Source organism: Rhodococcus sp. G-MC3 (assembly GCF_030063335.1).
Lineage (GTDB): Bacteria > Actinomycetota > Actinomycetes > Mycobacteriales > Mycobacteriaceae > Rhodococcoides.
This window is the reverse complement of the sequence record NZ_JASISW010000010.1, coordinates 115,343-170,419: the sequence shown is the minus strand read 5'-3', so window position 1 is coordinate 170,419 and position 55,077 is coordinate 115,343. Positions and strand designations below refer to the sequence as shown.

At 63.4% G+C, this 55,077-nt stretch carries 62 protein-coding genes and 1 pseudogene (2 of these 63 only partly in view); 24 read left to right on the top strand and 39 right to left on the bottom strand.

Going from position 1 to position 55,077, the window contains the following annotated elements:
• The 4 genes in view from QMK17_RS13795 to QMK17_RS13780 are tightly spaced (at most 14 nt apart) and all read left to right on the top strand, a layout consistent with a single transcriptional unit that may run on beyond the window.
• On the top strand, positions 1 to 785 hold the end of the coding sequence (locus tag QMK17_RS13795; RefSeq protein ID WP_283509827.1) for a heavy metal translocating P-type ATPase. Its footprint begins 1,408 nt before the window's first position; only the last 785 of its 2,193 coding nucleotides appear in the window; the start codon falls outside the window, past its left edge; the stop codon is at positions 783 to 785.
• Positions 786 to 799: 14 nt separating this feature from the next.
• A complete protein-coding gene (locus QMK17_RS13790; protein ID WP_283509826.1) occupies positions 800 to 1,033 on the top strand; it encodes an RNA-binding S4 domain-containing protein in 234 nt (77 codons plus the stop codon).
• A complete protein-coding gene (locus QMK17_RS13785) occupies positions 1,030 to 1,770 on the top strand; it encodes a class I SAM-dependent methyltransferase (RefSeq protein WP_442972759.1) in 741 nt (246 codons plus the stop codon). The genes QMK17_RS13790 and QMK17_RS13785 overlap by 4 nt, the downstream gene beginning before the upstream one ends.
• Positions 1,767 to 3,257, top strand: a complete 1,491-nt coding sequence (locus tag QMK17_RS13780; protein WP_283509825.1) for an NAD(P)/FAD-dependent oxidoreductase — start codon at positions 1,767 to 1,769, stop codon at positions 3,255 to 3,257. Before QMK17_RS13785 ends, QMK17_RS13780 begins: the two co-directional genes overlap by 4 nt.
• A gap of 69 nt (positions 3,258 to 3,326) precedes the next feature.
• On the opposite strand, the gene QMK17_RS13775 is transcribed toward QMK17_RS13780, so the two are convergent.
• On the bottom strand, positions 3,327 to 4,343 hold the full coding sequence (locus QMK17_RS13775) for a DUF5914 domain-containing protein (RefSeq protein ID WP_283509824.1): 1,017 nt from the start codon (positions 4,341 to 4,343) through the stop codon (positions 3,327 to 3,329).
• Positions 4,344 to 4,477: 134 nt separating this feature from the next.
• On the opposite strand from QMK17_RS13775, the gene QMK17_RS13770 reads away from it, so the two are divergent.
• Both QMK17_RS13770 and QMK17_RS13765 read left to right on the top strand, forming a co-directional pair.
• Positions 4,478 to 5,086, top strand: coding sequence for a DJ-1/PfpI family protein (locus tag QMK17_RS13770; RefSeq protein ID WP_283509823.1), 609 nt, complete (start codon positions 4,478 to 4,480; stop codon positions 5,084 to 5,086).
• A complete protein-coding gene (locus tag QMK17_RS13765; RefSeq protein WP_283509822.1) occupies positions 5,083 to 5,544 on the top strand; it encodes a MarR family winged helix-turn-helix transcriptional regulator in 462 nt (153 codons plus the stop codon). The genes QMK17_RS13770 and QMK17_RS13765 overlap by 4 nt, the downstream gene beginning before the upstream one ends.
• Here QMK17_RS13765 and QMK17_RS13760 read toward each other — a convergent pair.
• The 3 genes from QMK17_RS13760 to QMK17_RS13750 are packed head-to-tail and all read right to left on the bottom strand — an operon-like array spanning position 5,520 to position 7,019.
• Entirely contained in the window at positions 5,520 to 5,996 is a 477-nt protein-coding gene (locus QMK17_RS13760; RefSeq protein ID WP_283509821.1) for an SRPBCC domain-containing protein, read from the bottom strand. The two genes, QMK17_RS13765 and QMK17_RS13760, sit on opposite strands and share 25 nt — an antisense overlap.
• Positions 5,997 to 6,018: 22 nt before the next feature.
• A complete protein-coding gene (locus QMK17_RS13755; protein WP_283509820.1) occupies positions 6,019 to 6,330 on the bottom strand; it encodes an AzlD domain-containing protein in 312 nt (103 codons plus the stop codon).
• The gene (locus QMK17_RS13750; RefSeq protein WP_283509819.1) at positions 6,327 to 7,019 is read right to left on the bottom strand and encodes an AzlC family ABC transporter permease; all 693 of its coding nucleotides are present in this window, start codon (positions 7,017 to 7,019) and stop codon (positions 6,327 to 6,329) included. Before QMK17_RS13750 ends, QMK17_RS13755 begins: the two co-directional genes overlap by 4 nt.
• 37 nt (positions 7,020 to 7,056) lie before the next feature.
• On the opposite strand from QMK17_RS13750, the gene QMK17_RS13745 reads away from it, so the two are divergent.
• Positions 7,057 to 7,644, top strand: coding sequence for a helix-turn-helix domain-containing protein (locus QMK17_RS13745; protein ID WP_442972758.1), 588 nt, complete (start codon positions 7,057 to 7,059; stop codon positions 7,642 to 7,644).
• Positions 7,645 to 7,646: 2 nt separating this feature from the next.
• On the opposite strand, the gene QMK17_RS13740 is transcribed toward QMK17_RS13745, so the two are convergent.
• Both QMK17_RS13740 and QMK17_RS13735 read right to left on the bottom strand, forming a co-directional pair.
• The gene (locus QMK17_RS13740; protein WP_283509817.1) at positions 7,647 to 8,789 is read right to left on the bottom strand and encodes an NAD(P)/FAD-dependent oxidoreductase; all 1,143 of its coding nucleotides are present in this window, start codon (positions 8,787 to 8,789) and stop codon (positions 7,647 to 7,649) included.
• Complete coding sequence (locus QMK17_RS13735) at positions 8,786 to 9,121, bottom strand: bifunctional 3-phenylpropionate/cinnamic acid dioxygenase ferredoxin subunit (protein WP_283509816.1); 336 nt, start codon at positions 9,119 to 9,121, stop codon at positions 8,786 to 8,788. Before QMK17_RS13735 ends, QMK17_RS13740 begins: the two co-directional genes overlap by 4 nt.
• A gap of 179 nt (positions 9,122 to 9,300) precedes the next feature.
• On the opposite strand from QMK17_RS13735, the gene QMK17_RS13730 reads away from it, so the two are divergent.
• Positions 9,301 to 11,733, top strand: coding sequence for a GcvT family protein (locus tag QMK17_RS13730; protein ID WP_283509815.1), 2,433 nt, complete (start codon positions 9,301 to 9,303; stop codon positions 11,731 to 11,733).
• Positions 11,730 to 12,854 carry an aromatic ring-hydroxylating oxygenase subunit alpha gene (locus QMK17_RS13725; protein WP_283509814.1) on the top strand — a complete coding sequence of 375 codons (1,125 nt, stop codon included), beginning with the start codon at positions 11,730 to 11,732 and terminating at the stop codon, positions 12,852 to 12,854. The genes QMK17_RS13730 and QMK17_RS13725 overlap by 4 nt, the downstream gene beginning before the upstream one ends.
• A gap of 32 nt (positions 12,855 to 12,886) precedes the next feature.
• Here the strand turns inward: QMK17_RS13725 and QMK17_RS13720 are convergent, their stop codons facing one another.
• On the bottom strand, positions 12,887 to 13,645 hold the full coding sequence (locus tag QMK17_RS13720) for an IclR family transcriptional regulator (protein ID WP_283509813.1): 759 nt from the start codon (positions 13,643 to 13,645) through the stop codon (positions 12,887 to 12,889).
• A 78-nt stretch (positions 13,646 to 13,723) separates the two neighbouring features.
• Complete coding sequence (locus QMK17_RS13715) at positions 13,724 to 13,903, bottom strand: hypothetical protein (protein WP_283509812.1); 180 nt, start codon at positions 13,901 to 13,903, stop codon at positions 13,724 to 13,726.
• Here QMK17_RS13715 and QMK17_RS13710 point away from each other — a divergent pair.
• Genes QMK17_RS13710 through QMK17_RS13700 form a run of 3 tightly spaced genes read left to right on the top strand, consistent with a single transcriptional unit; the run spans position 13,902 to position 17,413 of the window.
• Positions 13,902 to 15,152 (top strand): reverse transcriptase family protein, encoded by a 1,251-nt coding sequence (locus QMK17_RS13710; RefSeq protein WP_283509811.1) that lies wholly within the window; start codon positions 13,902 to 13,904, stop codon positions 15,150 to 15,152. The genes QMK17_RS13715 and QMK17_RS13710 overlap by 2 nt on opposite strands.
• Before the next feature lie 19 nt (positions 15,153 to 15,171).
• On the top strand, positions 15,172 to 16,551 hold the full coding sequence (locus QMK17_RS13705; protein ID WP_283509810.1) for an outer membrane protein assembly factor BamB family protein: 1,380 nt from the start codon (positions 15,172 to 15,174) through the stop codon (positions 16,549 to 16,551).
• A 37-nt stretch (positions 16,552 to 16,588) separates the two neighbouring features.
• Positions 16,589 to 17,413, top strand: coding sequence for a MerR family transcriptional regulator (locus tag QMK17_RS13700; RefSeq protein WP_283509809.1), 825 nt, complete (start codon positions 16,589 to 16,591; stop codon positions 17,411 to 17,413).
• Between the two features lies 1 nt (position 17,414).
• On the opposite strand, the gene QMK17_RS13695 is transcribed toward QMK17_RS13700, so the two are convergent.
• Positions 17,415 to 17,603 (bottom strand): hypothetical protein, encoded by a 189-nt coding sequence (locus QMK17_RS13695; RefSeq protein WP_283509808.1) that lies wholly within the window; start codon positions 17,601 to 17,603, stop codon positions 17,415 to 17,417.
• 80 nt (positions 17,604 to 17,683) lie between these two features.
• Positions 17,684 to 18,643 carry an aldo/keto reductase gene (locus QMK17_RS13690; protein WP_283509807.1) on the bottom strand — a complete coding sequence of 320 codons (960 nt, stop codon included), beginning with the start codon at positions 18,641 to 18,643 and terminating at the stop codon, positions 17,684 to 17,686.
• Between the two features lie 64 nt (positions 18,644 to 18,707).
• Between QMK17_RS13690 and QMK17_RS13685 the strand changes: the two genes are divergently transcribed.
• Positions 18,708 to 19,616: an aminotransferase class IV gene (locus QMK17_RS13685; RefSeq protein WP_283509806.1), complete on the top strand. Its 909-nt coding sequence runs from the start codon at positions 18,708 to 18,710 to the stop codon at positions 19,614 to 19,616.
• Between the two features lie 99 nt (positions 19,617 to 19,715).
• On the opposite strand, the gene QMK17_RS13680 is transcribed toward QMK17_RS13685, so the two are convergent.
• Positions 19,716 to 20,276 (bottom strand): TetR/AcrR family transcriptional regulator, encoded by a 561-nt coding sequence (locus QMK17_RS13680; RefSeq protein WP_283509805.1) that lies wholly within the window; start codon positions 20,274 to 20,276, stop codon positions 19,716 to 19,718.
• Between the two features lie 103 nt (positions 20,277 to 20,379).
• Between QMK17_RS13680 and QMK17_RS13675 the strand changes: the two genes are divergently transcribed.
• A complete protein-coding gene (locus QMK17_RS13675) occupies positions 20,380 to 21,219 on the top strand; it encodes an alpha/beta fold hydrolase (RefSeq protein ID WP_283509804.1) in 840 nt (279 codons plus the stop codon).
• Here QMK17_RS13675 and QMK17_RS13670 read toward each other — a convergent pair whose 3' ends face one another.
• A complete protein-coding gene (locus QMK17_RS13670) occupies positions 21,220 to 22,269 on the bottom strand; it encodes an SDR family oxidoreductase (RefSeq protein ID WP_283509803.1) in 1,050 nt (349 codons plus the stop codon).
• 155 nt (positions 22,270 to 22,424) lie between these two features.
• Here QMK17_RS13670 and QMK17_RS13665 point away from each other — a divergent pair, with 155 nt between their 5' ends.
• Together QMK17_RS13665 and QMK17_RS13660 are read left to right on the top strand one after the other, a co-directional pair.
• Positions 22,425 to 22,682, top strand: a complete 258-nt coding sequence (locus QMK17_RS13665; protein WP_336620149.1) for an ArsR/SmtB family transcription factor — start codon at positions 22,425 to 22,427, stop codon at positions 22,680 to 22,682.
• Positions 22,679 to 23,389 (top strand): YoaK family protein, encoded by a 711-nt coding sequence (locus QMK17_RS13660; protein ID WP_283509801.1) that lies wholly within the window; start codon positions 22,679 to 22,681, stop codon positions 23,387 to 23,389. The genes QMK17_RS13665 and QMK17_RS13660 overlap by 4 nt, the downstream gene beginning before the upstream one ends.
• Before the next feature lie 27 nt (positions 23,390 to 23,416).
• Here QMK17_RS13660 and rraA read toward each other — a convergent pair whose 3' ends face one another.
• From rraA to QMK17_RS13630, 6 genes are all read right to left on the bottom strand, one after another.
• Complete coding sequence (gene rraA, locus QMK17_RS13655; protein ID WP_283509800.1) at positions 23,417 to 23,893, bottom strand: ribonuclease E activity regulator RraA; 477 nt, start codon at positions 23,891 to 23,893, stop codon at positions 23,417 to 23,419.
• A gap of 45 nt (positions 23,894 to 23,938) precedes the next feature.
• On the bottom strand, positions 23,939 to 24,310 hold the full coding sequence (locus QMK17_RS13650) for a DUF5313 family protein (RefSeq protein ID WP_283509799.1): 372 nt from the start codon (positions 24,308 to 24,310) through the stop codon (positions 23,939 to 23,941).
• Between the two features lie 10 nt (positions 24,311 to 24,320).
• The gene (locus QMK17_RS13645) at positions 24,321 to 24,770 is read right to left on the bottom strand and encodes a hypothetical protein (RefSeq protein ID WP_283509798.1); all 450 of its coding nucleotides are present in this window, start codon (positions 24,768 to 24,770) and stop codon (positions 24,321 to 24,323) included.
• 52 nt (positions 24,771 to 24,822) lie between these two features.
• A complete protein-coding gene (locus QMK17_RS13640; RefSeq protein WP_283509856.1) occupies positions 24,823 to 25,575 on the bottom strand; it encodes a MerR family transcriptional regulator in 753 nt (250 codons plus the stop codon).
• Positions 25,576 to 25,639: 64 nt separating this feature from the next.
• Positions 25,640 to 26,407 (bottom strand): lipase family protein, encoded by a 768-nt coding sequence (locus QMK17_RS13635; protein ID WP_283509797.1) that lies wholly within the window; start codon positions 26,405 to 26,407, stop codon positions 25,640 to 25,642.
• Complete coding sequence (locus QMK17_RS13630; RefSeq protein ID WP_283509796.1) at positions 26,383 to 26,856, bottom strand: hypothetical protein; 474 nt, start codon at positions 26,854 to 26,856, stop codon at positions 26,383 to 26,385. Before QMK17_RS13630 ends, QMK17_RS13635 begins: the two co-directional genes overlap by 25 nt.
• A gap of 243 nt (positions 26,857 to 27,099) precedes the next feature.
• Between QMK17_RS13630 and QMK17_RS13625 the strand changes: the two genes are divergently transcribed.
• Positions 27,100 to 28,653, top strand: coding sequence for a succinic semialdehyde dehydrogenase (locus QMK17_RS13625; RefSeq protein WP_283509795.1), 1,554 nt, complete (start codon positions 27,100 to 27,102; stop codon positions 28,651 to 28,653).
• Positions 28,654 to 28,755: 102 nt separating this feature from the next.
• On the opposite strand, the gene QMK17_RS13620 is transcribed toward QMK17_RS13625, so the two are convergent.
• The 10 genes and pseudogenes from QMK17_RS13620 to QMK17_RS13570 all read right to left on the bottom strand — a co-directional run bounded on the left by QMK17_RS13620 (position 28,756) and on the right by QMK17_RS13570 (position 38,591).
• Positions 28,756 to 30,795, bottom strand: a complete 2,040-nt coding sequence (locus tag QMK17_RS13620) for an MDR family MFS transporter (protein ID WP_283509794.1) — start codon at positions 30,793 to 30,795, stop codon at positions 28,756 to 28,758.
• 4 nt (positions 30,796 to 30,799) lie between these two features.
• Entirely contained in the window at positions 30,800 to 31,276 is a 477-nt protein-coding gene (locus QMK17_RS13615) for a MarR family winged helix-turn-helix transcriptional regulator (RefSeq protein WP_283509793.1), read from the bottom strand.
• A 151-nt stretch (positions 31,277 to 31,427) separates the two neighbouring features.
• Positions 31,428 to 32,480 (bottom strand): ABC transporter ATP-binding protein, encoded by a 1,053-nt coding sequence (locus QMK17_RS13610; RefSeq protein ID WP_283509792.1) that lies wholly within the window; start codon positions 32,478 to 32,480, stop codon positions 31,428 to 31,430.
• Positions 32,480 to 34,091: pseudogene (locus tag QMK17_RS13605) on the bottom strand (ABC transporter permease). Before QMK17_RS13605 ends, QMK17_RS13610 begins: the two are co-directional and overlap by 1 nt.
• Before the next feature lie 25 nt (positions 34,092 to 34,116).
• Positions 34,117 to 35,142: an ABC transporter substrate-binding protein gene (locus tag QMK17_RS13595; protein WP_283509790.1), complete on the bottom strand. Its 1,026-nt coding sequence runs from the start codon at positions 35,140 to 35,142 to the stop codon at positions 34,117 to 34,119.
• 105 nt (positions 35,143 to 35,247) lie between these two features.
• On the bottom strand, positions 35,248 to 36,132 hold the full coding sequence (locus QMK17_RS13590; protein ID WP_283509789.1) for a CopD family protein: 885 nt from the start codon (positions 36,130 to 36,132) through the stop codon (positions 35,248 to 35,250).
• A gap of 42 nt (positions 36,133 to 36,174) precedes the next feature.
• Entirely contained in the window at positions 36,175 to 36,693 is a 519-nt protein-coding gene (locus QMK17_RS13585; protein ID WP_283509788.1) for a copper resistance CopC family protein, read from the bottom strand.
• Positions 36,690 to 37,346 (bottom strand): YcnI family copper-binding membrane protein, encoded by a 657-nt coding sequence (locus QMK17_RS13580; protein ID WP_283509787.1) that lies wholly within the window; start codon positions 37,344 to 37,346, stop codon positions 36,690 to 36,692. Before QMK17_RS13580 ends, QMK17_RS13585 begins: the two co-directional genes overlap by 4 nt.
• Positions 37,347 to 37,394: 48 nt before the next feature.
• Complete coding sequence (locus QMK17_RS13575; RefSeq protein ID WP_283509786.1) at positions 37,395 to 37,922, bottom strand: hypothetical protein; 528 nt, start codon at positions 37,920 to 37,922, stop codon at positions 37,395 to 37,397.
• Positions 37,923 to 37,940: 18 nt separating this feature from the next.
• A complete protein-coding gene (locus tag QMK17_RS13570) occupies positions 37,941 to 38,591 on the bottom strand; it encodes a DUF6474 family protein (RefSeq protein WP_283509785.1) in 651 nt (216 codons plus the stop codon).
• 128 nt (positions 38,592 to 38,719) lie between these two features.
• Between QMK17_RS13570 and QMK17_RS13565 the strand changes: the two genes are divergently transcribed.
• A complete protein-coding gene (locus QMK17_RS13565) occupies positions 38,720 to 40,336 on the top strand; it encodes a TM0106 family RecB-like putative nuclease (protein ID WP_283509784.1) in 1,617 nt (538 codons plus the stop codon).
• Between the two features lie 193 nt (positions 40,337 to 40,529).
• Here the strand turns inward: QMK17_RS13565 and QMK17_RS13560 are convergent, their stop codons facing one another.
• The 4 genes from QMK17_RS13560 to QMK17_RS13545 form a co-directional block, all read right to left on the bottom strand.
• The gene (locus tag QMK17_RS13560; RefSeq protein WP_283509783.1) at positions 40,530 to 41,297 is read right to left on the bottom strand and encodes an SDR family NAD(P)-dependent oxidoreductase; all 768 of its coding nucleotides are present in this window, start codon (positions 41,295 to 41,297) and stop codon (positions 40,530 to 40,532) included.
• 300 nt (positions 41,298 to 41,597) lie between these two features.
• Positions 41,598 to 42,299: a TMEM165/GDT1 family protein gene (locus QMK17_RS13555; protein WP_283509782.1), complete on the bottom strand. Its 702-nt coding sequence runs from the start codon at positions 42,297 to 42,299 to the stop codon at positions 41,598 to 41,600.
• 229 nt (positions 42,300 to 42,528) lie between these two features.
• Positions 42,529 to 43,056, bottom strand: coding sequence for a peptidase (locus QMK17_RS13550; RefSeq protein WP_283509781.1), 528 nt, complete (start codon positions 43,054 to 43,056; stop codon positions 42,529 to 42,531).
• A 193-nt stretch (positions 43,057 to 43,249) separates the two neighbouring features.
• Positions 43,250 to 43,873 (bottom strand): superoxide dismutase, encoded by a 624-nt coding sequence (locus tag QMK17_RS13545; RefSeq protein WP_283509780.1) that lies wholly within the window; start codon positions 43,871 to 43,873, stop codon positions 43,250 to 43,252.
• A 377-nt stretch (positions 43,874 to 44,250) separates the two neighbouring features.
• Between QMK17_RS13545 and QMK17_RS13540 the strand changes: the two genes are divergently transcribed.
• Positions 44,251 to 45,315, top strand: coding sequence for an acyltransferase family protein (locus QMK17_RS13540; protein WP_283509855.1), 1,065 nt, complete (start codon positions 44,251 to 44,253; stop codon positions 45,313 to 45,315).
• Positions 45,316 to 45,359: 44 nt separating this feature from the next.
• Here QMK17_RS13540 and QMK17_RS13535 read toward each other — a convergent pair whose 3' ends face one another.
• A complete protein-coding gene (locus QMK17_RS13535; protein WP_283509854.1) occupies positions 45,360 to 46,286 on the bottom strand; it encodes an LLM class F420-dependent oxidoreductase in 927 nt (308 codons plus the stop codon).
• Positions 46,287 to 46,487: 201 nt separating this feature from the next.
• Between QMK17_RS13535 and QMK17_RS13530 the strand changes: the two genes are divergently transcribed.
• From QMK17_RS13530 to QMK17_RS13515, 4 genes are all read left to right on the top strand, one after another.
• Positions 46,488 to 46,808, top strand: a complete 321-nt coding sequence (locus QMK17_RS13530; RefSeq protein ID WP_283509853.1) for a rhodanese-like domain-containing protein — start codon at positions 46,488 to 46,490, stop codon at positions 46,806 to 46,808.
• Between the two features lie 230 nt (positions 46,809 to 47,038).
• Positions 47,039 to 47,776 carry a DUF4328 domain-containing protein gene (locus QMK17_RS13525; RefSeq protein ID WP_283509779.1) on the top strand — a complete coding sequence of 246 codons (738 nt, stop codon included), beginning with the start codon at positions 47,039 to 47,041 and terminating at the stop codon, positions 47,774 to 47,776.
• The gene (locus QMK17_RS13520; RefSeq protein ID WP_283509778.1) at positions 47,773 to 48,543 is read left to right on the top strand and encodes a glycerophosphodiester phosphodiesterase; all 771 of its coding nucleotides are present in this window, start codon (positions 47,773 to 47,775) and stop codon (positions 48,541 to 48,543) included. Before QMK17_RS13525 ends, QMK17_RS13520 begins: the two co-directional genes overlap by 4 nt.
• A 29-nt stretch (positions 48,544 to 48,572) precedes the next feature.
• The gene (locus QMK17_RS13515; protein ID WP_283509777.1) at positions 48,573 to 49,478 is read left to right on the top strand and encodes a DUF5926 family protein; all 906 of its coding nucleotides are present in this window, start codon (positions 48,573 to 48,575) and stop codon (positions 49,476 to 49,478) included.
• A 66-nt stretch (positions 49,479 to 49,544) separates the two neighbouring features.
• Here the strand turns inward: QMK17_RS13515 and QMK17_RS13510 are convergent, their stop codons facing one another.
• From QMK17_RS13510 to QMK17_RS13490, 5 genes are all read right to left on the bottom strand, one after another.
• On the bottom strand, positions 49,545 to 50,099 hold the full coding sequence (locus QMK17_RS13510) for a ferritin (RefSeq protein ID WP_283509776.1): 555 nt from the start codon (positions 50,097 to 50,099) through the stop codon (positions 49,545 to 49,547).
• Positions 50,100 to 50,211: 112 nt separating this feature from the next.
• Positions 50,212 to 50,757, bottom strand: a complete 546-nt coding sequence (locus tag QMK17_RS13505; protein WP_283509775.1) for a ferritin — start codon at positions 50,755 to 50,757, stop codon at positions 50,212 to 50,214.
• A 30-nt stretch (positions 50,758 to 50,787) separates the two neighbouring features.
• Positions 50,788 to 52,017: an LCP family protein gene (locus QMK17_RS13500; protein ID WP_283509852.1), complete on the bottom strand. Its 1,230-nt coding sequence runs from the start codon at positions 52,015 to 52,017 to the stop codon at positions 50,788 to 50,790.
• A gap of 280 nt (positions 52,018 to 52,297) precedes the next feature.
• A complete protein-coding gene (locus tag QMK17_RS13495; RefSeq protein ID WP_283509774.1) occupies positions 52,298 to 53,104 on the bottom strand; it encodes a CPBP family intramembrane glutamic endopeptidase in 807 nt (268 codons plus the stop codon).
• 21 nt (positions 53,105 to 53,125) lie between these two features.
• Positions 53,126 to 53,908, bottom strand: a complete 783-nt coding sequence (locus tag QMK17_RS13490; protein WP_283509773.1) for a DUF2470 domain-containing protein — start codon at positions 53,906 to 53,908, stop codon at positions 53,126 to 53,128.
• 107 nt (positions 53,909 to 54,015) lie between these two features.
• On the opposite strand from QMK17_RS13490, the gene QMK17_RS13485 reads away from it, so the two are divergent.
• Positions 54,016 to 54,711 carry a hypothetical protein gene (locus tag QMK17_RS13485; protein ID WP_283509772.1) on the top strand — a complete coding sequence of 232 codons (696 nt, stop codon included), beginning with the start codon at positions 54,016 to 54,018 and terminating at the stop codon, positions 54,709 to 54,711.
• A gap of 77 nt (positions 54,712 to 54,788) precedes the next feature.
• Here QMK17_RS13485 and QMK17_RS13480 read toward each other — a convergent pair whose 3' ends face one another.
• Positions 54,789 to 55,077: the 3' portion of a TetR/AcrR family transcriptional regulator gene (locus tag QMK17_RS13480; RefSeq protein WP_283509771.1), read on the bottom strand. 284 nt of this gene lie beyond the right edge of the window; only the last 289 of its 573 coding nucleotides appear in the window; its start codon lies off the right edge, out of view; it ends in the stop codon at positions 54,789 to 54,791.

The following is a 55,077-nucleotide window of genomic DNA, read 5'->3' as shown; positions in this document are numbered from 1 at the left end:
TTGCCAAGGCAGCGCGCTCGCGCGGAAATGTGGGAGAGGTAGAAGAATTCTCCAACTCGGCCGGCCTCGGAGTCACTGGCATCGTCGACGGCCGGGCCGTGGTCCTGGGCCGCGCGTCGCTGCTCGCCGACTGGTCACAGCCGCTTCCCGACGAGCTGACACGCGCGATGGCCGACGCCGAAGCCGACGGACGTACTGCAGTTGCCGTCGGCTGGGACGGTAAGGCACGGGGGGTGCTCGTGGTCGCCGACGCGATCAAGCCGACGTCGAAGCAGGCGGTCGCCGAACTGCGCGCACTCGGTCTGACGCCGGTCATGCTGACGGGAGACAACGAGGCCGCGGCCAGGAAGATCGCTGCCGACGTCGGGATCGACGAGGTCATCGCCGGTGTGCTTCCACAGGGCAAGGTCGACGCGATCGAGCGGCTGCAGGCGCAGGGCCGGGTCGTGGCGATGGTCGGCGACGGTGTCAACGACGCCGCCGCGCTGGCGACTGCCGACCTCGGTCTTGCGATGGGAACGGGCACCGACGTGGCCATCGAAGCCAGCGACTTGACGCTCGTGCGCGGGGATCTGCGGGCCGTCGGCGACGCCATCAGGTTGTCGCGGAAGACGCTCGCGACGATCAAGGGCAACCTGTTCTGGGCGTTCGCGTACAACGTCGCGGCTATCCCGCTCGCTGCAGCGGGACTGCTCAATCCCATGCTCGCCGGTGCTGCGATGGCGTTCTCTTCGGTGTTCGTGGTGACCAACAGCCTGCGGTTACGGCGATTTTCCCCTTCTTGATACAAGATAGGGGCATGGCTGATGCTCAAGACGTCCCGATCCGTGACGAGTCGATCCGGCTCGGACAATTTCTGAAGCTTGCGAGTCTCATCGAGTCCGGCGCGGAGGCGAAGAGCTTCATCGCCGACGGGCACGTCAGCGTCAACGGCGAGGTCGACCTGCGCCGCGGCAGGCAGTTGCACCAAGGGGATGTCGTGTCCATCGAAGGCGGTCCTTCTGCCCGCGTCGCCAAGGAAGAGGTCCTGTGACCGGAATCGTGGGCAAAAGTGGCCTGCCCAGGCTGCAGGTGCCCCGCGCGTTCGACCAGGACGCCGGTTCCTACGACCGCCTTGTCGGGGCCAACCCTGGTTATCACGATCACCTCGCGAAATCGGCCGAGCGCCTACGGCTCCCGGGCCTGGGTGCCGGACTGCGGCTGCTCGACATCGGCTGCGGCACCGGTGCTTCGACGGCTGCCCTGTTGAAAGCGGCACCGCATGCCACGATCATCGCGGCGGACGCGTCGTCGGAAATGCTCGAGGTGGCGCGCAGCAAGAAGTGGCCGTCGACCGTCACGTTCGTGCACAGCCGCGTCGAGGACCTGCAGGAGAACGGCATCGACGGCCCGTTCGACGGAATACTCGCGGCGTATTTGATTCGCAACGTCGACGATCCGGACACCGAGTTGAAGTCGTTGTTGTCGTTGCTCGCGCCCGGTTCGTCCATCGCATTTCACGAGTACTCGGTCAAGGAGTCGCTGCGCGCCAGGATCGTCTGGACGCTGGTGTGTTGGGCCATCATCATCCCGCTCGGATACGCCGCTACCCGTGACCTCACGCTCTACAAGCACCTGTGGCGCAGCGTCGCCAGCTTCGACGGTGTGCGCGAGTATTCGCGGCGCATGCAGCGTGCCGGATTCACGAGCCTCACCAACGAGACGATGACGGGGTGGCAGAACGGCGTCGTGCATACCTTCCTCGGGGCACGCCCGGTGGAGAGCTTGTGACCGATCGCCATCGGGTAGTGCATCCGGGTCCCTCGGGTTATCCCTCGGCGGAGTCGCTGGCGAAGGTCCCGAGGGTTGCGGTTGTCGGCGGCGGCATCGCAGGCCTGAGTGCCGCAACGGCTTTGGCTGAGCGCGGTGCCCGGGTGGTAGTCCTCGAGCGCGAGGAGTACCTCGGTGGCCGGGTCGGTGGATGGTCGACGGTGTTGCAGGATGGATCTCCGGCAACGATGAGCCGCGGATTTCACGCGTTCTTCCGCCAATACTACAATCTGCGAAACTTGTTGGAGCGCAGTGACCCTGGTCTGCGACGGCTGCACGCGGTCGAAGACTATCCCCTGATCGACGATTCGGGCAGGATCGACGGCTTCAAGGGGCTCCCGCAGACGCCGGGGCTCAACGCATTGGCCTTTGCGCTGCGCAGTCCCACTTTTCGTCCGCGAGAGCTACTGTCCCTCAACGCTATTGCCGCGCTGCCGTTGATGACGGTCAGTGTGCCGGGAACGTACGAGCAACTGGACAACATCCCGGCAGCGCAGTTCCTGCGAGACATCAACTTCCCGGAGGCAGCCCGCCACCTGGCCTTCGGTGTGTTCTCGCGAAGCTTCTTCGCCGACCCCGAGGAGATGTCCGCGGCTGAGCTCGCGATGATGTTCCATCTCTATTTTCTGGGTTCGTCCGAGGGACTAGTTTTCGACGTGCCCACCAGCCCGTATCCGCAGGCTCTGTGGGATCCGCTGGGGAAGTATCTAGAGGGTCTCGGTGTGGAGATTCGAACTGGGGTCTCGGTTTCCTCTGTCGAACGAGGATTCTCGGTGGATGGGGAGAAGTTCGACGCAGTAGTGCTCGCCGCCGATGTCGGTGGTCTCAAGAAACTGACCGGTGATCTCGGAACTACTGCTTGGCGCGAAGATGTTGCAGCGCTGCAGAACACGCCGCCGTTCCTGGTGCATCGCGTCTGGTTGGACAAGCCCGTGAACGCCGACCGACCCGCGTTCATCGGCACCGGCAAAATGCCGCCGATCGACAACATCAGCATTCTCGAGAGGTTCGAGGACGAGGCTGCGGAATGGGCCTCGCGCACGGGAGGATCCGTCGTCGAGCTGCATGCTTATGCCGCAACGGATTCCGAGGACGACACCCGCGAGCAATTGATGTCGCGAATGCACGAGATCTATCCGGAAACTGCATCGGCGACCGTTGTTGCCGAGCGGTCCGAGTGGCGCGACGATTGCCCGATGTTCGGCCTCGGGCACTTCGCTCGGCGGCCCACGGTTCGTACCCCCGAGCCTGGCTTGGTTCTCGCCGGAGATGGTATCCGAATCGATCTACCGGTAGCGCTGATGGAACGGGCGGCGACCACCGGGTTGCACGCCGCCAACACTCTGCTCGCCGGCTGGGGTGTGCAGGGCCATGACATCGAGACCGTGCCGGTCAAGGGAAGGTTCCGGGTGTTCGAGGCGCTCGGGAGGTTGATGCCGCGCCCCTGATGCCGAGTTCGCACTTATGCAGGTTATTCGAGGCTTTTTCCTGCATAACTGCGAATTCGGCGGGGACGGCTAGCGGCCCTTGGACCGAAGCTCGTACCGACGCTCGGCGTAGTCGAGGTCGTCCTTCCATAACCGCGCGGCCGTGTAGTTCATGGCGGGTCGCAGCAGCGGCGCGACCTTGCGCGCCATCCGGAAGCCCGGCCGATCCGAGCTCGCGATGGTGGCCTCGATGACTGCAGTGCGAGGCTTTCCGTCGGGACCGGGTCCGAGGGGCGTTGCATGAGTCTCGACGACGCTCCCCACACCCTCGCCTTCGAGAATCCGCATGATAATCGTCCGCGGACCGGGGCAGACGAACTCCGCGCGCACCGGAACTCCGATTCCGCGACTGACGCGGAAGGTGACGTCGACCAGGAAGCGATCGTCCTCGTCCGGCACATCGATGTCGGTGGGAGCCTCGACCACCTTCAAACGCGCGAAGGAGTACGGGTGGAACCACGCGCCGTGCCAAGGATCGAGACGGTTGGCGACGATGTCGTCGGGCTCGCAGATGCCCGTCAGCGTCACCACGCCCTCGACACTCGTCGACGCGGGCGGCCGGATCGGGACGATGGGAACAGGCGTCGGCTCCTCGCCGCCAAGCTCGTCCATGCGAACCCAGACGAGAACGCCGTCGTCGAACGCGGGAAGCGGACGCCAACCCGGGCGACCGTTGGGCCCGAGGGGCATGCCGTGCCATAGGCAGATGAGGGTGTCGCACTCGATCTTCGCCTTGTCGAGGGGCGCGCCCAGGTGTGGGCAGGCGCCGGGCGCGATGTGGATCCCTGACTTCTCGTCGCGCCAGGCCACCAGTTCGGTGCCACCGATGGTGCGTCCGAAGGGTTTGTCGGCACCGATGTCGCGGCTCGCGGCGAACACGAACCAGTTACCCGACGGTCTGGTTTTGGCGCGTTTGAGAGCCGACTCGATGACCTGGGGGTTCGCGCCCTTCCAGGTCGGTTCCTGTTTCACCCAGGATTCGGACGGCAGCGGTTGCAGCGGCAGGCTCTTCGGCCAGCGGGAGCGGAGGGCATCGAAGGTGGCCACGATTGCCACACTAGCGGCGCTTCGCCGCCCGTGCGCGTTTCGGTACAGCAGGCGGTTCCAAAACGCTCACGGGGTGTTGACAGTGTGCTGTCAACTTTCTAAGCTGACAGCACACTGTCAATTTGGAGGTACGCATGAAAACCATCGCTCTCTACGCAACCGACACCATGGCCGACTGGGAATACGGCTACCTCGTTGCGGGCATAGCCATGGCGCGCGAGCAGGGCGATGAGCGGTACCAGCTGAAAGTCGTCTCGGACGGCGGGTTCGAGGTCACCTCGCTTGGTGGGATGCATATCCGGCCCGACGGGGATCTGGCTGACCTGGACGCTTCGAACCTGGCGGCTCTCGTTCTTCCCGGCGGTGGTGGTTGGGCACACGCGCATTCGGCAGTCCTCGGGCTGGCCGGCCGTCTGCTGGACCAGGGAGTTCCCGTCGGTGGCATCTGCGGCGCGACGCTCGGCCTCGGGCGTATGGGTCTGCTGAACAACCGACCCCACACCAGTAATGCCCCCGAATTCCTCACGATGGCAACCGAATACACCGGTGCCGAGCATTACCGGGAGGAAAGAACGGTGGTGGGCGGGACCCTCGTCACGGCTCCCGGAACTGCGCCGCTGGAGTTCGCCAAGGCGTTGTTCGAGATTCTCGAACTGTTCCCGCAGTCGATCATCGACGCCTGGTACGGGCTGTACACCACGGGGGAGAAGAAGTACTTCGACCAGCTGCGGGGAGCGAAGTGAGATCGCCTGCCGGTGACGCACTGACGTCGATCGTTCTGCCCGCGTTCGAACTGAATGGCGAATTCCTCGCCGCAGCAAAGGGTATCGCCGAACCAGCCGGGCTGAGCCCGGCTTGGTGGCAGGTGCTCGGCGCGACGTTGGAGGAGCCGCTGGCGGTCGCCGAGATCGCCAGGCGGGTCGGGCTAGGTCTCGCGCGTCAAAGCGTCCAGCGGACCGCGGATATTCTGGTCGACAAGGGATGGGCCGAGTACCTGGACAATCCGAAACATCGCCGTGCCAAGCTCCTCGGACCGACTCCCGACGGCAGGGCGACGCTCACGAAACTCCGCGCCCAACAGCATGCGTGGGCCGATGCCGTAGGTAACGAAGTCGGCGCGGACGAGATCCGTCGCATTCAGGAAGGGATGATGAAAATCATTGCGGCGTCGAGACGTTACCGCGGGGACAAGGATTCGTAGTATTCCTGCTGGGACGGGTAGTAGTCGTCGAAACTCGGAAGCGCTGCGCCCTCGCGTGAGGCGATGAGCATGTCCAGGTAGTACTCCCAGCCCGGCCCGATCTCGCCGATCCCCTCGGTCTTCGTCAGGTGATGGATGAAGAGAAGCGTTGTGACGCTGTCATTCTCGGTGAGTGACACGTCCAGGTGCCACTCGTCACCCATCGATACGGCGAGCAACGATGGCGCCTCGCAGGTCCGGAGCGTCATGTCGAACCACGGCGCGCCCTCCTCGAAGGCCATCTGAACCCGTACCTCACCGTCCGACACGCGCTCCCATGGTCCATACCAACGTTCGGTGCGATCGGAGTCGGTGAGGCTCGCCCACACGTCCTCGCGGCTCGCCGAGATGGATCGCGTCAATTCAAGGTCGACGCCGGTAGCGGTCGCACGCAATGTTCCGGTGGGAGTCATGGGGTCAGTATGCCGCGCAGTATCAGGAAATCCCGACGAACCTCAGTGCAGCGGTGGTGACCGCCGCGGCAACGACGATCGCAACGAACGGCGCTTTGCGCCAGGCCAGAACTGCTGCGACGAGTACTCCCACCGGGGCAGCGATGCCGGCGAATCGGTTGTCCACGATGAGGGCAGATGTTGCGATCAACGCGACGAAGATGACGGCGACACCGATGGAGCTCAACGTCTCCACGCGAGGAGAAAGGGTGACTCGCGCGCGGAGCATCGGACCGATCAACCGAAAAGCCAGTGTGCCGACTGCGAGCGCAACCATCGGGAGAACGTAGTTCATGCGCGCACGTTTGTGGCAAAGAAAGCGGGAAACACACCGAGCAGCGACAGCAGTACGGGCAATCCTGGCGGAAGTACGAGAGCGGCGGCGACCGCGATCACCGCACCGATGAGTGCCGCATTCCTGGTGGCGGCCTCGCGCAATGCGGGCATCACGAGTGCGATCAGTACGGCGGGGAATGCTGCGTCCAGGCCCAATGCCGCGGTATCGGTGATCTGCCCACCGACCGCGACGCCGCCGACGACGCCGATGTTCCACGCGACGAACAGTCCGAGTCCGCACATCCAGAACGCTGAGCGACGGCGATGCGGCTCGTCCTCGAGGACGGTGAATGCCACGGCCTCGTCGGTGATGAGGTGGGTGCCGAGCAGTTTCTTCAGCGGAGACGTTCCGGTGAGGGTGTCACTGACGGAGAAGCCGAGCGGGATCAACCGAGTGTTGACGAGCAGTGCGCTGGCAACGGCCGCGAGCGGATTACCGCCCGCTGCTAGCACTCCGACGAGGATGAACTGTGCTGCGCCGGCGAACACGAACAGGGACATGGCGATCGGAACCCAGATCGGGAGACCGGCGGCCACCGAGATTGCTCCGAACGATGCGCCGACAAGGCCGTCGGCGAGGCAGACGAGGGCGATGTCGCGGGTGGCTGCAGCGGGACCCAACACCGGTGTTCGCCATATCGAACGCATGGCCATAATAATGGACTCTTGAAGATCGTTCGTCAAGATGGACAGATCGACCGATAGAGTGAACCCCGTGACACCACCCAGTGCTCCCATCGCCGCGATAGCCGCATCCCTGCAGCGGGAGCGCAAACGCATCGGGCTCTCGCTCGCCGAGGTTGCCCGTCGGGCCGGTATCGCGAAGTCCACCCTGTCTCAGCTCGAATCCGGAACGGGAAACCCCAGCGTGGAGACGCTCTGGGCGCTCAGCGTGACGCTCGATGTTCCGTTCGCTCAGCTCGTCGAACCGGTCCGGCCGCGCGTTCAGTTGATCCGCGCAGGCGAGGGGCCGGGCATTTCTTCCGACACTGCGGACTACGTCGCGACCCTGTTGGCGTCGTGCCCGCCGAACGTGCGTCGGGACATTTACCTCATCAACGCGCAGGTCGGAGTGCCGCGCCGCTCAGATCCGCACTCACCGGGGGTGATCGAGCACCTCGTGATGTCCGCTGGACGAGCGATGGTCGGGCCCATCGAGGAGCCCATCGAACTGCATCCGGGCGACTACATCTCCTACCCCGCCGACATCGCGCACACCTTCGAGGCGTTGGACCCGAACACCTCGGCGGTGCTGATTTCCGAACATAGTTAGATTCAGGTAACCAGCTGCCGACGCCACTTCCCGAACGCCCGTGGCGACGATACGGCCAAGACCGCGACGGGTTGGCCCGCTCGGCGGTAGACCGCGACGAACGGACCGACGGTCGGATCGCCCTCGACGATATCGGACAGGCATTCCGGACCCTGATGCCCGGCGAATTGGATGCGCGACTGGTACTGATCGGACCAGACGTACGGCACGCCCGTGAACACCTCGACGCTTTCACCGCCGCTGAGCAGCGACTTCATCGCGACGGTGGGTCGTGTCGCTGCTGCCGTCCAGTGTTCGTCTCGAACGGTGATCCCGGTCGACGGATCCCGAACTGCCGCGCAATCACCGACCGCGACGACGCCGGGAATCGAGCTCAATCCCCGACGGTCGGTGACGACGCCGCCTGCCAGCGCGATACCGCTGCCTGCCAGCCATTCGATGTTGGGGCGTGAACCGATGCCGACGACCACGACGTCCGCGGGCACGGTTGTTCCGTCGGCAAATTCGACGGCCGTGACCCTGCTGCCCAGCGACGTCAACCCCGATACCGGAGCGCCCGTCATCAAAGTGGCACCGCCACGACCGTGCCACGCCGCGACGAGGCTGCCGATGTGAGCGCCGAAAACACGTTCGAGCGGCGCCGGGGATGCTTCCAGGACCGTGACCGAGCACCCCAATTCGACTGCAGTGGAGGCTACTTCGCTGCCGATGAAGCCAGCGCCGATGACTGCCACTCGGGCGCCAGGGACCAACTCCTGACGCAGCGCCAGGGCGTCGTCGAGTGATCGGAGAACGTGCACGCCTGCGGTGTCGTCGAACAAGCGGATCGCCGACGCCCCGGTGGCAATCACCACCGCATCGGATCTCACGCAGGAGCCGTCGGCGAGAAGAACTTCCCCAGCGCTGAGTCCGGTAGCGCGAACGCCCAGTCGCCACTGCAGATCCAAAGCCTCGTCGTCGGAGGTTTCCAAAGACAGTCCGTCGTCGATGCCTTTCAGGAAGCTCTTGGAGAGGGGAGGCCTGTCGTACGGCCGGTGAATCTCGTCGCCGACAAGGGTGATCGTGCCGTCGAAACCCTGCTCACGCAGTGCGCGGGCCGAGGACAATCCGGCGAGTGACGCACCGACGACAGTCACGGATTTCATGGCGATACCGCGACGCGGATGACACCGTCCTCGACGAGGACTGCGTGGGTGCGTACCGGGATCTTGGCAGGCGCGCCGAGTGCGGCACCGGTCCGCAGGTCGAAGCATGCGGTGTGGAGCGGGCACTCGACGGCGCAGTCTTCCACCCAGCCCTCGGACAGGGATGCGTCCTGGTGGGTGCACGTGTCGTCGATCGCGAAATACTCGCCGCCGACGTTGAAGATCGCGATGGGAGCGGCCCCGGGCGGTGTGATGCGCAGTGATTCACCCTCGGGGAGTTCGTCGATTAGGGCGGCGTCGAGCAGGGTGCGGGTGGGGAACGTCGCGGTCATGGTGGCCTCGCAGTCGAATGCGGCGTCGGTGGTGGAGATTCTCTTGTCACAGCATGGAGTTATTCCATTGCAGTGATGGGAACTCTCCGTTTCAATCGTGTGAATCTGTTGCGCTATACGAAGCGCAGTTCGTATTGTGCAACTAAATCCTTCACACGTACAGCCCCCAGGAGCATGTCATGGCATCGAATTCACCCAGGGTGGTGATCGTCGGCGCCGGTATCGTCGGCTGCAGCCTCGCGGAGGAGCTGACGTCCCGCGGTTGGACGGACGTCACCGTTCTCGACAAGGGCCCGATCGACCTACCTGGTGGGTCCACCTCCCACGCTCCGGGTCTGGTGTTCGCGACGAACAGCTCGCGGTCGATGTCTCGGTTCGCCGCCTATACCGCGCAGAAGTTCAAAGACATGGACTGCTTCGTGAGTGTCGGCGGGCTCGAAGTGGCAACGACGCCCGAGCGGGTCGACGAGCTGTACCGACGTCACGGATTCGCGACATCCTGGGGATTGCCGTCCGAGGTGGTCGATGTCGAACGATGCCTCGAGCTCTACCCGCTACTGAACCGCGACCTCGTTCTGGCGGGTCTCTACACACCGGACGACGGCCTTGCCAAGGCTGTGAACGCCTCGCGCAAGCAGGCTGAGATTGCGACCGCCCGAGGAGCCCGGTTCATCGGCGGGATGCAGGTCACGGGTATCGAACACAGCGCAGGCAAGGTCACCGCAGTCAATGCCGGGGACGAGACCTTCCTCGCGGACATCGTGATCTGTTGCGCCGGATTTTGGGGACCGGAGCTGGGCGAGATGCTCGGCGTCACCGTCCCGCTGCTCCCGCTGGCGCATCAATACGCCCATACGACGGCGTTGGACTTACCCTCTTCGCGCGTGAACAAGGAAGCTGTTCTGCCGATCCTCCGCCACCAAGATCAGAGCCTGTACTTCCGTGAGCACGGCGACCATCTCGGAATCGGTTCGTACCATCACCGTCCGATTCCGGTGGATTCGCGAACACTGCCTGGCAGTGAAAACGTCACCGAGGAATCGATGCCGTCGTCGATGGTGTTCACCGGTGACGACTTCACCGACGCGTGGCGCTACAGCGCCGAGCTTCTCCCCGTTCTCGGCGGCGCTGCGCTCGATCATGCGTTCAACGGCATCTTCTCGTTCACCCCGGACGGGGCTCCGCTCGTCGGCCAGTCCCGTGACGTCGCCGGACTGTGGACCTGCGAGGCGATCTGGGTGACCCACAGCGCAGGCGTCGCGAAGGCGCTCGCGGAGATTCTGGTCCACGGCACCAGTGAGATCGACATGCACGAGTGCGATCTGTACCGCTTCGAGAAGACCGACCTCGTCCCGTCGAACGTCGCCCGAACATCCGCGCAGAACTTCGCCGAGGTCTACGACATCATCCACCCCCTCCAGCCCAAGGACGAGCCGAGGCCGCTGCGCGTGACCCCGTTCTACGGGCGGCAGCAGGAGCTGGGCGCGGTGTTCCTCGAAGGGGGAGGCTGGGAACGTCCGCACTGGTACGAGGCCAATGCGTCTCTGCTGGAACAACTCCCCGAGCAGTGGCAGGCCCCTAAACGTGAGCCGTGGTCGGCCAAGTTCTGGTCACCCATCTCCGCGGTCGAAGCGTGGAAGACGCGTGAGGCCGTCGCGATGTACGACATGACCCCGCTACGACGCCTCGAAGTCGGCGGACCGGGAGCACTGGAACTACTTCAATATCTGACGACGAATCAGCTGGACAAGAAGGTCGGCAGTGTCACCTATGCACTGATGCTCGACGAGAGCGGCGGTGTGCGCAGCGATATCACCGTCGCCCGCGTCGCGGATGATCGATTCCAGGTCGGCGTCAACGGCCCGCTCGACGAGGACTGGCTGCTCCGGCATGCCGGACCGGATACCTATGTCCGCGACATCACCGGTGCTACAGCCTGTATCGGTTTGTGGGGTCCGTATGCACGGGATGTACTCGGTTCGCTGACGAAGGCCGACATCTCGCATACCGGGCTGAAGTATTTCAACGGCAGGAACATCCACGTGGCCGGGATCGACGTGCTTGCCCTACGGCTGTCCTACGTCGGTGAGCTCGGATGGGAGCTCTACACCGGTGCCGATACCGCTCTGCGGCTGTGGGATTCGCTCTGGGAGGCCGGCCAGGATTATGGAGTGGTGGCGGCGGGGCGGAGTGCGTTCAACAGTCTGCGGCTGGAGAAAGGCTACCGGTCGTGGGGCACCGATATGACGGCCGAACACGATCCCTACGCTGCCGGGTTGGGTTTTGCGGTTCGTCCCGGCAATGGGGGGTTCATCGGTGCTGACACACTCGATGAGTCCAGGAGCGCCATCAAGCTCGTCTGCCTCACCCTCGACGACCCGTCGCACGTGGTGATGGGCAAGGAGCCCGTTCTGATCGACGGCGTCGTTTCCGGCTACGTCACCAGCGCGGCGTTCGGATACACCATCGGTAAGGCCGTGGCTTATGCCTGGCTGCCGGTGTCCATTGTTCCGGGTGATCATGTTGCAGTGCAGTACTTCCGAGACCTGTTGCCTGCTACCGTCATGGCCGAGCCGCTCGTCGACCCGGAGATGGCGAGGATCAGACGATGACTGCTCTGGAACCCGAACCCACTCTGCTGAAGACTCTTGGCGGGCACACCTACGTCGACCCGGCGTACTTCGCCGTCGAACAGGAAAAGATATTCGAGGAGATGTGGTTCTGCGCCATTCGCTCCGACGACATCCCCGAGATGGGAAACTTTCGCACCGTGCAGATCGGGCGTGAGTCGGTGCTGATCAGCCGAAACCGCAAAGGCGGCATCAGAGCATTCTTCAACGTCTGCCGTCACCGCGGGGCGCTCGTGTGCACCGAAGCCTCCGGCACCGTCAAGCGAAACTTCCAATGTCCTTATCATGCATGGACGTACGACCTCGACGGTAAGTTGATCGCGGCTCCGAACCTCATCAATATGCCCGACGTCGATCGAACCGAGTTCGGTCTTCGCGCAGTGCACGTGCGCGAGTGGCTCGGCTACGTGTGGGTGTGTATTGCGGACGATCCGCCGTCGTTCGAGGATTCCGTGCAGGGCGACGTGCGGGAAAGATTGGGCACCATAGGGAAAATCGACTCGTATGACACCGGGAAGCTGGCACTCGGCCGCCGAATCACCTACGACGTCAAGGCGAACTGGAAGCTCATCGTCGAAAACTTCATGGAGTGCTACCACTGTGCCACAATCCATCCCGAGCTCACCGAAGTGTTGCCGGAGTTCGCCGACGGACTGGCAGCGCAGACGTACGTTGGCCACGGTGCAGAATTCGGCGAGGAGATCCTGGGGTTCACAGTAGACGGCTCGGCGGGGTTCGAGGCGCTCGGCGGCGTCGAAGAAGACCAGGACCGCCGATACTACGCCATCACTATCCGCCCGACGGTGTTTGTCAACCTCGTTCCCGATCACGTGATCATTCACCGCATGTTCCCGATGGCCGTGGACCGGACGGTAGTCGAATGCGATTGGCTGTACGCCCCGGGCGTCGTCGCAGATCCGGCGAACGCCGAGACGATGAATCGGTCGGTCGAGCTGTTCCACCGCGTCAACCAGCAGGATTTCGACGCCTGCGAGCGGTGCCAGCCTGCAATGTCGTCACGGATGTACTCGGACGGGGGAGTGCTGGTGCCGTCCGAGCATCACATCAGGGAGTTTCACGAGTGGGCGGCAAGCCGCATGTGAACGGAAATACGTCCCCTGTGACGTATTTCCACTCACATGCGCGAAGCGCCCATCATCTCCGAAACCTTCTGCGCCGCTGCGAGAACTGCATTCCCAGCCGCCGTGAGGCGTTCCTCGTCGAGACGGTAGGCGGGCCCCGAGACCGTGATGGCCCCGAGGGCTCTACCGTCGTATCCGAAGATCGCGGCGGCGGTCGCCGCAAGACCTATTTCCAGCTCTTCACGGGCGTAAGCGATTCCGCTGACGCGCACGGTCTCGATCTCGTCCAGTAGGGCTTCGCGGGTGGTGATCGTGTTCTCGGTGAACAGTTCCAGCGTCCTGTCCGTGCCCGCTTTCAGCAGCGCATCGTCGTAGGCCATCAGAACCTTGCCGCTCGACGTGGCATGGAGCGCTGATCGCTCGCCCATCCAGTTGTGGCTGATGATCGACGAGCCGCCGCGAACCTGGTCGATGTTGACCGTGACGGTGCCGTCGGGAACCGCGATGTTGACCGTCTCGCCGATAGAATCGGCCAACTCCTCCAGGACGGGGCGCGCGACCCTGGTGATGTCCATCTGAGACGAGACCGACGTCGCGAGCCGGATCAGTCCGATGCCGAGCCGGTACTTGCCGCGCTCGCCGGGCTGCTCGACGAGTCGTCGTGCTTCCAGGGCTCCGAGCAGGCGAAACGCCGTGGATTTGTGGACGTCGAGGTGTGTTGCGACGTCCTGGACCCCGGATTCGCCGTGGTCAGCCAGGTACTCGAGCACCTCGATAGCGCGATCGACGGACTGGATCGGGGACACGGGCACACCACCAGTCTGGCAAACGAAATGCGGAAGCAGAGACGGCGGGCTGACAAACCGGACAGTCTTTTGGCATTGTGGGTCTCATGCAGCGGCGCGTGGACGAGAGTTGGTCCGCTGGGCCAGGCTCAGGGGTAACCCCTGGGTGGGATAGAAGAACCGGTCACTGCGTCCGACGCCGCTCCGCACGCTCCGCGTGCCCGACGGCGCCGAGTACGAAAGAAACAGGTCGTCCCGCGTCGCTGCATCTCGGGGTTTTTCCATGACGGAACGGCAGTACAAGCCTGCTATGGCCGCATTTCTGGCGCAGCTCGCTGCCGAGGTTCCGTGGACCCGCGATCGTCTGGAAGAGGCGTTCACGCCCATCCTGCGGATCAAAGCGGCGAGGCTGGCGGACCGGCTGATCGATATGTATCCGGCGCCTCCGTTCGACGAAGCATCGCTGTACCGGTTGATCGCGGATTTGCCCACGCTCCCTGAGATCACGGAGACCATCGCACGCCGTATCCAAGGCCCGAAGCCATGGCGTTTCGACGTACCCCGCTATGTGACGACGAGTGACCTCGCAGAGTCACTGAACCTGACGATCCCTGAGATCGAATGGTTCGCCGATGCACAGTCACGGCTGATCGTCGCGCCGCAGCCACTGCGTCACTACCGGACCGCCGCGATTCCCAAGCGCAGCGGTGCGCGGTTGCTGGAAGTGCCCAAGCCTCGGTTGCGTGAGATCCAGCGAAAGATACTGCGCCGCATTCTAGATCAGGTACCTGCGCACCGCGCCGCGCACGGATTCGTCAAAGGGCGGAGCCCACGTACTTTCGGCATCCCTCATGCCGGACGCGACGTGGTGATCACCGTCGACCTGAAAGACTTCTTTCCGTCCATCGGGATCAGCCGCGTGGTGGCGATCTTCGACGCACTCGGGTATCCGCGGACGGTCGCGTGGAATCTTGCGTATCTGTGCACAACGACGACGCCTGCCGCCGGACTGAGCGGATTGCCGTACCCGCACACGTCGTTGCTCCGCACCCGGCACCTTCCCCAAGGCGCTCCGACATCACCCGCTCTGGCGAATCTGGTTGCGCTGCATCTCGACATCAGGCTCAGTGGCCTGGCGGTATCGATGGGGATGCGGTACTCACGCTATGCCGACGACCTGGCGTTCTCCGGCAGTGGCGATGCCGACCGGCTGCTGTGGGCGGTCGGGCAGATCGTCCGCGACGAAGGGTTTTCGCTCAATCGCCGCAAGACCCGGGTTCGCCGGGCACACACTCGTCAGGAGATGGCCGGACTGGTCGTCAACGACTGGCCTTCTGTCCCGCGGCACGAGTACGACGAGGTCAGGGCAATTCTGCACAACTGCATTTCGACCGGTCCGCAGCAGCAGAACCGCCGCGATGTCCCCGACTTTCGTGCCCACCTCTACGGGCGGATCGCACGGATCGGCGAGACCAGTGCGAGGAGGCGCCGAAAGCTGTTGGACATAGCGGAACAGGTGGACTGGTCTCGTTAGACCGGGTTACGGTCTCCCGATGAATCTGAGCCGGAGCGAGCGCTGGAAACTGATAGCCCTCGGCGCGGCCATTGTTGTCGGTGCAGCCGTGATCATCGTGAACGTCGTCTCCACCGACCACGAGGAGCAGCAACCGGCGACAGCGTTGGTGGAGTCTTCGCTGAGCACCGCGCCGACACGGTCGTGGACACTCGACGTACACACGCTCTCGGATAACGGTGGCGATGTTTTGCTTGGCATGCCCGCGCCGCTCGAGACCTATTACGGATATCCCGGCCTGCTCGACGCCGGCAATCGCATCATCGTTGCCACCGGGTACCCGCTCCCGAAAGCGGATCCTTCCTCGCCCAGTGCCGAGACCAGTGCAGTGACGTTGGTCGGCGTCGATCCGAACGACGGGGCGTCGCAGTGGCGCACGCCCATCGGCCGCGTGAGCAGTTGCGATCAGCAGCTCGACGGCGACATCCTGGCATGCTGGGACGATCGACGTATCGTCTTCGTCGACGTCACCGACGGAACCTTGTTGTCCGATATCGGAACGGACTTCGACCTTTCGGGTGCAACTCTCGACGGCGACGTTGTCTACGCATCGGGAAACTCCGACGGTGCTCCGGTTCTCACTCGCGGAACGACCACGGACCTCACCAGCGATTTCCGGCGGGACTTCGAAAAAGCCCCGGACTCGTGGATCTACTCCGTTCCCGAGCACGGAGTCGCGATCGAATCGGTTCGTGGTGACGGCACTCCGCAGTACAGCTATACGGTCTACGACCTCGAGACCGGAGCAAAGAAATTCACGTTCGAGGGAGATTCGCTCGTCCCGGTCGGTGAAGGGTTGTACCTCAGCAGTATCGGCAGTGAGTCGGGAACTGTTGGAACGCAAAATCTTCTGGGATCCGACGGCGCCGTTGTGAGGGCCGTCCCGATCCCCGCGTACAACGCGGCCGGATACCCCAGCAGTCCTTCGGTTCCTTCTCCGTTGTTCCTGGGTGACGGAGCCTATGACCCCAAGACCGGAGACGAGCTGTGGCGCAACCCGGCCCTCGTTGTCGGGCAATTCAACGGAAAGGACTCAGCCGTTGCCGCTGTCATCGGTAGGACTGTGATCACCACCGATCCTGATGCACGCACTATCACCGGGCTCGACATCGAGTCGGGCCGTCAGCTGTGGCAGACACCGTGGGAGGACGCGTACTGGGTGCGCGACGGACTCACGGACGGTGAGTATTTCGTATTCGGCGACTACCAGGGAACCCATGCGATCAGCGCCCGCGATGGGAGGATCGCGTGGTCGATGCCGCAGCTCGACGGCGTGGATCCGCGCATGGTGAGGGTCTCCTCGGCGGGCGGCAGGATGCTCGTGTCCTCGGGTGCGGCATTCACACTGTGGTCCTCTTGACCCTCACACTGTGTGAGACGGAAACCTCGGAGGGGTCATGTTCACCATTGGAGAGTTCGCATCGATAGGCCGGGTGTCCGTACGGATGCTCCGGCACTACGACGAGATCGGGTTGTTGACGCCGGCGAAGGTCGATCCCTTCACCGGCTACCGCTTCTACGAAGGCCGTCAGTTCGAGACTCTGGGCCGGATCCTGGAGTTCAAGGATCTCGGGTTCAAGCTCGTCGACGTCGTACGCATCGTCGACGGAAAGCTCGGCAACGACGACCTTCGAAGCATGCTGGCCGACAAACGCGCCGAGGTTGCGTCACGGCTGGACCTCGACGCCGCCCGCCTGCGCCGACTCGATGCGCGCCTCCATCAAAGAGAGGGAGTACACACCATGATCACCGTCGAAACGAAGTCCCTGCCCACCACGCGGATCGCGCAGATCAGCGCGACCGCGGCTGGATTCGGAAACGAGAACATCGGGCCCGTCATCGGGCCCATGTACGCCTCGCTCGCCCAGGATCTGGCAGTGGCGGGAATTGGATTCGGTCCGTCGTCGCTAGCGACCTACGAGGCGCTCGACGATGCCGAGGGGGCAGGTATACGCGTCAACGCGGCCTTCGAAGTCCCGCCCGCTACATCTTCGGGGACGGGCTTCCAGGTGGTCGATCTGCCCGCGGTCGAGTTGGCGGCGACGACGGTTCATCACGGGTCGATGGCAACCATCGGTGAGACCTGGGAGCTGTTGATCGCCTGGATCACCGAAAACGGATACGAACTCGCCGGGATCTGCCGAGAAACCTATCTCGTGTCCATGCCGCGGCCGCAGGAAGAATGGGTCACCGAATTGCAGCAGCCGATCGTGCGGCGCTGAATCAGGAGGCTCGAACCAGTTCGATCTCGCCGACACATTGGCATCCGCCGCTGATCTCGGCGCAGTCCAGTACGAGCGAGTGAAGAACGTAGTCGTGGTCCACGCAGTCCGGCTCGGTGCATTCCGCGTCGCCGACTGCGTGGATCACGAGCGTCCCGTGACATTGACCCGTTGTGTCCAGGTGAATCATGAGAACTCCTTTCGTGTCTTCTTCCTTTCTAACACCGGGCTCCGACAAGTTCGGGAGAAGTCTCGCGTGTACGTGTATCACTACCTGCTGCCCGCAGGCGGTGGTAGCGCGTCGAGCGTCGCGAGCTGGCCGGCCGACAGTGACACCGAAGCGGCTCCGGCGTTCTCGTCGAGGCGAGATGTGCGACGAGTCCCCGGAATGGGCACGACGTTCTCGCCCTGCGCCAACACCCAGGCGAGAGCTACCTGAGCGGGGGTCGCATCGAGTTCCGCTGCGACCGCAGCAATAGCGTCGACAATCACCAGGTTCGCGTCGCGGTTCTCCTGGTTGAACCGGGGAAGCTGTGACCGGAAATCGTCTGCGGCGGGGGCAGTTCCGCGGAAGGTGCCCGTCAGGAAGCCGCGGCCGAGGGGCGAGAACGGTACGAACGCAGCGTCGTTGGCAACAGTCCAGGCCAGCGATGTTGCGAGATGTTCGCGGGTCCACAGCGACAGCTCGGATTGGACGGCCGAGATGGGGTGTATGGCCTGCGCGCGATCGAGTTGCTCGACGGTGAACTCCGAAACACCAAGCGCACCAACTTTACCGGCCTCGACCATCTCCGACATCGCGCCGATGCTGTCCTCGACCGGCACCTTCGGGTCCGGACGGTGCAGGTAGTACAGGTCGACGTGGTCGACGCCCAGCCTGCGTAAGGAATCGTCGATGGCAGTCCGCAGATGCTCAGGATGACCGTTGGGGCCCGAAATGATGGGCTCACCCGCGTCGCCGACGTGGGAAACCAAGCCGCCCTTGGTTGCGAGTGTGACTTCGCTACGCCGACTGCCGAGGGCTTTGCCGACCACTTCCTCATTGGTGAACGGGCCGTAGACGTCCGCAGTGTCGATGAAGTTCACGCCGATGTCGAGGGCGTGGCCGATGACATGATCGGGGGTCTCAGACTGCTCGTCAGCCTTGTAGGCCCAGGTCATGCCCATGCAGCCGAGCCCGACGGAGCCGACTTCGGGGCCGTTCTTCCACAGTGTCCGAGTTGGGATCATGATTTCGACCCTACTGCGAAAAACCGGTGTTGCCCGGATGCGGGCTGCAGCTAGCATCACCGGCATGGCTACTCCACACGGCAAAGTGTTCTTCGGGAAAAGCATCGTCGATGTACAGGAGGCAACGCTCGGGGTGGCCACATCGGCAGTGCTCTACGGGTTGAGCGTGTACACCGTGTTCCCGGTCCAGGTGGGAGGCGAGGCCAAAACCGCTTTCCGGCTGCGGGACCACTACCAGCGGCTCGTCGAATCCTGCAAGATCATCGGGATCGACAGTTTCGCGCCGGAGTGGACGTTCGAGCGCTTCGTGGCCGTCGTTCGCGAGGTCGTCGAAGCCAACGATCCGCAGCACGAGGTGTACGTACGCGCGACGGTGCACGTCGACGAATCGATTCCGGGCACCCGTGTTCGCGGGCTACACACGACGGTGTCCATTTTTCTGTACGACGCAGTCCCGATCGTTCCGCAGGATGGCATGCGTCTGAAGACTTCTGTATGGCGACGCATTCCAGACAATGCCATCCCATCGCGGGCAAAAGTGAACGGTGCCTACGTCAATTCGGTTCTGGCCAAACAGGATGCAATCGACAGTGGGTTCGACGACTGCATTTTTCTCGACATCAACGGCCATGTCTGCGAACTGAGTGCGGCCAACATCTTCCTGGTCAGAAACGGCGTGTTGATCACCCCGGACGTCACCAGCGACATCCTTGACGGAATCAACCGTCGCACCATTCTGACGCTTGCGCACGAGGAAGGATTTACGGTGCAGGAGAGGACAGTCGACCTCACCGAGCTTTACATCGCCGACGAGGTCTTCGTGTGTGGAACCTCGGCAGGCGTCGCCCCGGTATTCGAGATCGACGGCCGAACGATCGGCAGTTCACTGGAGCCGGTGTCGTCGACGCTACGCAAGCGTCACCAGGCCGCGCTCACCGGCGACGAGGTGCACGGCTGGGTTACCGTTCTCTGACTCCAGCACTCCGCCGAAATCGAGGTTGTGTCGTGTTTTCGGCGGAAATTGGGGCACAACTTCGATCTCGGCGAGGCCGAGACCCGTTGATGCAGGCTTTCAGTTTCGTACGTGCATGTCCAGCAGGACTGCGGCTGCTTCCTGTGCGGCACTCGCCGATTCGGGAGACTCGGAGATCGCAGCCGTCGTCTGTGCACCCTCGGCGAGCAGTGCAATTTGAAGTCCGACGCGCGGCGGGCAACCAGCTTCGACGGCTAATTCAGTGACATATTCGACGAATTCGCGCTTGTGGCGGTGTGCGGCGTCGGCGACTGCGGGCATCGTCGCACCGAGCTCGCCGAACGAGTTGATGAACGCGCAGCCGCGGAAATTGTCCTCACGAAACCAGGCGTCGAGGAAATCGAAGATCGACAGAACCTTCTCGCGAGGGGAGTGGTGCTTGGCTGCTTCGGCTGCGATCCGCTCGTTCCAGACCGCGGTGCGCCCTTCCAGTACTCGCGCGACGATGTCGGCCTTCGAAGGAAACAGTGCGTACATCCGCTTGAGCGAGATGCCGGCGGCAGCGCGCAGCTCGTCCATGCCGACGGCTTGGACACCGCGTGAATAGAAGAGCTCGTCGGCCGCGTCCAGTACGGCCTTGCGTGCGCTATCCGTCTCCATCGTCACCAACTCCTTGCGCAGAGAACCAACGTTCTCTACGATAGTCCATAGCGGGAGAACGTACGTTCTCCCGCGCAAGTTTCCTCGAGGAAAGGCAACAACCATGGCTTTCATCAATGTCGGAACCGAGAACACCGCACCGGTCGACGTCTACTACGAAGATCACGGCACCGGTCAGGCTGTCGTGCTCATCCACGGCTATCCGCTCGACGGCAACTCCTGGGAACGTCAGTCCGCCGCGCTGCTGAAGGCCGGCTACCGCGTCATCACGTACGACCGCCGCGGGTTCGGTCAGTCGAGCAAGCCCACCGTCGGGTACGACTACGACACGTTCGCCTCGGACCTGAACGCCGTGCTCACCGAACTCGATCTCAGCGACGTCATTCTCGTCGGATTCTCGATGGGTACCGGCGAGCTCGCCCGCTACGCCGCGAAGTACGGCACGGACCGCGTCGCCAAGTTCGCATTCCTGGCATCGCTCGAGCCGTTCCTGCTGCAGACCGACGACAATCCGACTGGCGTTCCGCAGTCGGTGTTCGACGGCATCGACGCCGCCGCCCGCGAGGACCGCTTCACCTGGTTCGACAACTTCTACAAGGACTTCTACAACCTCGACGAGAACCTCGGCACCCGCATCAGCGAGGCTGCAGTACGTAACAGTTGGAACGTCGCAGCCGGAAGTGCCCCTGTCGCAGCATATGCCGTCGTCCCGACGTGGCTCGAGGACTTCCGTTCCGACGTGCAGAAGGTCCGCGAATCAGGCAAGCCGACCCTGATCCTGCATGGCACCAAAGACAACATCCTGCCGATCGACGCCACCGGTCGCGAGTTCACCAAGGCATTCCCCGAGGCCAAGTACGTCGAGGTCGAGGGTGCTCCGCACGGACTGCTGTGGACGCACTTCCAGGAAGTCAACGATGCACTTCTGGACTTTGTGAAGTAATCAAGGAATTATGTTGCGACGCCTGAGATCCGAGAAGATATCCATGAACATCTTCTCGGTCTCGACGTGGCGATGGAATCCGAAGCGGCGAGCTTTCGAGCCGTCGGCGATGAAGTCGTAATCCCAGCCGAACACGAAGTCGCCGAACGGCCATGTCGCGATCTCGGTGTAGGCGGTCGGTTCCAGTCTGTGGCGCTGCGCCATCGAGTTCCACACGGACTCCATGTCGGGCATCGTCTCCGTCAGCGATATCTGCAGGGGCGCCGCAGTGTCCAATTCGAAGAACTCGGCGATTTTCGGCCACATGCTCTCCCATCGGAACAGGTCGCCGTTGGTGATGTTGAACGCTTGGTTCGCGCATTGTTCGGCCGTCGCTGCCCAGACGGTTGCTTCCGCCAGCAGTCCAGCGTCTGTCATCTCGAGCAGGGCGGAGTAGGCCCCGGATTTTCCGGGGAACCGTAGTGGCACACCAAGTTCCTTGGATATCGAAGCGTAGACGGCGATGACCGTCGCCAGATTCATCGGGTTGCCCAACCCGAACCCACATACCACCGAGGGTCGCATCGCAGTCCATGTCCACCGGGCATCGGCGCTGCGTGCTTCCAGAAATCGTTGCTGCTCGGTATTGAACTCCGGTGACAGATGCCCCGGATCGCTCTCTCGCGCGGGTGTTGTGAACGTGCCGAGGTGCGCGCCGTACACCTTGTAGCCCTGCATGAGGCTGACGTGCCTCAGATCAGGGGACACCGATTCCGCCGCGTCGACCACGTTTCGAAGCATCTCCATGTTGGGGGCCACGAGCTCGGCCCACGTCGAGCGATCCTGGTATGCCGCGTAGAAGATGTGCGTGACGCCGGTGAGCCCGGCGAGTTTGTGGTCGGTGTCGGTTCGATCGAGCAGGTCCACGGCGATATGTTGCACGTTCGGCTCGTCGGTTCCACCCCGTCTCGATAGGCCGATGATGTCCCACTCCTCGGTGTTCTTCAGGTGCTCGACGAGGTTCCCGCCGATCACGCCCCGCGCTCCGACGACCAATGCAACGTTCCTCATGTAAGCGTCTCCCAATTCGGTATATCGCGATTGTGCGATTAATGAGAGTGAACCATACGTATCGGGAAAGTGCGATATGAAGCTAGGATGATCGGGTGCCCCCGACCTCCACCGAAGACGACCTGGCGCTTGTATTCAAAGCTCTGGCAAACCCGATGCGGGTGGCGATTCTTCGATGGCTGAAGGACCCTTCGGACTTCCCGCCGCAGCTCGAACCCGCCGAGGAAGTGGGAGTGTGCCTCAAGCACATTCAGGCCCGCGCAGGCGTCTCGCAATCGACTGCCTCGCAGTACATGGCCACTCTGCAGAACGCTGGGCTGGTCTCGAGTACCCGCGTCGGGCAGTGGACGCACTACAAGCGGGTCGAAAAACGGATAGCGGGCTTGGCCGCCGATGTGCTGAGGGAACTGTGACGACCGGTGGTGTGCGCCCGCCGGTTATAACAGCCGAATCGGTTCGCCTCGGTGTACTCCTGGCCTCAGTCGGTGGATTTCTCGATGTGTACACCTACATGACGCGCGACGGTGTGTTCGCGAACGCGCAGACCGCCAACGTCATCTTGGCCGGAATCGACGTGGCCAACGGTCATTGGCGGGCAGCGCTCGGATACCTTCCGCCGCTTGTTGCGTTCGTGTGTGGCGTGTTCGTGGCCGAGCTGATTGCACGGCCGGCGATCGAACGGATCGTACGACGGCCCGTGCGCGCCGTACTAGTAATCGAGATCCTCGTGGTCGGCGCGGTGGGATTTGTTCCGCTGGCCGTACCGAACGCCTTCGTGACGATACCGATTTCGTTCGTCGCAGCTCTGCAGGTGACCACGTTTCGGGTGCTCGTCGACCAAGCCTTCAGTACGACGATGACGACCGGGAACCTGCGGAGTCTTTCGCAGGCCGTATTTCAGCGAGTGACCAATGGCGACAAGGAAGCCGGGCGACGGGCGGTCAACTTCGGCTCCGTCATCGCCGGGTTCCTGGGCGGCGCGATTCTGGGCGCAGTGATGGTCGACTTGTTCGATATCCGCGCAGCCTGGATTGCAGTGGTTCTGTTGGTGATTGCGTTGACGCTGTTCGTGATCGACGAGTGGCGCGGAGTTCCGCGAGTGAGGCACCCTCAGGGTTGAGGGTGCCTCACCCCAAGCCCTCGAGGATCAGACGACCACTACGCCGTCGGAATCGCTGTAGACAATCTCACCCGGGTTGAAGGTGATGCCGCCGATCTCGACCGGGACGTTCTTTTCACCAGAGCCGGTCTGGGTGCTCTTGCGCGGGTTCGTACCGAGTGCTTTGACGCCGATGTCGAGGGTGCGCAGGATTGCCGAGTCGCGGATGGCACCATTGACGATCACCCCAGCCCACCCGTTGGTGACGCCCCTGCCGGCGATGATGTCGCCGACGAGGGCAGTGTGGATACTGGCATCACCATCGACCACGAGGACGCCGCCGTTGCCGGGCTCGCCCAGGGTCGCCTTGACGAGCAGATTGTCCTGGAAGCACTTGATGGTGGTGATGGGTCCGGCGAACTCCACGTTCTTACCGAACTGAATGAATTGTGTGTCGCAGCTACGGATTTCGGGCCCGATTTCGTCAGCCAGGTCAGCAGTTGCTTTGAATTCGACGGAAGTCATGGGGACCAGCCTAAATGTGTCATTTCGCAGGCTCCACGCCCGGCCTCAGTCGAGGCGGCCGTGACGCCTCTCGTAGTCGTCGCGGGTGCGGTCGATCTTGGCCTGGGTGTTGGCGTTGAGAAGCTGCGGATCGAGATCGTGGACCAGAAGACGGTGACGTCGATACACGTTCATCAATGCGATCGCAAAATAGACGAGCGGGATGAACAACAACGCCATCATCGCAAGACCGATCCACAACGGCCCCGGAATCAGAAGAAACAGACACAGCAACGGAATGACCGGCAGTGTGAAACGAAAGAGATAGCGAGCCTGGGCCCCGTTCCCGACGAGGTCCTCGCGCACCCAATCCTGCATCGATGCAGGCAGCACCCCTCCGAACTGATAGCTCAGGTACTGCCAGAAGTTCGGTTTCACCCTGCGGACCTTACGCCCGCACCTCGCGGAGAACTGCGGCGCCGATCGAGAGTGCAAGTACGTCCTCGACAACGGCCGCTGCCAGTGGCGGCACTCGCTTGGGCGCCCATCCTCGGTACGCGTGCCCCGTGAACGAACCCGCCACAGCCGACAAGCCCCCGATCACAACGGCCGCGACCGGGTCCTCGCCGCGGCGTCGGGCAATCGCGAAGGCCGCACCGCTACCGGCCAGAATCCGGCCGATCAGCGCAGGCGGGCTCAGCCGTGACGGCGTTGTCGGGAGCTTGTCCATGACGATTTCCCCGACGGTGGCGACGGCCGAGCCACCCATGGCCAGGCGCTCGCGCTCGGATCCGTGAAACCACGTCAGCAAGGCCACGCTGATTCCGACCGAGCTACGGAAGCCACTGGCCTTCCCGCTCGCAACGGACAGAACAGCAGTACGACGAGTGAGTGCCATAGAGCGAAGTATTCACCCGGCGAGCGAGGTTGACCAGCGGTCGCGCCTGTACCTACCCGTGACGAGCCGCATTGGCGACGATCGCATCACGCAGATACTGCGCGAGACCCGGTGCGACATCGTCGTAATGCTTCGTGAACCGCTCATCTGCGATGTACATCTCGCCAAGGCAGGCGTGCATTTCGTAGCCGCAGTCGTAGTACCGCTCGATGCTCTCCCGGTGGCGCTCCGCCAGTACTGATCCTTCGTCCGAGTCAGCCGCGACTCCTAAGGCCATTGCCGCCGCGAAATCTGCTTCCAAAGCATCGGTTTCGGCCTTGACTCGAACCCAGTCCTCCTTGGAGAAGGATGCTGTCCGAGACTGCGACTGCTTCCACTCCTCGCTGTTGCTCCAGCGCTCCTCGGCCTCGACGGCGTACTCGTCGCCGAGCCAGTTGTCGCCGAACACCTCTCGCTGCTCTTCCGGACTCAACTGAATTCCCATTTTCTTCGCCTCCATCATCTTGTCCACGGCCGCAGCCATCTGATGCAAGCGATCGATCCGAACGTCGAGAAGTGCGCGTTGACGCTGCAAATGCACCATCGCATCGACGGACGGATCATCGAGGAGGTCGGCAATGTTGTCCAGCGCGAACCCGAGTTCGCGGTAGGTCAACACCTGGTGCAGCCGCTCGACGTCCTGCGCCGAGTAACTGCGATAGCCCTTGGGAGTGCGGCCGGACGGCACCACCAACGAAATCTCGTCGTAGTGATGCAGTGCCCGGACGCTGATGCCCACGAGGCGGGCAACCTCGCCTACCTTCATTCCTTCTGAATCGCTCACAGAAGACAAGGGTGGTACCTCCCGCCGCGTGAGGGTCAAGTACGGATCAACGGACCATTCGCTCGCAGCCGCCGGTGGACGCTCCTGCAAATCGCTGCGAGATCCAGTCGAAGGCGCCGGGGCGGCCGCCACCCTCGGCGGCGGTGTGATCTCCCGGGATTTCTTCGAGGTGCACGGACGCTCCCATTGCGCACCACTGATCCTGGACTGCTTCGGCGCCTTCCTTCGGAATGAGGAAGTCCTGCAGTCCCTGGTAGATGTAGATCGGCGCTTCGGGCTTGACCTGGCCCATGCGGTTTTCCTCGATCACCGATCGCGTGATGGGGTGATTGAAGACGTCGGGAACGTTGGACAGGTTCTGCTGGTCGAACAACAGCAGGCCGCTGTAGGACAGTACGTCGACGCATTGGTCCTTCTGGACCAGGGCGAGTCTCTTGCCGTTGTCGTTGGCGAGCGAGCGCATCTCCGGGTATTCCCGGGAGAGTCCGATGGTGGCCGCGGTGAACAAGCCCGAACCGATGCCGCCGTTCAAGGAGCGCTGCAGAATCTTGTAATCGGTGGGAGGGCCGCCGAAGGCGACGCCGACGATATTGAGCTCGGGTGCATAGGAGGGGGCCAACTGCGCTGCCCAGCCCGACGCGATCGCGCCGCCCGAGTACCCAGTGATCGCGATGGGAGCGCCCGCTGCAACTCCTACGCTCTGCGACGCGCGCAAGCCGTCGAGCACGGTATGCGCTGCGACTCTGCCTGCGGAGTAGGCCTGCCGCGGACCCTGATAGTCGGTCGCGACTACGGCATAGCCCCGGCCGAGCACTCCTGCATGCGGTCGATTTCCTTGTTGGTGCCACGGGGAAGTGTCGACGAGGGTGCGCACGCATTGCCCAGCGAATCGGTCGCCTCGTTGTAAGCGACAACCGGCCGCGGTCCGCCGCCGGTCCACGGAGCGTCGGGGACGATGACCGTCGTCGCCGCGGCGATGGGGTTGTTCTTGGAGTCGGTGGAACGGAACAGCAACTGCGTCGACGTCGTACCCGGTTGCACGGCAACACCTCTGGTGCCGAGGACCGTGCCAGGCTGTTGGGCTTCGAAGCCTGCCGGCGGGGTGAACCAGGGGTCGCCCGAAGGCGTGGGCAGGTAAGCATCGGGATTGCTCGGCGGAGTAATGAGATCTCCGAGCGGATCGGCCTGTGCCGACGGTGCCAAAGCCATCAGCATCGCCGCCGCGCCCGCAAGTACAACGGCCATGCGCCCTGTTGTTTTCACGCTGTTGTCCCCACCCCTGCTCGTTTTTCTAGAGCGCCCCAACGCCTAGGAAAGACCGAAGCCCATGGTGCCACAGAACCTCGGGGGTGGGCTTGTTGTTCCGGTTGTGACTTTCACAGACGGGATCCCGTATGAATCGGGCGCAACTGGTACACCACACCCATGCAGCGCACTGTGATGCGAGCCACCGAGAGGGTAAGTTGTCCTCTGACTCCAAGAACTACTCACCAGTAGGGATACTAAATGCCAGCTCCGAGCGCTGCGACCTTCTCGCGGCTCGCCGACTTGATCGCCATTCCGGACTTCGACGCCCGGCCGACGAAATCCATCACGGAGGTGTTCACCGGGAAGGAGCTGGCCACCATCCCCGTCGGCACCGCCGAGGACGTCAACGGTGCCATCGCGCGTGCCCGCGTCGCGCAGAAAGCATGGGCCAAGAGGCCTGTCTCCGAGCGCGCCGAAATCTTTCATCGCTACCGTGACCTGGTGCTCGCCCATCGCGAAGAACTGATGGACATGGCTCAGGCCGAGACCGGTAAGTCCCGCGCCGCAGCCCAGGAAGAAGTGCTCGATATCGCGATGACGTCGCGGCACTACGCGCGTACCGCGGCCAAGCTGCTCTCCCCGAAGCGCGTCACCGGCATGCTGCCCGTGCTGACGAAGACCACCGTGCGTTACCAGCCGAAGGGCATCGTCGGGATCATCTCGCCGTGGAACTACCCGATGACGCTGGCAGTGTCCGATGCCATCGCTGCCCTCCTTGCCGGCAACGGCGTCGTCCTGAAGCCGGATTCGCAGACGCCCTACTGCGCCCTCGCCTGCGTTGAACTTCTGTACAAGGCGGGTCTTCCGCGCGACCTCTTCGCCGTCGTGCCCGGCCCCGGCTCGGTCGTGGGTACTGCCATCGTCGAGAACACCGAATACGTCATGTTCACCGGTTCCACCGCGACCGGCCAGCTCCTCGCCGAGCAGGCCGGTCGTCGACTCATCGGATTCTCCGCCGAGCTCGGTGGCAAGAACGCGATGATCGTCGCCGACGGTGCGAACCTACGGGAAGTGTCCGACGCCGCCGTGCGTGCGTGTTTCTCCAATTCCGGACAGCTGTGTATCTCGATCGAGCGCATCTACGTGGAGCAGTCCATCGCCGAGGAGTTCACGGCGAAGTTCGGTCAGCGTGTCCGAGAAATGACGCTCGGACCCGACTACGAATTCGGCATCGAGATGGGCAGCCTCATCTCCGAGGACCAGATCAAAACTGTCTCGGCGCACGTCGACGATGCCAAAGTCAAGGGCGCCAAGGTGATTGCCGGAGGCAACGCACGTCCGGACATCGGGCCGCTGTTCTATGAGCCGACCGTGCTGACCAACGTGTCCGAGGACATGGAGTGCGCCGCACACGAGACGTTCGGCCCACTCGTCTCCATCTACCCGGTAGCGGACGTCGAGGAAGCGATCGCCAAGGCCAATGACACCGAATACGGACTGAACGCAAGCGTGTGGGCCAAGACGAAGGCGCAGGGCGAGGCTATCGCGGCTCGTTTGCACTCGGGAACCGTCAACGTCGATGAAGGCTACGCGCCTGCGTGGGGAACCACTGCTGCGCCGATGGGCGGCATGGGAGTCTCCGGCATGGGCCGTCGCCACGGACCCGACGGATTGCTCAAGTACACCGAGTCGCAGACCATCGCGACCACACGTCTACTCAACCTCGGTGGCCCGCGGGGACTTCCGCCGAAGTTGTGGGCGAAGATCATGCCTCCGTTCGTGAAGGCACTGAAGTACATTCCGGGGCGGTAGTCGATGGAGACCGAATGGAGGCATTCGGTCTCGCCCGGGTAAGCGTTCCAGCACACGGAAAAGGCCCGCACACATGGTGTGCGGGCCTTCTTCGTTGTGAACCTAGTTGACGCTGTGGCCGTTCATACCCGAGTTCACGTACTGGTTGGGAGAAGTGCGGTTCTCAGGGCTGTTGTTCTCAGGGCTCGTGTTGTTCTCAGGGACGTGACTGTCTCCGAGTACCCGTGCGATCTGCTCCTCACTGAGCCCCAGACGACGGAGACGCTCGCACACCGCGTCGAAGTCGAGCATCTTCGTGTCGAGTTCTTGCTGCAATGCGATGACCTCGACGCGGATCGCCTCGGCTTCGTCCAGCGCCGCGAGGGTGTCCTCGGGCTCCGGGAGAAGCAGGTTCAGCAGTCGATCACGTGCATCGGTGCTGAGCCCCGCGAACGGTGCAGACCCTGCGGGTGCCTCGTGGCGTCCGAGAGCATGGTCGCTGTCGACGTTGTGGTTGTCGACCTTGTCGTGGTTGTCGAGTACGGGAGCAAGGTACTCCTGAGTGTGGCCGAACGATGGAATCTCGGCGAGCTCTTCACCCTCGACCGGTGCCTGTGCAACGTCGATCGTCCTGCGCAGCGGGCGGTTCGGGATGAAGACGACTGCGATGAGCGTGACGATGGCGACGAAGCCGGCGATCATGAAGATGCGTCCCGTTGCGTCACCGTAGGCGGTGCGGATGACAGCGGCAATCGGTGCAGGCAACGAAGCGAGGTCGAGTGACCCGCCTCCGCTGGAAGAACTGTCGACACCGAGCTGGGCGAGACCCGAAGCCGACTTCTCGGCGACCCGAGTTGCGAGCAGCGAACCGAGAACCGAAACGCCGATTGCTCCACCGAAGGTACGGAAGAAGGCGACGGTCGACGATGCGGCACCGATGTTGTGCACGCTCACCGTGTTCTGCACTGCGAGAACGAGGTTCTGCATCAGCATGCCGGTTCCGAGACCGACGATGGTGATGAAGATGCCGACGGTCCAGAGGCTGGTGGCGTGGTCGATGGTTCCGAGGAGAAGGAATCCGACGACGAGCAGAACCGCTCCGCTGACGATGAAGGGCTTCCACTGTCCGAACTTGGTGATCAGCTGTCCGGATCCGACGGAGGCGACGAGCATTCCGAACACCAGTGGGATAGAAAGCAACCCGGCCTCGGTAGGCGAGAAGCCGCGGGCGGTCTGGAAGTACTGGCCGAGGAACGTGGTGGCTCCGAAGAGGCCGACGCCGACTGCGATGGAGGCGATGATGGCCAGGCCGGTAGTGCGCTCGGTGACGATCTTCAGTGGGATGATCGGCGACTTGTGCTTCGCCTCGACGATGACCGTCAGGATGAGGAGCAGAACGCCTCCGCCGACGAGCATTGCCGTCTCACGTGAGAGCCAGGCGTAGTAGTCGGCCTTGCCTGCGAAGGAAACCCAGACCAGCAGAACGGATACGCCTGCGGTGAGGAGAAGCGCGCCGAGCCAGTCGATGGAGACGTTGTCTTTCCGGACGGTCTGGATGTGGAGCGTCTTCTGCAGCAGTCCGAGTGCGACGACGGCCAGCGGAACGCAGACGAAGAAGCACCAGCGCCAGCCGAGGGGGCTGTCGACGATGACGCCGCCGAGGATAGGTCCACCGGACATCGACACGGCCATGACAGCGCCGGTGTAGCCGGAGTAGCGACCGCGATCACGCGGGGAGACGATGGTGCCGATGATGGCGATGACGAGTGCCGTCAGGCCACCCATGCCGATACCTTGAACGACGCGCGCTGCCAGCAGTACCGGAACGTTGTGTGCGAAGCCTGCGAGGAACGAGCCCGCGACGAAGATGACGATCGCGCTCTGGACCAGCACCTTCTTGTTGAACAGGTCGGCGAGCTTGCCCCAGATGGGGGTCGATGCAGCGTTCGCGAGGAGCGCGGTGGTGATGACCCAGGCGTACGCGGTCTGCGAACCCTTTAGGTCACCGATGATCGTCGGCAGCGCCGTGGAGACGATCGTGGTGCTCAGCAGAGCGGTGAAGAGGGCAGCGAGGAGGCCGGTGAGGGCTTCGAGAATCTGCCGGTGTGACATTGCGTCCGGATCCGCCTGTGACAGATTGGGCGGTGTTTCTGTGGTTGTCATTGTCTTATCTCGCAATCAGTTTCAAGTGCGCCAGGTCTTGCGCGTCTTCATTGAAGGTGTTGTTGAGTTTTCGAATGGAGTCGAGAGCGGTGCGGGCTTCCGTTTCGCTCCAGTCGCTCAACATTTCGCGCAATCGTTGTGCGCGGTAGTCCCAGATGATGGCCAACTTGTGTTGGCCTGTGGCTGAGACGCAGACGCGCGAGGCGCGTTTGTCGTCTGGATCCGGGGTTCGATCGATGTATCCGAGGTCGACGAGGTCTGCGATCTGCCGACTGAGGGCGGACTGGCTGACGCAGAGCCTATTGGCGAGGTCGGTCTGTCTGCATTCACCTTCGGTCGCGAGGATGGCCAGAACTCCGGTCAGTGCCTGCGGCAAAGGTGAATCCTCATCGTCGGTGGTGATCACGGCCCGCCGCAGCGCACGACCGAAGAGAAAGACCTCTTCGACCAGCGATTCTGCTGTGGTGGTGTGTACTGCCATGGGTGCTCCAACGGGTGAGATATTTACTTGCTGTCTGCAACGATATAGATACATAGCTGAGGTAAACAACTATTTTACCTATCTCGTGCGTCACACCGTTCGATGTCGTCGGGGAAGTAGGCACGGTGGCGCGACGAACGCCCACGCAGGTTTACCGAGCGACTGGGTCGAAGATGCCGCGGGCGATCGTCATCGTGACCCTCTCGCCGACGGTGGGCCTCGGCCCACGCACCGAGCAGCGGAACGACACTCCGTGAGATTCGACCACCACATCGCTCGCGTCACGCCCGAAGAGCGAGGACGTCACAAGACCTGCCGCGCAGTCGTGCGGAGAACCGGCCCCGAGTGAGATGTCGCCAGGCAGTATCGACAAAGACCCCATGCCGTCCACGGCTGCATCGATCACGTCCGCGTCCAACTCCAGCGGATGGTTCGAAGCATGGAAACGCCCGTCGTCGATGACGCCGCCGATCACGTTGGCGTCGGACAGGAACTGTGCGACGAACGAAGACACCGGCCGATGTACGACATCCTCCGGCGTCCCGATCTGCACGATACGACCGCCGTCGAGTATCGCCACCCGATCGGCGAGCGCAAGTGCCTCCGACCGATCGTGGGTGACATGCACAACGGTGAGTCCCGCTGCCCGCGTCAGCGATCGGAGCTCGAGGCGCAACCGGTCGCGAAGCGGTTCGTCCAGCGACGAGAGCGCTTCGTCGAGCAGCAGGGCGCGCGGTGATCGGACGAGTGCCCGTGCCAGAGCGACTCGTTGGCGTTGGCCGCCCGACAGAGTTGCCGGGTCACGCTTCTCCAGCCCGGGAAGTCCGACCAGGTCGAGCACCTCGGCAACGCGCTGTGCGCGTTTCGTGCGCGGCATCCTGGCAAGCTCGAGCGGGTAGGAGATGTTGCGTCCGACGGTGCGATGCGGCCACAACGCGTGCTGCTGGAACACCATGCCAAGGCCTCGATGCTCGGGTGGAACCGTACGCCTTTCTCCCGCGACGGTATCGCCGCCGATGGTGACCGTGCCCGACGAAGGCCCCAAAAATCCGGCAACAGTACGAAGCAACGTGGTCTTGCCCGATCCGGACGGACCCACGAGAGCGAGGAATTCGCCGTCGGCGACCGACAGGTCGATGCCACTGAGGCCGACCGTCCCATCGGGGTATACGAGGTCTACGGCATCGAGGCCGATAGCGGACATCAGGCACGCTTCTTTCGATCGGTGGCGCCCGCAACCAGGCCGAGGCCGGCCAGCCCGACGAGTGCGACGAGCAGTGACAGCGCGGCGGCGGCGTTGTAGTCACCGGCCTGCTGGAGATTGAAGATCGAGACACCCAGGGTTTGGGTCCCCGGTGCCACGAGCAGAACCGACATCGTGAGTTCCCGGACGGCGGTCAACGCAACGAGAACTGCGCCGGTCACGGCGGCGGGAATCGCCAACTTCCACGACACGTCGTAGAGGGCACGCATCGGTGATGCTCCGGATGACCTCGCGACCTCTTCCAGGGCCGTCGGCGTTGCCCGCAGTGGTGCTCGCACGGCCTGGACGACGATCGCTAGAAACGCCATTACGTACGCGCACAGGATGACCCAGCGAGTGTCGAACAGGCCCGTGTAACGGCCGATGATCAGCCAGCCCACCGCAATGACCAGGCCCGGAATGGCCTGCGGCAACATGGCCGTGACGTCGAGGCCGATGTTGTCGCGTGAACGCGTGCGGGTGGTGAGGACTCCGAGTGCCAGTCCGAGCACCCCGCAGATGACGGCGGCCCCCACTGCAAGGAAGACCGAATTTTGAATCCCCACCAGCGTTCCCGGTGCAGTGACCGCAGCGCGGATGCTGTCCAGGGTGAGGTTGGCCCAGGTCAACGGCACTCCGGGCGCGGGAAGCAAAGCTTGTGATGCAAGCGCGAGGATGGGGAGCAAGGTAGCCGACAGTGCCGCGATCCAGATGACCACAGCCACCACGGTGCGGCTGCGTCCCAACGGAAGAAGTTGCGGGGCCGTCGTCGGGCCGTCGATGTGGGTGGTCCTTCGGCCGAGAATGCGGTCGACGGCGACGGCGGCGATCGCAAGAAACAACAGCAGGATGCCGATGCTGGAGACCACTTCGAGAGGCTGTGCCACCGTGCCGGATTGAATGAATCGGTACACCATCGTCGAGAGAGTGATGTACCGATCCGGCAAGCCCACGAGCGCGGGAATTCCGAAATCGGCCAGATTGGACACGGCAACGAGCGTGAACGACGCCACCGCCGCGGTCCGCAGCAGCGGAAGCGTCACATCCTTGGCGGCGCGCCACGGCGGCGCGCCACGGCGACGCGCCCGACATCCTTGCGGCCTGCTCCAGATCGCCGGGGATGCGACGTAGCGCCGCGGCAACAATCAGGTAGGCCAATGGATACGAGTGAATCGTCAACAGGAAGACGACCCCATCGCCGCCGTAGATGTTCCACAGCGGTCCACCGAAGTGGGATGACCAGTACGTGTTGATCATGCCGCTTGGCCCGAGCAGTCCTGTCCATGCAATTGCACCGACGAACGGTGGAATCAACAACGGACTCAACAGAATCAATCGAAGGATGCTGCGTCCGGGCAAATCGGTGCGATCGAGCAGCAGTGCCATTGCCACTGCGATGGTGACCGCCAAAAAAGCGGATACTCCGGCCGATACGAGACTGTTGGCGGCGGCGTCGAGGATTCCGGAGTCCAGCAGTTCGCGAATGTGGTTGCCGCCCAGCCCTATCGAAACAACGGCTCCGATCGGCACCAGAATCACTGCGGTGACGGCGAGCCACAGGGCGACCCGCACCAGAGACAGGCCGCCCAGGCGAGTACTAACCGACAAGCTCGTTGAACCTCTTGACGGCGTCGGGCTGAGAGGCGGTGATCTTGGCGAGATCCGGATTCAGCAGTGTCAGATCCCCGAGGGACGGTGCGCCGTCGGGAGTTCCGACGTCGTCACGGACCGGAAGGTACTGCTGGTCGACGGCAATTTCCTGGCCGCGCTTGCTGACGAGGAAGTCGACGTACTTCTTCGCGGCCTCCTGGTTGGCGGAGTCCTGGAAGATACCTGCGGGCTGCGAGATGTACGGGACGCCGTCGGTCGGGTATTCCAAGGCGATCGGTGAACCCTTGGCTGCCAGTTCGCGGACCAGGTAGTCGACGACGATTCCGATCGGCGCGGTGCCTGCCGCGACGGCCTGCCCTACGGGGCCGTTGCTCTCGGCGACGATCGGATCGTTGGCGGCGAGGCCTTCCAGCCAGGGCTCCCCGAGCGATTCCTCGCCCAGCCACACCGCAGTGTTGTACGCGGCAGCGCCGGAGACGTCGGGATTGGGAAGTGTGATCTGCCCCTTGTACTTCGGATTAGCCAAGTCCTTCCACGACGTCGGCGGACCCGTCACCGTGTTGGTGTTGTACGCGATGACCGTTGGGATGATCCTGGTGCCAACGTAGTAACCGTCCGGATCGACGATGTCCTGATTCAGCGCGGCGACGTCGGCAGGGGTGTATTGCAGCAGCAGATTGTCGTCCTTGTATCCCTCGAACGTCGGTGCATCGGCAGCGAGAAGGATATCGGCGCCGATCTTGCCGGTCTCACGCTCGGCTGCAATCCTGGCATTGAGGTCTCCGGTGCCCGCGCGATAGACCTGCACGTCGATATCGGGATTGGCGGCGGTGAACTCGGCGTTGAGTGCATCGATCTTCGCCTGCGGTTCGGAGGTGTAGACAGTCAGGGTTCCGCTACCGGAAGCGGCCGAGGCTCCGGCCGGATCGGCAGGCTCGGAACAGGCTGCGAGGGCGGCGATCAAAGTGAGGGATGCAACCGCGCCCAGGACAGGGCGGTAGAACGTTTTCAATGCTTCTCCTGACAGGGACGAACGAAGCGCTGATTGTCACGTCCGGAAGCAACACTTTCCGGATCTTTCGGACAACGCCGAGTGGCGAGTGAACGAACTCCGCTGTCAGGCGGTCGTGGCCAGGGCCGCAGCGAGTCCGAATGCCCCCGTGAGGATGCACACGTGCATCGCGGCACGGACGGTGGACTCGTCGGCTTTCGTGCGGTGTGCGGCCACCGACACGAGCCAGGTGGCGCGGAGGCGTCGGGCAAGTAGGACGAGCACGACGAGGAGAAGTGTTTTGGCGAGCACGATGCGTCCGTATCCGGTATCGACGAGCCCTCCGACGCTACCGATCTTCACTGCGGCGTTGACGGTCCCACTGACCGCGAGGATCCATACCGACCACCACGCGCACCGCGAGAAGATCGGCAGGTGTGCAGTCCAGGCTCCCCTCGAACGCAGGGTGACGGCCATGGCGGTGAGGACGCCGAGCCACACCGATGCCGCGACGATGTGGACGGCGACAAATATTGCGCCGAACGGCTGCTGCGACATGTGACCGGTGATCGGCCGCGCCACGAGCGCAATCACGGCGAGGACGACCACCGGTACCGTGGAGGAGTCGCGGCCCTGTCGATAGGCGGCGGTGGCATAGACGCATGCTGCTGCCGTACAGGCCACCGTCACGAGACCGAGTTGCCCGACGTTGATGCCGGTGAGGAATGTGCCGAACGACGATATCGACAGGCTGCCGATGCCACCGCCGAACGATTCCGCCGCTGCGGTGGCCAGTAGCGCACCCTCGACCAACGTCCATGCGGCTGCAGTGATTGCGATCTCGCGCCACACCGGCGGCCTGCTCCGCACCGGAAAGAGATCTGTGCGAAGCAGGCCGAGACCCAGCGTGGTCGCGCCGAGCCAATCGGCCAGAACACGAAGCGCCGACGACGGATCGGGCCCGCCGGGGCGGGCGAGCAACCACGCCACACCGACCCCGACGACTCCCATCGCTGCCGCCGCTAGAGGCCACCACCGGCGAAACACGGTTCGCTACGCGCCCTTCGGTTTACGTAACGCGAAGGCGAGTGCGCCGCCGAACACGAGCACTCCGCCCACGAGGAAGGGCCACAGTGGGATACCGCCCCCACCATCGGGATCGGAGTCGGTTGCAGCATTGACATCTGCCGGAGCGCCGGCAGTGCCGGAGCCTTCCTGAATCAGTTCGAACTTCAGCGTTCCACTGATGGGATGTCCATCGGCGGACGTCACCCGATATGCAACGGTGTACTCGCCGATCGGCCCGAGTTCTCCGACGTCGACGACAACGCTCTGTCCCTCGATCCGTGGATCGCCTTTCGACCACAGGTTGCCGTCGGGGCCGACGACGTTCAGGGTGGCGAACTTGGACTGCGGCACCTCGTTGAACGAAATCGACGCCTGCGCAGGACCGGTGGCGAGTTCGGCGCCGTTCGCCGGGGTGGATCCGGTGACGATCGAGTGAGCCGACGCCGTCGGAGCTCCGATGAGCAGTGCCGAAAGCGTCAGGACGACCAGAACAAGTTTCTTCATGACCGGCGACCCCGAACAACAGCTCCGATGCCGAGAGCAGCGCCGAGTGCTCCCAGAACCAGAGCGACGCCTGCAAGCCAGCGGGCCGTGTTGTCCGACTCCTTCGTGGTGCTCTCCTCGGCTGTCGCGGTCGCTGCGCCGTGGTCGTCGGACTCGGCACTGGCTGCGGTGAGGCTCAGCGACGGTGCGGGATGCTCGGGCTCACTGCCGTCGGCTGCGGCTTCCTGGTTCCATTGCACGACGTCACCGTCGTTGTAGGTCTGGACGGCGGGGAAGCTGACGGACTCTTCCTCGGGAAGAGGTCCCGCAGAGAGCAGGAACTGCTGGAACTGGCCGGGCAGAACCTCGGCTCCCGGCCCTGCAGTCCAGGTCACCGCTGTGGCGAGGCCGTCGGCGTTCTTGTCGACCGTCGATGTCCACCCCGGAATCGGCTGTGTGCGTGCCGAGTTGAGGCCGGGAAGCTCGACCTTCACGGACGAGGTTGCGGCGGTGTCGGATTCCGTGGGAACACGGAAGGTGAGCACCGTGTAGCCGCCCTGCTCCGCCCCGGGAGCGGACACCGACACGTGTGCCGACGCGGCACCTGCGCCGACGACGAGCGCCAGGGAAGTAGTGCCTGCGATGACGGAGGCACGACGAATAAAGCTGTTCATGTTCGGTTCTTTCTCGAAAAGTGATGTGGCATCAGTGCTGTTGGGTGTTCACACCGATACAGGCGGGCCACGTCTCGAGATCGACGGAGTGCTGAACTGAATCGAAACGACGCGGATCTCGTTGAATGCGAGCAGGCGAGGGGGCGCGTCGGGTAGGGGGAGTGGGGGATCGAGCACAGCACGAAGGACCGAGGTGATCGGCCCGTAGAGCCGCTCGGCCACGCAGATCAGAACAGCGGCGACCGCAGAGGCGGCCGCGTGGAATCCCAGCATCGTGGGGCTCGGCAGCATCGAGTGGCCGTGCATCATCTGATGGCTGTCGCCCACCGCGAGCGCAACATGCGCCGCGGACTGACCGAGAACCAGGGCGACCGCCACCGCGCAGAACTGGGTCCAACCCGATCGTGGGTTGGGCAGCGTCGTCATGACGCCGACCCCGATCCCCACGATCAGCAGAAAAACGAAAGCCGACCCCGGCGGATGGCCGCCGCCTGCCGCCCCGTGGGCAGCGACAGCAAGAGCGACGGTCATCGCGCCGACAGCTCCGCCGCGGAGTGAGGCGGCGGGCGAGGTCACAAGCTGTGTTGAACGGTGCTAGCGAACGCCGAGACGCGCGAGCAAGTCGGCCTCGATGCCGTCGAGCTCGGCGGAGATCGCCTGATGAGCTGCCTTGCGCCTGGCCGGAGGCATCTGCTCGGACGTCGACACCGCAGTACCGAGATCTCTCAGTCGCTGCGAGATCGCGTCGGCGAATTTGCCGGTCTCGGCGTCGGAGCTTGCTGCGGTCACGCGTGCCAGCGACTTCTCGGAACCGGCGATGCGCGCATTGAGCTTGGCGCCGTGGCCGGTGAACTCGCCGAGTTCGGCAGGCTTCACACCGAGCCTCGATGCCTTGCGCTCGTCGAGTTTGCCGCGCAGAACGGTTGTGCCGCGGTAGACGATGGGCGTCAGGACGGGGATCAAGACGCGCGCGATCGAGATGTACTTGCGCACCTGCGCTGCATTGAACGAACCTTGCAGGGCCGCTTTCTGCTGCGCCTTCAGGGTGGCGACCTGCGCCTTTTCGACGTTTTGGTACGACTTCGCTTCGATTGAACTCAGCTTGTTCTGGGCCTTTGCAATCGACTTCAGCTGCTTGCGTTCGTTCTTCGCACCGAGCTTGGCCTCCAGCGTGGCCTTGTGCTTGAGGGCTTTCGCCTCGGCCTTACGCGTGGCGCGTCCTTTGCGCTTGCGGAACAACCCCATCGACAAGGCCCCTAACGTCAGCTTCTTGCGGTTTGGCGCGTCCCTCGCGCCCAGCTCGCTCTCAGCCTATCCGTTCGCCCCGGTGGGTCGCATCGGGTGTGTCGGTAGCGGGACATAGGCTCGGTGCTGTGAAAAGTCAGTCCGCCGCGGGACGAGAGCCGTCGGTGCTCATCGACGCCGGTTCTCTGACGCGGTGCAGGCATCGGCTCTACCTCGACACTGCATATTCCTCTCTGCTGCGCCGAGAGCCGGAGAACCCAGGTGTCCGGCAGCGCAGGGAAGCCGCGCAGACCCATCGTGAGGCTGTCCGTGCGATGTTCGCTTCCGACGTCGACGGGTGGGTGGAGATCGACGCCCCCGACGCGCGCACGGCCGCCGAGCGGACGTTGGCCGCTTGCAAGCGCGGTGACCGCTGGATCTGGAACGCGGTTCTTCCGGCCGAACGTGAGACAGGGCGTCGCGGGCGCAGTGAAATGCTGATGCTCGATCCCGAGGGCGGCGGCTACATTCCGATCATCGTGGTCAATCACAAGGTCACCGACCCTGGCCGCGGAGCATTGACGACTTCGTTCACCGAATGGGCGCCTACCGTCGACGCCTCGCGGAAGGTGCGTAGTCAGCTTCGGGACGCGCTGCGGCTCGCACACCTGTACCGCATGCTCGACTTCGAAGGGCTCGCCTCGCCCAACGCGGTCGGCGGAGCCATCGGTTATCGCGCCGAATGCATCCTCGTCCATGATCTGACATCCGTCTTTGCCGAGTACGACGCGCGCTTCGCGGACCGCCTGTCCGTCGCTCGGGGCGAGAGCTTCACAGTGCCGTCGCAGGTCAGCGAATGCAGGTCCTGTTCATGGTGGTCGGATTGCGAGCCGCAGCTGGAAGCGAATCGGGACGTGTCACTCGTCGCGTCCGGATCGCGGGCGGATGCGCTGCGCGCGCAGGGGGTATCGACCATCGACGAGTTGGCTGACTGGACCGGCGCCGAGCCCGAGAACTGGCCTTTCGGAAGTTTCGACGATTCGGTTGCCGCGGCGACGGCGTGGCGCGCCGGTGTTCCTCTGCTGCGCCGCACCGACGTGGTCACCGTGCGACGCGCCGACGTCGAGGTCGACGTCGACATGGAGAGTTACCAGGAGCATGGCGCATATCTGTGGGGCACCTTGCTGACGGAGAAGGGCGGACCGAAACCGGTGTACCGCGGATTCGTCACCTGGGATCCGTTACCGACGGTCGATGAGGGCCGATCGTTCGCCGAGTTCTGGGGTTGGCTGATGAGCAAGCGCGCCGACGCCGCCGCGCAAGGAAAAACCTTTGCGGCATATTGCTATTCGCGTCAGGCCGAGGACAAGTGGTTGCTCGATTCAGCTCGCCGCTTCGGCGACGTCCCCGGTGTGCCGACGGAAGCGGAGATTCGCGAATTCATCGACAGCGATCAGTGGGTGGACATCTACCAGGCTGTCAGTGATCAATTCATCTGTCCGAACGGCAAGGGCCTGAAGAAGATTGCGCCGGTCGCGGGCTTTCACTGGCGCGACGACGAGGCGGGCGGTGAAGCGTCGATGGGCTGGTACCGCGACGCCGTGGGCTACGACGCCGAGCCTGATCCGACTCAGCGCGAACGTCTTCTGGTCTACAACGAGGATGACGTCCAGGCGACGAAAGTGTTGCGCGAGTGGATGAGCGATCGCGCCGAGATCGAGATCCCGACCATGGAATCGCTGCGGGCTGGCGCGTCGCGGGCGTGAGTTGGCCGACCTCCTTTGGCATGAATGGACCCTTGTAGCCGTCTAGCCGTTGCGATGGTCCATTCATGCGGGCCGGGAATAGTTTGCGCGCAACATGAATGGACCACCGCAACCGTCTAAGCGTTGCGATGGTCCATTCATGCCGACGGAGCGGAGTCTGCGGAATAACCCAGAATTCAGGCCAAAGCCACAATCAGCGCGGAGCCATGCGGATAGCGCCGTCCATGCGGATGGTCTCGCCGTTGAGGTAGTCGTGCTCGGCGATCATCTGGACCAGCTGTGCGTACTCCGTCGGCTGCGCGAGCCGTGACGGGAACGGCACACTGGCCTCGAGGCCCTTGCGGTACTCCTCGGTGACGCCGGCGAGCATCGGGGTGTCGACGATTCCCGGTGCGATCGTGTTGACGCGAATGCCGAACTGAGCAAGATCGCGGGCGGCGGTGATGGTCATCGCGTGGACGCCACCCTTGGACGCCGTGTAGGCGATCTGACCGATCTGACCTTCGAATGCCGCCACCGATGCGGTGTTGATGATGACGCCGCGCTGACCGGCGTCGTCGACCGTCGACAGGTTTTGGATCCGGTTCGCGGCCAACCGCATGACGTTGAACGTGCCCAAAAGGTTGATGGTGATGACCGTGCGGAAAAGTTCGAGGTCGTGCGGACCCTTCTTCGACAGAATTCGGCCGGCCCAGCCGACACCCGCACAGTTCACGACGAGCCGCAGCGGAACGCCCGCCTCGGTGATCTTGTCGAGAGCGGCCTCGACATCTTCTTCGCTGGTTACGTCGGCTGCGATCAGCGTGACGCCTGCAGGAACGCTGTCACCTGCGCGTTCGATGGATTGAGCTAAGTCGAGACCGAATACTGTGACTCCTGCGTCGGCGAGGCGCTTGGCCGTTGCTGCTCCGAGGCCCGACGCCCCTCCTGTGACCAAAGCTGCTGTTCCCGAAATCTCCACTGACGCATCCCTTCGCTGTTGGCGGCATGTGATTCGAGTTGCACCATAACCGGAGGGGTGAGCTCGCCGGACCGGTAGGTGTCGGAGCGGACACATTACGGTCCGCTGGTGTGAGCGTTCACAAGCGATCAGGGTGTGGCCGCGTCGACCAACCGCCCGATTGGCTCCGTACTCGATGAGGTCGAGCTCGGCCGCAGCCGACGAGGTGACAGCGGCATGTACGTTCTCGCGTGGGCGAGACGAGGATCCATCAGCCGGGCGTGCAGCGGTTTCGACCTACATGGTGAAACTCTGAGGCGTTCAGCCCTCCATGACGTTCGTCTGTTCGAGTGATGCTGGCTTGCGACGGCGTCGGACGACGACGACGGTTGCCCACGCGGCTGCGGATATCGCGGCCACAGCGGCCCCGCTGATCAGCGCAGCTGCAGTTCCCGGCATGACGCCCTCGAAGAACAGCGATACACCGAAAACGAAGAACAGCACGGCCGCACCGTATTGGATGACGCGCTCGGGTAGATGCTTGCCGAGGACGGCGCCGATGACGATGGCGAGCGCGTCGGCAGCAACCATGCCGACCGTAGATCCGATCCAGACACCGACCCAGTTGTGGTCGGCAGCGAGAGTGACAGTGGCGAGCATCGTCTTGTCGCCCAGTTCGGCGAGGAGAAACGCGGAGGCGATCGCGATGAACGCCGAACGCGTAACTTTCGACGCCTTGGCTCCCTCGTCGTCCGAGAGGGAGTCGCCTCGCAGTGTCCACAGTCCGAAGACGACGAACGCTATACCGGCGACCGCGGAGATGAACTCCGTCGGGATGGACAGTCCGAGAAAGTGGCCGACGGCAACGGACACGAGATGCACGATCGTGGTTGCGACAGTGATGCCGCCGATGACGATGTACCACCGGTAGCGCAGTGCGAACGTCATCGCCATCAGCTGGGATTTGTCGCCGAGTTCGGCCACGAAAATGACCACGAAACTGAGTAGCAGGGCAGAGAACATCGGTACGCAGACTCCTCGGTCGATTATGTGACCGAAGGTCTCGCCCACCGACTCCTTGGCGGATCCGGTTCGCTGTGCCGGGCCGTGCCGGTGAGGGCACATCGCCAGTATGTCGACACAGCGATTGGGGGCTACTCCCCTTCGCTGGCGTCAACATTAAGTACTCGAACGTGAAATGTCCAACGCCACACCAAGTTTGGGCCCCCGAATTTTCTTGTGTGGGATACGGCTACGAAGCCAGGAGCATGGCCAAAACTGCGGTGTCGGGATCGCTGATCGGATCCAGGCCTATCCTGCTCACCATGGACGTGACGGTGCCGTCGGATTCGGCTTCGACCCAGGCCGCGCGGTGTTCCAGTCCAAGATGCGGCAACCCGGGAAGCAGGACGCAGCCCGACGCCGCACCGAGGCATTCGGGGAGTGTCGGTGTGGTCTCCGAGGGGGGATGGAGCATCAACAGCGCCGGAGGTTGGTGGCCGGCGAAACGTCCGGGTGTGACGGCTGCGTCACCGAGGACGGTGCCTTCGGCAAGGACCAGGCCGACGGTTCCCGGTTCCGGGTCGTCGGGAAGCTCTTCGCGTGCCCCGAACACCGTCGAGGTGGCGAGCAAGCCCGGCATGGACGCGACCTGCACGGCCAGCGCGAGAAATTGAGCCCATTCCTTGGTCGTGTCCGGCCAGCGTCCGGAAATGACGAAACCGCGAAGAAGTCCGGCGGCATGGAAAGGGGAAACACCGATGAGATTTCGATCGTTCATCTCGCAGCTCCCTTGGGTCGATCCAGGATAAAGCCCGGGTACACCACGTTGGGTACGAGAAGCATGGAACACAACGGTGCTGGCACACAAGATGGTGTGAGTGCCAGCTATTGGCCGTATCCCACAAACATGAATGGACCACCGCAAAGCATCACGCTTTGCGCTGGTCCATTCATGCCGGAAAAAGAAAGACTTACGGGAAAATCAGACCCAGAGTCTTCGATGTTGCAGCCTCGAAGCGAGCCTGGACGTCTGCCCAGTTCACGACGTTCCAGAACGCCTTGACGTAATCGGCCTTGACGTTCTTGTACTGCAGGTAGAAGGCGTGCTCCCACATGTCGACCTGGAGCAGCGGAATGATGCCGAGGGGCACGTTCGCCTGCTGATCGTAGAGCTGGAAGGTGAGGAGCTTCTTGCCGAGCGAGTCGTAGCCCAGGACGGCCCAGCCGGATCCCTGGAGGCCGTTGGCCGCTGCGGTGAACTGTGCGCGGAACTTGTCGAACGAACCGAACTGGTCGTCGATCGCTGCGCTCAGTTCGCCTTCAGGCTTGTCGCCACCGTTGGGGGAAAGGTTCTTCCACCAGATGGAGTGGTTGACGTGACCGCCGAGGTGGAAAGCGAGGTTCTTCTCGTGCAGGAAGATGGCAGCGTGGTCGTCATTGTCGCGAGCTGCGGCAAGTTTCTCGACGGCGGTGTTCGCGCCGGCAACGTAGGTTGCGTGGTGCTTCGAGTGGTGCAGTTCGTTGATCTCACCCGAGATGTGGGGCTCGAGGGCGGAGTAATCGAAATCTAGGTCGGGCAGTGTGTACTCGGACACGTGTTTCCCTTCTCTATCGACGTCGCGCCCGGCAATTCAAGGGCGCGCTCGTCCTACAGCGGATCATTCGTCGGGTTCAACCCTATTCATTCCTACCCCTAGTGCAACTGTTGTAACCGAGATGCATTTCTCGGAATAAAAACACGCTGCCGCGACGCATGGAATCAGGACCTAGAACACGCTGCCGCGACGCATGAAATCAAGGGCGTGGAACACGCTGCGCGACGCAGGAACAAAGTCACAGGGAGATCACGGGTAGGTCTCTCGATTCGTCCAGGAGATGAACAGGAAACTACAATTTCGGCGTGGCACCTCTGCGCAAGTCGAGCGAGAGCGTCGACGCATCGTTGGCACTGGCCGTCGTTCACGCACCTCGTGTGGAACTGGCCGGCGCCAATCTACTGCGTTTCATCGCCGTACTGGCTGTGCTGTACTCCCACATTTCGTTCTACTTGATCGACGATCGAAGTGAGGGCTGGTGGGTGATCGACTTGGTCTATCGCGTCCTTGTTCAGGAAGCGGGCCTCAACAACCACCTCTCGTTCGTCGGCGTTGCTATCTTCATGCTGCTCACCGGCCTCTTGGTGACCAGATCGGCGATGCGGCAATCGCGACGTGACTTCGCTGTCAGTCGCCTGTCCAGGCTGATTCCAGCGCTGTGGGTAGCCGTCGCGCTGGCGATTCTGTTCGTGAGACTCGGCATCAACGGCATGTTCAGCGGCCAGAACGGCATCAGTAACTCCGAGGCCGCGTTCAGCTTCGTACTCGGCGGATTTTTCCTCGAACCCGAGGTCGCGGTCCTCGGCGTCACGTGGACACTGACCGTTCAGCTGATGTTCTACCTGTACTGCGTGGTGGCGCGCGACATCCTGCGGAAACGACCCATCCTCGTTCCGCTGCTCGGTGCCGCTGGGTGTGCGGTGGTGATCGTCAACAACCTCTACGTTCCGCAGCCGTGGTCGGTACCGATGCTGTCGAAGATCGCCGCGACACTCCCGACCCTGTTCCTCGGTCAGATCATCTACTTGGGCTGGGCGCGCATCGTCGCGTGGAGGTGGGTGGTGGTTGCCGTCATCGCCCAGGCCGAGGTCGTTCGTCTGGCGACGGATGCGCACGCCTACTGGGCAGGTGACAAGTACCTGTGGACGATCATCGTCGTTACTGGACTGGTGCTGCTCCTCGGGCGCTACGACGGACGAGTTGCTCACTGGGCTTTCATCCGGTGGACCGGTACCCGCAGCTACGCGATCTATCTGGTGCACACTCTGATTCTTTACCGGGTCTACGAGAATGTCGTCCCGTACACCGGTCCAACCGGAGCCGTCGTAGCCTTCGTTGTCGTCACTGCGGTGGTCTCGGAAATTATCTACCGGTGGGTCGAGACCCCCGCGGCGACCTGGCTGAACAGCCGGTTTCGTAGCAGGGAGGCCGTGCGTGTTTGAGGCCCGCCTGCCGTAACTTTTCACTCACGGGCGGCGTTGCCGCATTACAGCTGGGGAATCACCTCGGACGCCACCAGTTCCAAATGGTCGAGATCGGACAGGTCGAGCGTCTGCAGATAGACACGCGAAGCCCCGAGCTCGCCGAAGCGGCCGATCTTGTCCACCAACTCCGCCGGACTTCCCGCGGCACCGTTCTCGCGGAGTTCGGACACCTCACGGCCGATCACCCCGGCTCGACGCGCAATATCGTCTTCGGTCTTCCCGCAGCACAGAACCAGAGCGTTCGAGTAGACGAGAGACTCCGGATCCCGGCCCGCCGCGGTAGCCGCTGCGCGCACGCGATCGAACTGGATCCCTGTGTCTTCCAGCGACGCGAAAGGAATGTTGAACTCGTCGGCGTACTTCGCAGCGAGCGCCGGGGTGCGCTTCTTTCCGCCGCCCCCGATCAGGATCGGCGGGCGCGGGGATTGCGCAGGCTTCGGCAGCGCGGGGGAATCGACGATCGTGTAGTGCTTACCGACGTAAGAGAACGTTTCGCCGATCGGTGTTTCCCACAGACCGGTGATGACGGCCAAGGATTCCTCCAACTTGTCGAAACGCTCACCGAGCGACGGGAACGGAATGCCATACGAGGTGTGTTCCTCCTCGAACCATCCCGCGCCGAGCCCGAAGTCGACGCGCCCTCCGCTCATGGCGTCGACCTGCGCGACGCTGATCGCGAGCGGACCCGGGTACCTGAATGTCGCCGACGTGACAAGCGTTCCGAGCCTGATCGTCGACGTCTCCCGTGCGAGTCCCGCAAGCGTGATCCAGGCGTCGGTCGGTCCGGGGAGACCAGCGGAGTTCATCGCCTGGTAGTGGTCGGAGCGGAAGAAAGCGCCGTACCCGAGAGTCTCGGCTGCCTGCGCGACGCGCAGAAGTTCGTCGTACGTAGCGCCTTGCTGAGGTTCGGTGAATACGCGCAGTTCGATGTTGGAGGAAACCATGTCGACAAGTCTAGGAGCGCGCCGAGCCTGTGGATAAAACCGGCGGATGCCCTGTTTCTGTGGATGATTCTGTGGATAATGTGGATAACCTTCGCCATCGGACCAGAATCGACACCATCCGCGAGTGGCAGTCCCGGCGTACCCCGTGACAAGATCGCGTATGTGTCTGCTTCGGATCTGCCTTCCGTGCCCGCCGCCGAACTCCCCGCCGAACTGAGCGGGTCGACGATTCTTCTCGACGTTCGTGAGAACGACGAGTGGCAGCAGGGCCACGCGCCCGGTGCGCTTCACATCCCCATGGCCGAGGTCCCGTCCCGGCTGGAAGAAATCGACGCGAACGCCGAGCTGTACGTGGTGTGCAAGGCGGGCGGCCGATCTCTTCGAGTCGTTGAGTACCTCGCTCAGATCGGGTACGAAGCGACCAACGTCGACGGCGGAATGTCCGCATGGCACAGCGCGGGTCGACCGATCGTGCGTGACGACGGCGCCGAGGCGAGAATCCTCTAGTGTCCGCTTTCCAAGTCTGCGCGCGCTGCGCGACGAGATGGCCCGTCGGCGCTCGTCCTGCGGTCTGGTGCCCCAGGTGCCACGGAGTTCTGCTCTCACCTGTGTCCGCGCATGCTCCCGCGCGTGGGCAACGCAACTTCAAGTGGGTTGCGCGACGCCCGAAGAGCCGGACGGCGCGTCAGTCAGGACAACACGCTTCACAGCGCGTAGCTACGCCGAGATACGACGAGATGCCCCGCTGGGGGCTGATCGACCGACCGGTGTTGCGACTCCCCGAGACCGAGTCTCGCCTGCAGCGATGGGCAGCCGCCGCGCCTGGGCTGCTGTTTCTCGTGGGGGGTCTGCTGGGGCTCGCTGCCGCCGCTGAACTCTTTCGCTATGGAATTCTTCTCTACAACCGCACTCGGCTGGTGAGTCCAACGACTCTCGTCGTGTCGGATGCGCTGGTCATGTTCGCGGAGGTTGCATCCATCGTCATCGGGATCGCAGCGGCCATCGCATCGGCCTGCTGGCTGATCTCCCGTCGGCAAGTCATATTCGAACGTGCTGGAACCCAAGATCCTCGGAGTGCTCGAGGAATCCTCGTCGGGTCCCTCATCCCAATCCTGTCCCTCGCGATGCCAGGGGTATTTCTTACCGAACTGGTCGACGCCAAAGGTGGCAGTGACCGCCCGCGAGCACTGGTTCTGGTACGTATCTGGTGGGCTGCGTGGGTGATCAACTGGGGATTCGTGCTGGCAGCAATCTTGTGGCGCTTCCGCGATTCTCTCCAGTCTCGAGCCGACGGCGTGCTGTTTTCCGCGCTGGTCGCGCTCGTCGGACTCGCCGTCGTACTCCTGACCATCCGACTCATTCGCACCATCGACGACCAGCGGTGGCGTGGCAACGATCGCAAGGCCCCGACCCGGTGGACCGTGTCCGTTCAGTGCGAAACCGAGCCTGCCGCCGCCAAGGTGCCGGTCTCGTGACCTCCGGACGCCGCGGACCCTTCGTCGTCGCGCATCGAGGAGCGTCGGCGGAGAAGAAGGAACACACCCTCGCCGCCTACGATCTCGCGCTACGTGAGGGCGCAGACGGAGTGGAGTGCGACGTCCGGCTGACCCGCGACGGTCACATCGTGTGTGTCCACGATCGGCGGGTCGATCGCACGTCCACCGGCACCGGAATCGTCAGCGAACTCGATTACGACACCCTCAAGACGTTCGACTACGGTGACGGCGCCGAACCTGCGGACCTGTTGACGCTCAGCGATCTGATTCAGCTGGTGCTCGACTGGACCAGCAAGCCGACCAAACTTTTCATCGAAACCAAGCACCCGGTGCGCTACGGCTCGCTGATCGAGAGCAAAGTGCTGGCCGAACTCCACCGCTTCGGTATCGCGCAGCCGGCGTCCGCCGATCATGCGCGTGCGGTCATCATGTCTTTCGCCCCCACCGCGGTATGGCGGGTTCGACGGTCTGCACCTCTGCTCCCGACGGTCCTTCTCGGCGACACATCGCACTACCTCGGTGGCGGTGCCGCCACAACCGTCGGTGCCACCGCTGTCGGGCCGTCGATCAAGACTTTGCGTGAGCATCCATCGATAGTGGATCGGGCTGCGGCGTCGGGACGCGCGACGTATTGCTGGACGGTCGACGAGAAAGAAGACGTCGATCTGTGCCGCGAGCTCGGTGTCGGTTGGATCGCCACGAACAATCCTGGTCGGACGCGGGCGTGGCTCGAGGGAGTGACCTAGAGGAATGACGAACGTGTAGGTTTCGACGCGTGGGTAAGAGCAAAAGAAACAGTGGTCCGAAGCAGGACAGCAACCGAGCCGCGAAGCTCGCACAGCGCGAAGCCGAGCGTGAAAACCTTTCGGCCGCGCCGGTACGTCCGTTCCAGGGTGTGCAAGCCGAATGCGATCTCGTCGCGCTCCGTGAGTTCGTTCCGTCCGCGACAGCGCCTGTCGTTGTCGACGGTCGCACGCTGACGATCGCCACGGTCCTCCCGGGTGCAGTGGCAGCGTTGGTGCGCGAAGAGAAGGACGTCGTCACCGGTTTCGCGGGTCTGCAGGTGCAGGTGCACTCGCCGAACGTGGCAGCTGATCTCTCGAGCGCCCTTCGGTGGGCGTCGACGGCTCAGCCCGGAGAATCGCTCGAGTCGGCAAATCCCGACGGCAATACAGCGGCATTGTCGGAGGTGCTGGACCCGACCCTCGATCTCGAGATCACGGTGCATCAGGACTTCAACTGGTGGCTGCCCGAGAATGTCGATCCCGCACCGGATGTCGCGGCGACGGTCGAGCGCGCGAATCAGGCGATCATGCCGTCGGCCAGGCTCGAAGGCGAAGGCCTCGTTGCTGCCTGGTGGGTCGATGCGGGTGCCAAGGCGCATCTGCGCTGGGTGCGACCCGAGAGCGAAGACGATCTCATGCTCGCGTTGGCTCGTCTGCACGCTGCGGGAGATCTGACGCTGGGAGAGGGCTCGCGGTACGCGGGGTCCTTCCGCACACATGGCCTGCTGGTCCCGGTCTTCGATCTCGATCCGGAGATGCATCCGACTGAATGGGCGACGCCCGCAGTGACATTCGGGGAAAAGCTAACCGAGGCTTTGGCTGTCGACGCACCGCTGACCTCGGAGCAGTTGCGTTCACGCGATGGTCTGCGTGGCCGCCAGGTAACTCTGCGATAGGCGCTGTGCGCATGTGAACGGAAATACGTCCCCTGCGACGTATTTCCGCTCACGTGCGCGAAGCGCTTAGATCGAGCCGCCTGCAGCCTTGGGCGCACCGGAGTCCGCCGGTACGGAGTTGCTGTATTCGCGAGCGACGAACTCTTCTAGATCGAACAGGTTGTGGCCTGCGCGGTCCGCAATGTTGAGCAGCGTCTTCATGCTGGCAACCTCTTCTACCTGCTCCTTGAGGAACCACTGCATGAACTGCTCGCCCACGTAGTCACCCTCTTCGCGTGCGGTGCTCGCGAGGGCGATGATCTGCTCGGTGACGGTCTCCTCCTGCGCGAGAGCCAATGCGATCGGCTCGCGAGCGTCGGTGAAGACAGACTTCGCCCCGTCGACTCCGGTGAGCTCGACGGTGATGTCGCGGTCGAGGAAGTACTGGACGATCATCATCGCGTGATTGCGCTCTTCGACGGCCTGCGCATAGAAGTGCTGTGCCAGCTGCGGGAGATCGACGTTGGCGAAATACACGGCCGTCGCAATGTACTGGTGCGAGGCATTGAATTCGTTGCGGATCTGGTCACGCAGCAATGCGTGGAATTTCGAGTGTGTTGTTTCGTTGACGTCTGCGCTCATGAAAAAAGACAATATGCTGGTCAGAGGGCATTGTCATCCAAGCTGAACCTTATTGAGGTCAAGGTTGCCTAAATAAGATTTGCCTAATTCTTGACTCTCACCTGGCGAATCGTCAGAAGGCGCCCGCTATTTTCGGCGCATCGGTGGTGCGGTTCACCCGAGCGTTCGTTTCGCGAGCAACGTATTCCTCGATATCGAAGAGCTGACCACCTGCCCGGCGAACGATGTTCAACAGGCTCCTGATGCTCGCCACCTCCTCGACCTGTTCCTGGAGGAACCACTGGACGAAACGTTCGCCGATGTAGTCGCCCTCGGCGCGAGCGGTACGTGCGAGCGCAGTGATCTGATCGGTGACCGTGCTCTCCTGTGCCAGGGCCAATTCGACGGGCTCCGCGATCTTCGCGAATTGGGTGACGGTATCGCCGAGGCCGGGGATGGCAATTTTCACTCCTCTGTCGACGAGGTATCGAATCATCATCAGCGCGTGACCGCGCTCCTCGGCCGCCTGCGCGTAGAAGCGGCGAGCGAGCTGCGGAAGATCGTTGGTGTCGAACCACACCGCGATCGAGATGTATTGCTGCGATGCGGTGAACTCGTGACCGACCTGAGCGAGGAGAAGTTGGTCGAAAGCCATGCTGCCCAGCGGAGTCGGAGTCATGAGGGGGAGGCTACTCCCAGCGCAGACCCGTCAGGGGCCCGCTGTGCGAAGCTCCTCCGGTATCTGACGGTCCTCCGCGAGAGCGCCGAAGAATTGCGAGGCTCGGTCCGAATCCCACAGCAACACATTCCCGACCTCGGTGTCCTCGAATCCAGCTACCGGAACGGTCGTCGTGACAAGATCGCCCCGCATCGCCCATGCCAGCGACGCCAGATTCCAGATGTGGTCACCCTCGTCGACGCTGAGCGAGGACGCCGTGTCCTTCACCAACGGCCAGAGACGGAACGGATTGAGGAAGGTCGACGGACTGGTCGCCTTGGACAGCAACGCTGACATGAACTGACGCTGATTGTTCATGCGATCGAGGTCGGCGAGTGCGGTTGCGCGCGAACGAACGAATCCGAGTGCTTGCGAGCCCTCGAGTTCCTGGCATCCCGCAGGAAGATCGATCCCGGCGAGTGGATCCGAGATCGCGTTCTGCACACAGACATCGACACCGCCGAGCGCGTCGACGATGCCTGCGAAACCTCCGAACCCGATTTCGGCATAGTGGTCCATCTTCAATCCCGTTGCGCCCTCCACGGTTTGGACGAGCAGTGGCGGCCCGCCGATCGCGAACGACGCATTGAGCTTGTCTTGGCCGTTACCGGGAACCGACACGTAGGAGTCACGCGGCAGGCTCACCATCGTGGTGGCTCCGCCTCCGGACGGGATGTGGATCACGATGATCGTGTCGGTTCGACTGGGCCCGGTTTCGCCGCCCGTTGCCAACGCCGCTTCCTGGTCGGGCGTCAGGCCGGCGCGTGAATCGGAACCGACGAGCAACCAATTGGTACCGGGGGTGTCGGCGATGCGCCCGTCGTAACTGCTCAGCGCATCGACGCGTGTCAACGAACTGTCCACGTAGAAGACCAATCCGCCGACTACCAGAAGCAGCGCGAGGAACGTCAGGCCGAACCGTCGACCCCAGTGCCGCTTCTTGCGTGTACGCGGCGGCTTGGTTGGTTCGGGGCGGCGGAGCGCGCGCTCGGGCGGGGGAGCGGGCTGACGACGTAGTGGTTCGTCACGCCGCGGTTCGTTGCGACGAGGTTGCTCGGTGTAAGGCTGTGGGGCCTGGGTTGGTGCGTACCTGCTGTCCTCGTGGCGTGAATACTGCTGCGTCGGATTCGGTCCACGGGAGACGGCACCGGGCTCGGGTGCCTGAGACCACGCTTGCCGGCCTGGGTTCGGGTCCGCCGGTCGGCCGTCACGCCGGATGATTTGGGTGCCCTCGCGCGGCGGCGGCTGTCCCCGCCCGCCAGGAGGTCGCTGTTCGGGGGGAGGTCGGTAACCGGGGGGTGGGCGTTGTCCGGGAGGGGGGCGGTAGCCGGGAGGCGGCTGCGAACCGGGCGGGCGATTGCCAGGCGGAGGGGGCCTGTAGCCGGGAGGGGGTCCGCCGCCGGCAGGTGGGGGTACGCGGCGGCCAGGAGGTGTGCCCTGCCGGGGGGTTCCACGATCCCGCTCGTCGTCGTTCACGAATCGACTGTACCTATCGGCGAGCTCAGGGCAGCCAGGACAGATGGGTGCGCAGCGCGGTGTATCCGACGAACGCGACGATGTCGATCAGCGCGTGCGCGATCAGCAGTGGCCAGAGGCGGTTCGTTTTCTGCCAGAACCGGCCGAACACCAGACCCATCAGCAGGTTCCCGATCCCCGCGCCGAGGCCCTGGTAGAGGTGATATGAACCCCTCAAAACGGCGGAGGCGAACAGTGAGCTGTTCTCGCCGAGGCCCAGCCGTCGCAATCTGGAGATCAGGTAGGCGACGACGATGATTTCCTCGGCCCCCGAGTTGGCGAACGCGTAGGCAACGAGTGCAGGGAGACGCCACCAGTGATCGTTGATCGTGCTGGGCAGCACTGTGAGATTGAGACCAATGGCGTTACCGATGAGGTAGAACACGAGACCGGGGAGACCGATGAGGGCTGCCAGTCCGAGGCCCTGCAACAGATCAGTCTTCGCGCGGGGTCTCGCGAGGCCGATGCGTCTGGGGCCGAGGCCGGCGCGCCACAGCAAATACAGCCCGAGGCCACCCCACGCGCAGAGTCGCAGGATGCGAAGGAGCTGGTAGAGCAGGTCGATGATGCCGAGGCTGGAACTCGAAGTGTTGAGGGCAACGGTCTGGTCGGAGAGACTGCCCGCAAGGAGCGCGTCCTCGATGAGGGACAGGATGCTGCTGAGGCCGCTGAGCCCGAATGTGACGAGTAGAACGAGTGCGATCTCGATCTTGATTGCGCGGCGTTCACTCGGTTCGAGTGGTGGGCCTGCCTCGGGTGGAGGCGGATTCAGCCAGCTTTTGACATCGATCACGTACGCAAGTCTGCCCGAGCGTCAGCCTCGTGTGCGTAGGCCGTTCAGAAAGGGGCAGCCGGCGAGAACTCGCAGTGCGCGGCTCAGCGCCATCGTGTCGTCCACCGGTTCGGCGAATCCGAGCCGGACGTCGTTGTCGCCGTAGTCGCTCTCGATGCGCAGGCGGATCCCATAGCGATCGATTCCGAGGGGGCGGATTCGTCCTTGGCGCAGCGACGGCGGCAGCCGCCGTGCGAGCTGGTTGACGAGGACGGTGTGGTCCTCGTCGAGGTGTTGAAGCCAGCTGGTTTCCAGCTCCCAAAACGGGTCGGGCTCGGCGGCCAGGAGGTCGTCGACGGCGACGGGCTCTGCGCCGGTGCTGTCCGCGACGACTGCCGAGGAGAGGATCAGGCGCAACAGCACCGTGGTGTGCCCGACGTCCAGCAGTGCGGGATGCGGATGCTCGGCAGCCACTGCCCCCGCCATCGGCCGCATGAGCGACTCCGGCACGGGGCGTAGCTCGCCGCGCAGCCACACCAGCGAACGGACCGGCTCGCGCAACGCCAGTGGTGCATGGTCGGTCATCTCGAGGACGGCCGGAACCCCTGCACGGGTCGAGCGCCACGCTAGGGCGCCCATAGCTGGATTCGATGAGCCGAAATGCCGGGGGACTGCCACGATGACTTCACCGTTGGAGCGCAGATGGTGGAGAGAGGTGACGACGGGTTCGCTGCCCTCGATCGCCAACGCCGCACCTTCCGCACGCGCACAGGCGCTGCGAACTCTTTCAGCGGTGGACGGTCCGGCTGTCGCGGTACCGATCATGGGCTCCTCCGATACGTGAGCAAGTAGGTGAGGCAAGCCTAAGTTAGTTCATCCTTGCCTGCATCGCAAGTGTTCGGCCCGAACAATCGCGGTCTAGCGTGATGGGAATGTCCGTTCCGTTGACGCTGGGAGTGCCCCACCGACCCGACCCGCAGGCGCTCATCGCAGGTCTTCTCCAGCAGCGATACAGAAGGCAAGAGACGCTATCGACGACCGTCTCAGCGGGGCCGAGGGTGATCGCGGCATCCGATCTTCTGCTGGTTCCAGCAGGCGCCGATCTCGGTCGCATCGTCGTCGACCTCGACATCGATCCTGATGAGCTGAAGCGAGACGCCGTCGCCACCTATGAAGTGGTTCGCTTCCACATCGATGTCGACGAGAGCACCATGCCCGACGCCCTCGCGCTGCGACTGCCGTCTCCGCTCGTGGTCTTTCCCGAACTTCTCGACGCATCGGCGCTGGACGTCGTCACCGCGATCGCCGACGCGCACCGCACCCCAGGATTCGCGGCATCGGCGTCGCCGCGCCACATCGCCGCCGTGCTGGCAGTCGTCGCGCATGCCGAGGTCGGCTTCGTTGCCCGGGCATCGTCCGGGGTGGAGGTGCTCGCGATCCTCGGGGCCACCGTCGCTGCTCTGCGCGGGGACAACATCCCCGCTGCGCTCGCCGGGCCCGATCTCGCGGCGCTCGCCGCATTGAGACCGGAGGCCGCCGAAGCGGTGCGCACCGTCTTGCTCGGGATCGAGATCGACGACGCTGCGGCCGCGCACCGCGATCTTGTGACGGCCGGGCTGGCTACGTAGATTCTGCCGGTTTCGACATTGTTCCGGCGCAGCAGCTCGGCGGCAACAGAGTTCGAACTGGTACCTCGAACGGGCGCCTACTGCGGTGCCAGCGGCGTGCTGGCAGTATCGACAACCATCCGCCTGACGGTGCTCAATACCTGTTCACGTGTCCGGCCGGGATGGTCCGCGTGAAGTAATCGACTGCCGATGGCTACGCAGAATGCGATCAGGCACCGTGCCTCCAGCTCGTCGGCATCGGCGCACTGATCAGCGAAGGCATTGCGCAGCAGGCTCATTCGTTGGTTGTCCACGTCTCGAAGGCGGTCCGCAACGGTCGGGTCCTTTCGAGCCCACTCCCGTACGGCCATATCCACCGGCAGGCGT

What these genes read in the sequence shown, in the direction of transcription:
- QMK17_RS13790 (WP_283509826.1), top strand. Translation starts at nt 800, where the DNA reads ATGGCTGATGCTCAAGACGTCCCGATCCGTGACGAGTCGATCCGGCTC.
- QMK17_RS13770 (WP_283509823.1), top strand. Translation starts at nt 4,478, where the DNA reads ATGAAAACCATCGCTCTCTACGCAACCGACACCATGGCCGACTGGGAA.
- QMK17_RS13760 (WP_283509821.1), bottom strand. Translation starts at nt 5,996, where the DNA reads ATGACTCCCACCGGAACATTGCGTGCGACCGCTACCGGCGTCGACCTT.
- QMK17_RS13755 (WP_283509820.1), bottom strand. Translation starts at nt 6,330, where the DNA reads ATGAACTACGTTCTCCCGATGGTTGCGCTCGCAGTCGGCACACTGGCT.
- QMK17_RS13750 (WP_283509819.1), bottom strand. Translation starts at nt 7,019, where the DNA reads ATGCGTTCGATATGGCGAACACCGGTGTTGGGTCCCGCTGCAGCCACC.
- QMK17_RS13745 (WP_442972758.1), top strand. Translation starts at nt 7,057, where the DNA reads ATGGACAGATCGACCGATAGAGTGAACCCCGTGACACCACCCAGTGCT.
- QMK17_RS13740 (WP_283509817.1), bottom strand. Translation starts at nt 8,789, where the DNA reads ATGAAATCCGTGACTGTCGTCGGTGCGTCACTCGCCGGATTGTCCTCG.
- QMK17_RS13735 (WP_283509816.1), bottom strand. Translation starts at nt 9,121, where the DNA reads ATGACCGCGACGTTCCCCACCCGCACCCTGCTCGACGCCGCCCTAATC.
- QMK17_RS13730 (WP_283509815.1), top strand. Translation starts at nt 9,301, where the DNA reads ATGGCATCGAATTCACCCAGGGTGGTGATCGTCGGCGCCGGTATCGTC.
- QMK17_RS13725 (WP_283509814.1), top strand. Translation starts at nt 11,730, where the DNA reads ATGACTGCTCTGGAACCCGAACCCACTCTGCTGAAGACTCTTGGCGGG.
- QMK17_RS13710 (WP_283509811.1), top strand. Translation starts at nt 13,902, where the DNA reads ATGACGGAACGGCAGTACAAGCCTGCTATGGCCGCATTTCTGGCGCAG.
- QMK17_RS13715 (WP_283509812.1), bottom strand. Translation starts at nt 13,903, where the DNA reads ATGGAAAAACCCCGAGATGCAGCGACGCGGGACGACCTGTTTCTTTCG.
- QMK17_RS13705 (WP_283509810.1), top strand. Translation starts at nt 15,172, where the DNA reads ATGAATCTGAGCCGGAGCGAGCGCTGGAAACTGATAGCCCTCGGCGCG.
- QMK17_RS13700 (WP_283509809.1), top strand. Translation starts at nt 16,589, where the DNA reads ATGTTCACCATTGGAGAGTTCGCATCGATAGGCCGGGTGTCCGTACGG.
- QMK17_RS13695 (WP_283509808.1), bottom strand. Translation starts at nt 17,603, where the DNA reads ATGATTCACCTGGACACAACGGGTCAATGTCACGGGACGCTCGTGATC.
- QMK17_RS13690 (WP_283509807.1), bottom strand. Translation starts at nt 18,643, where the DNA reads ATGATCCCAACTCGGACACTGTGGAAGAACGGCCCCGAAGTCGGCTCC.
- QMK17_RS13685 (WP_283509806.1), top strand. Translation starts at nt 18,708, where the DNA reads ATGGCTACTCCACACGGCAAAGTGTTCTTCGGGAAAAGCATCGTCGAT.
- QMK17_RS13680 (WP_283509805.1), bottom strand. Translation starts at nt 20,276, where the DNA reads ATGGAGACGGATAGCGCACGCAAGGCCGTACTGGACGCGGCCGACGAG.
- QMK17_RS13675 (WP_283509804.1), top strand. Translation starts at nt 20,380, where the DNA reads ATGGCTTTCATCAATGTCGGAACCGAGAACACCGCACCGGTCGACGTC.
- QMK17_RS13670 (WP_283509803.1), bottom strand. Translation starts at nt 22,269, where the DNA reads ATGAGGAACGTTGCATTGGTCGTCGGAGCGCGGGGCGTGATCGGCGGG.
- QMK17_RS13665 (WP_336620149.1), top strand. Translation starts at nt 22,425, where the DNA reads ATGCGGGTGGCGATTCTTCGATGGCTGAAGGACCCTTCGGACTTCCCG.
- rraA (WP_283509800.1), bottom strand. Translation starts at nt 23,893, where the DNA reads ATGACTTCCGTCGAATTCAAAGCAACTGCTGACCTGGCTGACGAAATC.
- QMK17_RS13645 (WP_283509798.1), bottom strand. Translation starts at nt 24,770, where the DNA reads ATGGCACTCACTCGTCGTACTGCTGTTCTGTCCGTTGCGAGCGGGAAG.
- QMK17_RS13640 (WP_283509856.1), bottom strand. Translation starts at nt 25,575, where the DNA reads ATGAAGGTAGGCGAGGTTGCCCGCCTCGTGGGCATCAGCGTCCGGGCA.
- QMK17_RS13625 (WP_283509795.1), top strand. Translation starts at nt 27,100, where the DNA reads ATGCCAGCTCCGAGCGCTGCGACCTTCTCGCGGCTCGCCGACTTGATC.
- QMK17_RS13620 (WP_283509794.1), bottom strand. Translation starts at nt 30,795, where the DNA reads ATGACAACCACAGAAACACCGCCCAATCTGTCACAGGCGGATCCGGAC.
- QMK17_RS13615 (WP_283509793.1), bottom strand. Translation starts at nt 31,276, where the DNA reads ATGGCAGTACACACCACCACAGCAGAATCGCTGGTCGAAGAGGTCTTT.
- QMK17_RS13610 (WP_283509792.1), bottom strand. Translation starts at nt 32,480, where the DNA reads ATGTCCGCTATCGGCCTCGATGCCGTAGACCTCGTATACCCCGATGGG.
- QMK17_RS13590 (WP_283509789.1), bottom strand. Translation starts at nt 36,132, where the DNA reads ATGGGAGTCGTCGGGGTCGGTGTGGCGTGGTTGCTCGCCCGCCCCGGC.
- QMK17_RS13585 (WP_283509788.1), bottom strand. Translation starts at nt 36,693, where the DNA reads ATGAAGAAACTTGTTCTGGTCGTCCTGACGCTTTCGGCACTGCTCATC.
- QMK17_RS13580 (WP_283509787.1), bottom strand. Translation starts at nt 37,346, where the DNA reads ATGAACAGCTTTATTCGTCGTGCCTCCGTCATCGCAGGCACTACTTCC.
- QMK17_RS13570 (WP_283509785.1), bottom strand. Translation starts at nt 38,591, where the DNA reads ATGGGGTTGTTCCGCAAGCGCAAAGGACGCGCCACGCGTAAGGCCGAG.
- QMK17_RS13555 (WP_283509782.1), bottom strand. Translation starts at nt 42,299, where the DNA reads ATGTTCTCTGCCCTGCTACTCAGTTTCGTGGTCATTTTCGTGGCCGAA.
- QMK17_RS13550 (WP_283509781.1), bottom strand. Translation starts at nt 43,056, where the DNA reads ATGAACGATCGAAATCTCATCGGTGTTTCCCCTTTCCATGCCGCCGGA.
- QMK17_RS13525 (WP_283509779.1), top strand. Translation starts at nt 47,039, where the DNA reads ATGCCCCGCTGGGGGCTGATCGACCGACCGGTGTTGCGACTCCCCGAG.
- QMK17_RS13510 (WP_283509776.1), bottom strand. Translation starts at nt 50,099, where the DNA reads ATGAGCGCAGACGTCAACGAAACAACACACTCGAAATTCCACGCATTG.
- QMK17_RS13505 (WP_283509775.1), bottom strand. Translation starts at nt 50,757, where the DNA reads ATGACTCCGACTCCGCTGGGCAGCATGGCTTTCGACCAACTTCTCCTC.
- QMK17_RS13490 (WP_283509773.1), bottom strand. Translation starts at nt 53,908, where the DNA reads ATGATCGGTACCGCGACAGCCGGACCGTCCACCGCTGAAAGAGTTCGC.
- QMK17_RS13485 (WP_283509772.1), top strand. Translation starts at nt 54,016, where the DNA reads ATGTCCGTTCCGTTGACGCTGGGAGTGCCCCACCGACCCGACCCGCAG.